Origin of the sequence: Chelatococcus albus (assembly GCF_030067675.1) — a bacterium.
Classification (GTDB): domain Bacteria; phylum Pseudomonadota; class Alphaproteobacteria; order Rhizobiales; family Beijerinckiaceae; genus Chelatococcus_A; species Chelatococcus_A albus.
In genome coordinates this window covers 54,451-109,978 of the sequence record NZ_JASJEV010000004.1, presented here as the reverse complement: position 1 = coordinate 109,978, position 55,528 = coordinate 54,451, and the positions used below count along the sequence as shown (strand labels likewise).

52 protein-coding genes and 1 pseudogene (2 of these 53 running past the window's edge) are annotated in these 55,528 nt (G+C 69.6%); 29 read left to right on the top strand and 24 right to left on the bottom strand.

Annotated features, from left to right (window positions below; all coding sequences use genetic code 11):
- The 3 genes in view from QNA08_RS08130 to QNA08_RS08120 are tightly spaced (at most 8 nt apart) and all read left to right on the top strand, a layout consistent with a single transcriptional unit that may run on beyond the window.
- Positions 1-728, top strand: partial view of an ABC transporter permease subunit gene (locus QNA08_RS08130; protein ID WP_283740200.1) — the 3' portion only. 103 nt of this gene lie to the left of the window's left edge; 728 of the gene's 831 nt are visible here — the last part of the coding sequence; its start codon lies off the left edge, out of view; the stop codon is at positions 726-728.
- Positions 728-1,282 (top strand): nitrous oxide reductase accessory protein NosL, encoded by a 555-nt coding sequence (locus QNA08_RS08125; protein ID WP_283740199.1) that lies wholly within the window; start codon positions 728-730, stop codon positions 1,280-1,282. Before QNA08_RS08130 ends, QNA08_RS08125 begins: the two co-directional genes overlap by 1 nt.
- Before the next feature lie 8 nt (positions 1,283-1,290).
- Positions 1,291-2,295 (top strand): FAD:protein FMN transferase, encoded by a 1,005-nt coding sequence (locus QNA08_RS08120; protein ID WP_283740198.1) that lies wholly within the window; start codon positions 1,291-1,293, stop codon positions 2,293-2,295.
- Between the two features lie 112 nt (positions 2,296-2,407).
- Here QNA08_RS08120 and QNA08_RS08115 read toward each other — a convergent pair whose 3' ends face one another.
- From QNA08_RS08115 to QNA08_RS08100, 4 genes are all read right to left on the bottom strand, one after another.
- Complete coding sequence (locus tag QNA08_RS08115; protein WP_283740197.1) at positions 2,408-2,896, bottom strand: hypothetical protein; 489 nt, start codon at positions 2,894-2,896, stop codon at positions 2,408-2,410.
- Between the two features lie 87 nt (positions 2,897-2,983).
- Positions 2,984-4,189 (bottom strand): gluzincin family metallopeptidase, encoded by a 1,206-nt coding sequence (locus QNA08_RS08110; protein ID WP_283740196.1) that lies wholly within the window; start codon positions 4,187-4,189, stop codon positions 2,984-2,986.
- 68 nt (positions 4,190-4,257) lie between these two features.
- Positions 4,258-5,076, bottom strand: coding sequence for a TfuA-like protein (locus QNA08_RS08105; RefSeq protein WP_283740195.1), 819 nt, complete (start codon positions 5,074-5,076; stop codon positions 4,258-4,260).
- Between the two features lies 1 nt (position 5,077).
- Complete coding sequence (locus QNA08_RS08100; RefSeq protein WP_283740194.1) at positions 5,078-6,175, bottom strand: YcaO-like family protein; 1,098 nt, start codon at positions 6,173-6,175, stop codon at positions 5,078-5,080.
- On the opposite strand from QNA08_RS08100, the gene QNA08_RS08095 reads away from it, so the two are divergent.
- Complete coding sequence (locus QNA08_RS08095) at positions 6,162-8,144, top strand: hypothetical protein (protein ID WP_283740193.1); 1,983 nt, start codon at positions 6,162-6,164, stop codon at positions 8,142-8,144. The genes QNA08_RS08100 and QNA08_RS08095 overlap by 14 nt on opposite strands.
- Before the next feature lie 36 nt (positions 8,145-8,180).
- On the opposite strand, the pseudogene QNA08_RS19040 reads toward QNA08_RS08095, so the two are convergent.
- The 3 genes and pseudogenes from QNA08_RS19040 to QNA08_RS08085 all read right to left on the bottom strand — a co-directional run.
- A pseudogene (locus QNA08_RS19040) lies at positions 8,181-9,350 on the bottom strand (adenylate/guanylate cyclase domain-containing protein); the annotation flags it as partial.
- Between the two features lie 207 nt (positions 9,351-9,557).
- Entirely contained in the window at positions 9,558-9,707 is a 150-nt protein-coding gene (locus tag QNA08_RS08090) for a hypothetical protein (protein ID WP_283740192.1), read from the bottom strand.
- 145 nt (positions 9,708-9,852) lie between these two features.
- Positions 9,853-10,098 carry a hypothetical protein gene (locus QNA08_RS08085; protein WP_283740191.1) on the bottom strand — a complete coding sequence of 82 codons (246 nt, stop codon included), beginning with the start codon at positions 10,096-10,098 and terminating at the stop codon, positions 9,853-9,855.
- A gap of 264 nt (positions 10,099-10,362) precedes the next feature.
- On the opposite strand from QNA08_RS08085, the gene QNA08_RS08080 reads away from it, so the two are divergent.
- A complete protein-coding gene (locus QNA08_RS08080; RefSeq protein ID WP_283740190.1) occupies positions 10,363-12,807 on the top strand; it encodes a penicillin acylase family protein in 2,445 nt (814 codons plus the stop codon).
- Here the strand turns inward: QNA08_RS08080 and QNA08_RS08075 are convergent.
- The 6 genes from QNA08_RS08075 to QNA08_RS08050 form a co-directional block, all read right to left on the bottom strand.
- On the bottom strand, positions 12,798-13,247 hold the full coding sequence (locus QNA08_RS08075) for an RrF2 family transcriptional regulator (RefSeq protein WP_283740189.1): 450 nt from the start codon (positions 13,245-13,247) through the stop codon (positions 12,798-12,800). The genes QNA08_RS08080 and QNA08_RS08075 overlap by 10 nt on opposite strands.
- A gap of 147 nt (positions 13,248-13,394) precedes the next feature.
- Entirely contained in the window at positions 13,395-14,018 is a 624-nt protein-coding gene (locus tag QNA08_RS08070; RefSeq protein ID WP_283740188.1) for an acetyltransferase, read from the bottom strand.
- Positions 14,015-14,614: a sugar transferase gene (locus QNA08_RS08065; RefSeq protein WP_283740187.1), complete on the bottom strand. Its 600-nt coding sequence runs from the start codon at positions 14,612-14,614 to the stop codon at positions 14,015-14,017. The genes QNA08_RS08070 and QNA08_RS08065 overlap by 4 nt, the downstream gene beginning before the upstream one ends.
- Positions 14,611-15,843 carry a glycosyltransferase family 4 protein gene (locus QNA08_RS08060; protein ID WP_283740186.1) on the bottom strand — a complete coding sequence of 411 codons (1,233 nt, stop codon included), beginning with the start codon at positions 15,841-15,843 and terminating at the stop codon, positions 14,611-14,613. Before QNA08_RS08060 ends, QNA08_RS08065 begins: the two co-directional genes overlap by 4 nt.
- Positions 15,844-15,862: 19 nt before the next feature.
- Entirely contained in the window at positions 15,863-17,077 is a 1,215-nt protein-coding gene (locus QNA08_RS08055) for an O-antigen ligase family protein (protein ID WP_283740185.1), read from the bottom strand.
- 47 nt (positions 17,078-17,124) lie between these two features.
- Positions 17,125-18,273 (bottom strand): aminotransferase class I/II-fold pyridoxal phosphate-dependent enzyme, encoded by a 1,149-nt coding sequence (locus QNA08_RS08050; protein WP_283740184.1) that lies wholly within the window; start codon positions 18,271-18,273, stop codon positions 17,125-17,127.
- Between the two features lie 376 nt (positions 18,274-18,649).
- Here QNA08_RS08050 and QNA08_RS08045 point away from each other — a divergent pair, with 376 nt between their 5' ends.
- The 7 genes from QNA08_RS08045 (at position 18,650) to QNA08_RS08015 (ending at position 26,668) form a co-directional block, all read left to right on the top strand.
- Positions 18,650-20,656, top strand: coding sequence for a methyl-accepting chemotaxis protein (locus QNA08_RS08045; RefSeq protein ID WP_283740183.1), 2,007 nt, complete (start codon positions 18,650-18,652; stop codon positions 20,654-20,656).
- A 634-nt stretch (positions 20,657-21,290) separates the two neighbouring features.
- The gene (locus QNA08_RS08040; protein ID WP_283740182.1) at positions 21,291-22,379 is read left to right on the top strand and encodes a Glu/Leu/Phe/Val family dehydrogenase; all 1,089 of its coding nucleotides are present in this window, start codon (positions 21,291-21,293) and stop codon (positions 22,377-22,379) included.
- A gap of 147 nt (positions 22,380-22,526) precedes the next feature.
- Positions 22,527-23,483: an ABC transporter substrate-binding protein gene (locus QNA08_RS08035; RefSeq protein ID WP_283740181.1), complete on the top strand. Its 957-nt coding sequence runs from the start codon at positions 22,527-22,529 to the stop codon at positions 23,481-23,483.
- 279 nt (positions 23,484-23,762) lie between these two features.
- Positions 23,763-24,641, top strand: a complete 879-nt coding sequence (locus tag QNA08_RS08030) for an ABC transporter permease (RefSeq protein WP_283740180.1) — start codon at positions 23,763-23,765, stop codon at positions 24,639-24,641.
- Positions 24,638-25,432, top strand: a complete 795-nt coding sequence (locus tag QNA08_RS08025; RefSeq protein WP_283740179.1) for an ABC transporter ATP-binding protein — start codon at positions 24,638-24,640, stop codon at positions 25,430-25,432. The genes QNA08_RS08030 and QNA08_RS08025 overlap by 4 nt, the downstream gene beginning before the upstream one ends.
- 120 nt (positions 25,433-25,552) lie before the next feature.
- Positions 25,553-25,984 (top strand): VOC family protein, encoded by a 432-nt coding sequence (locus QNA08_RS08020; RefSeq protein ID WP_283740178.1) that lies wholly within the window; start codon positions 25,553-25,555, stop codon positions 25,982-25,984.
- A gap of 198 nt (positions 25,985-26,182) precedes the next feature.
- Positions 26,183-26,668 carry a VOC family protein gene (locus QNA08_RS08015; RefSeq protein WP_283740177.1) on the top strand — a complete coding sequence of 162 codons (486 nt, stop codon included), beginning with the start codon at positions 26,183-26,185 and terminating at the stop codon, positions 26,666-26,668.
- Between the two features lie 76 nt (positions 26,669-26,744).
- Here QNA08_RS08015 and QNA08_RS08010 read toward each other — a convergent pair whose 3' ends face one another.
- The 5 genes from QNA08_RS08010 to QNA08_RS07990 form a co-directional block, all read right to left on the bottom strand.
- Positions 26,745-27,815: a Gfo/Idh/MocA family protein gene (locus tag QNA08_RS08010; protein WP_283740176.1), complete on the bottom strand. Its 1,071-nt coding sequence runs from the start codon at positions 27,813-27,815 to the stop codon at positions 26,745-26,747.
- 102 nt (positions 27,816-27,917) lie between these two features.
- On the bottom strand, positions 27,918-29,057 hold the full coding sequence (nagA, locus tag QNA08_RS08005) for an N-acetylglucosamine-6-phosphate deacetylase (RefSeq protein ID WP_283740175.1): 1,140 nt from the start codon (positions 29,055-29,057) through the stop codon (positions 27,918-27,920).
- Positions 29,057-30,100, bottom strand: coding sequence for an SIS domain-containing protein (locus tag QNA08_RS08000; protein ID WP_283740174.1), 1,044 nt, complete (start codon positions 30,098-30,100; stop codon positions 29,057-29,059). Before QNA08_RS08000 ends, nagA begins: the two co-directional genes overlap by 1 nt.
- A gap of 23 nt (positions 30,101-30,123) precedes the next feature.
- Entirely contained in the window at positions 30,124-30,891 is a 768-nt protein-coding gene (locus QNA08_RS07995) for a GntR family transcriptional regulator (RefSeq protein WP_283740173.1), read from the bottom strand.
- Complete coding sequence (locus QNA08_RS07990) at positions 30,891-31,790, bottom strand: glucosamine kinase nucleotide-binding domain-containing protein (RefSeq protein ID WP_283740172.1); 900 nt, start codon at positions 31,788-31,790, stop codon at positions 30,891-30,893. The genes QNA08_RS07995 and QNA08_RS07990 overlap by 1 nt, the downstream gene beginning before the upstream one ends.
- Before the next feature lie 382 nt (positions 31,791-32,172).
- Here QNA08_RS07990 and QNA08_RS07985 point away from each other — a divergent pair, with 382 nt between their 5' ends.
- The 5 genes from QNA08_RS07985 (at position 32,173) to QNA08_RS07965 (ending at position 37,416) form a co-directional block, all read left to right on the top strand.
- Complete coding sequence (locus QNA08_RS07985; protein ID WP_283740171.1) at positions 32,173-33,057, top strand: N-acetylmuramic acid 6-phosphate etherase; 885 nt, start codon at positions 32,173-32,175, stop codon at positions 33,055-33,057.
- A gap of 69 nt (positions 33,058-33,126) precedes the next feature.
- Positions 33,127-34,410: an ABC transporter substrate-binding protein gene (locus QNA08_RS07980; RefSeq protein ID WP_283740170.1), complete on the top strand. Its 1,284-nt coding sequence runs from the start codon at positions 33,127-33,129 to the stop codon at positions 34,408-34,410.
- 60 nt (positions 34,411-34,470) lie between these two features.
- Positions 34,471-35,430: a carbohydrate ABC transporter permease gene (locus tag QNA08_RS07975; RefSeq protein ID WP_283740169.1), complete on the top strand. Its 960-nt coding sequence runs from the start codon at positions 34,471-34,473 to the stop codon at positions 35,428-35,430.
- A gap of 13 nt (positions 35,431-35,443) precedes the next feature.
- The gene (locus QNA08_RS07970; protein ID WP_283740168.1) at positions 35,444-36,277 is read left to right on the top strand and encodes a carbohydrate ABC transporter permease; all 834 of its coding nucleotides are present in this window, start codon (positions 35,444-35,446) and stop codon (positions 36,275-36,277) included.
- Positions 36,278-36,297: 20 nt separating this feature from the next.
- On the top strand, positions 36,298-37,416 hold the full coding sequence (locus QNA08_RS07965; RefSeq protein ID WP_283740167.1) for an ABC transporter ATP-binding protein: 1,119 nt from the start codon (positions 36,298-36,300) through the stop codon (positions 37,414-37,416).
- Between the two features lie 15 nt (positions 37,417-37,431).
- On the opposite strand, the gene QNA08_RS07960 is transcribed toward QNA08_RS07965, so the two are convergent.
- A complete protein-coding gene (locus QNA08_RS07960) occupies positions 37,432-38,064 on the bottom strand; it encodes a TetR/AcrR family transcriptional regulator (RefSeq protein WP_283740166.1) in 633 nt (210 codons plus the stop codon).
- A gap of 43 nt (positions 38,065-38,107) precedes the next feature.
- Between QNA08_RS07960 and QNA08_RS07955 the strand changes: the two genes are divergently transcribed.
- The gene (locus QNA08_RS07955) at positions 38,108-39,280 is read left to right on the top strand and encodes an MFS transporter (protein WP_283740165.1); all 1,173 of its coding nucleotides are present in this window, start codon (positions 38,108-38,110) and stop codon (positions 39,278-39,280) included.
- A 6-nt stretch (positions 39,281-39,286) separates the two neighbouring features.
- Here QNA08_RS07955 and QNA08_RS07950 read toward each other — a convergent pair whose 3' ends face one another.
- The 5 genes from QNA08_RS07950 to QNA08_RS07930 form a co-directional block, all read right to left on the bottom strand.
- Complete coding sequence (locus QNA08_RS07950) at positions 39,287-40,993, bottom strand: adenylate/guanylate cyclase domain-containing protein (protein ID WP_283740164.1); 1,707 nt, start codon at positions 40,991-40,993, stop codon at positions 39,287-39,289.
- A gap of 189 nt (positions 40,994-41,182) precedes the next feature.
- Positions 41,183-41,971 (bottom strand): MetQ/NlpA family ABC transporter substrate-binding protein, encoded by a 789-nt coding sequence (locus tag QNA08_RS07945; RefSeq protein WP_283740163.1) that lies wholly within the window; start codon positions 41,969-41,971, stop codon positions 41,183-41,185.
- Between the two features lie 35 nt (positions 41,972-42,006).
- Entirely contained in the window at positions 42,007-42,672 is a 666-nt protein-coding gene (locus tag QNA08_RS07940) for a methionine ABC transporter permease (protein ID WP_283740162.1), read from the bottom strand.
- Positions 42,662-43,762, bottom strand: a complete 1,101-nt coding sequence (locus QNA08_RS07935) for a methionine ABC transporter ATP-binding protein (protein ID WP_283740161.1) — start codon at positions 43,760-43,762, stop codon at positions 42,662-42,664. Before QNA08_RS07935 ends, QNA08_RS07940 begins: the two co-directional genes overlap by 11 nt.
- Before the next feature lie 674 nt (positions 43,763-44,436).
- Positions 44,437-44,655: a hypothetical protein gene (locus tag QNA08_RS07930; protein ID WP_283740160.1), complete on the bottom strand. Its 219-nt coding sequence runs from the start codon at positions 44,653-44,655 to the stop codon at positions 44,437-44,439.
- Between the two features lie 600 nt (positions 44,656-45,255).
- Here QNA08_RS07930 and QNA08_RS07925 point away from each other — a divergent pair.
- The 11 genes from QNA08_RS07925 to cysN form a co-directional block, all read left to right on the top strand.
- Entirely contained in the window at positions 45,256-46,296 is a 1,041-nt protein-coding gene (locus tag QNA08_RS07925; protein ID WP_283740159.1) for a sulfate ABC transporter substrate-binding protein, read from the top strand.
- Positions 46,293-47,147: a sulfate ABC transporter permease subunit CysT gene (cysT, locus tag QNA08_RS07920; RefSeq protein WP_283740158.1), complete on the top strand. Its 855-nt coding sequence runs from the start codon at positions 46,293-46,295 to the stop codon at positions 47,145-47,147. The genes QNA08_RS07925 and cysT overlap by 4 nt, the downstream gene beginning before the upstream one ends.
- Positions 47,140-48,021, top strand: a complete 882-nt coding sequence (gene cysW / locus QNA08_RS07915) for a sulfate ABC transporter permease subunit CysW (RefSeq protein WP_283740157.1) — start codon at positions 47,140-47,142, stop codon at positions 48,019-48,021. Before cysT ends, cysW begins: the two co-directional genes overlap by 8 nt.
- 13 nt (positions 48,022-48,034) lie before the next feature.
- Entirely contained in the window at positions 48,035-49,072 is a 1,038-nt protein-coding gene (locus QNA08_RS07910; protein ID WP_283740156.1) for a sulfate/molybdate ABC transporter ATP-binding protein, read from the top strand.
- A gap of 161 nt (positions 49,073-49,233) precedes the next feature.
- On the top strand, positions 49,234-50,661 hold the full coding sequence (gene cysG / locus QNA08_RS07905) for a siroheme synthase CysG (RefSeq protein WP_283740155.1): 1,428 nt from the start codon (positions 49,234-49,236) through the stop codon (positions 50,659-50,661).
- An 11-nt stretch (positions 50,662-50,672) separates the two neighbouring features.
- The gene (locus tag QNA08_RS07900; protein ID WP_283740154.1) at positions 50,673-50,999 is read left to right on the top strand and encodes a DUF2849 domain-containing protein; all 327 of its coding nucleotides are present in this window, start codon (positions 50,673-50,675) and stop codon (positions 50,997-50,999) included.
- Between the two features lie 45 nt (positions 51,000-51,044).
- Positions 51,045-52,709, top strand: a complete 1,665-nt coding sequence (locus QNA08_RS07895; RefSeq protein ID WP_283740153.1) for a nitrite/sulfite reductase — start codon at positions 51,045-51,047, stop codon at positions 52,707-52,709.
- Positions 52,693-53,448: a phosphoadenylyl-sulfate reductase gene (locus QNA08_RS07890; RefSeq protein WP_283740152.1), complete on the top strand. Its 756-nt coding sequence runs from the start codon at positions 52,693-52,695 to the stop codon at positions 53,446-53,448. Before QNA08_RS07895 ends, QNA08_RS07890 begins: the two co-directional genes overlap by 17 nt.
- On the top strand, positions 53,448-53,969 hold the full coding sequence (locus QNA08_RS07885; protein ID WP_283740151.1) for a DUF934 domain-containing protein: 522 nt from the start codon (positions 53,448-53,450) through the stop codon (positions 53,967-53,969). Before QNA08_RS07890 ends, QNA08_RS07885 begins: the two co-directional genes overlap by 1 nt.
- Before the next feature lie 19 nt (positions 53,970-53,988).
- Positions 53,989-54,954, top strand: a complete 966-nt coding sequence (cysD, locus tag QNA08_RS07880) for a sulfate adenylyltransferase subunit CysD (RefSeq protein WP_283740150.1) — start codon at positions 53,989-53,991, stop codon at positions 54,952-54,954.
- Positions 54,954-55,528 carry the 5' portion of a sulfate adenylyltransferase subunit CysN gene (gene cysN / locus QNA08_RS07875; RefSeq protein WP_283740149.1) on the top strand. 1,348 nt of this gene lie beyond the right edge of the window, so only the first 575 of its 1,923 coding nucleotides appear in the window; the start codon lies at positions 54,954-54,956; its stop codon lies off the right edge, out of view. Before cysD ends, cysN begins: the two co-directional genes overlap by 1 nt.

The window sequence follows — 55,528 nt, the reverse complement described above, 5'->3', positions numbered from 1 at the left end:
TCACCTTCCTCGGCTCGGCGCCCACGGGCCAGGTGGGCGTGCGCGCCCTCGACGTCGTGGTCGTCAGCCTGTCGAGCCTGACGATCTTCCTCCTGCCGCTGATCGCCCTGCTCATCGCCCACGACGCCATCGTCGGCGACATGGAGCGCGGCACGATGCTGCTGTTGCTCAGCTATCCGGTCGGCCGCGGGGAGGTCGTGCTCGGCAAGTTCCTCGGCCAGGTCGCGGTGCTTGCCTTCGCCACGCTCGTCGGCTACGGCGCGGCGGCCGTGGCGCTCCTCGCCGGAGGGACGGCGATCGACGGCGAGAGCCTAGCCGCCTTCGCGGCGATGATGGGCTCTTCCGTTCTGCTCGGGGCGGCCTTCGTCGCACTTGGCCATCTCGTCAGCGCCCGCGCGCGCGATCGCGGCACGGCGGCGGGGGTTGCCGTCGGGATCTGGCTGTTCTTCGTCCTCCTCTACGACATGGGGCTCCTCGGCCTCCTCGTCGCCGACCGGGGGCGCCTCGTCTCGGCGCGCATGCTCGACGTGCTCCTCCTCCTCAATCCGGCCGATGCCTACCGCCTGTTCAATCTCGCGGGATCTGGCGGCGTCGGCCGCTTCTCCGGCATGGCGGGCCTCGCCGCCTCGGCGGGCATGGGGCCTTCGGTCCTCCTCGCCGCGCTCGCGCTATGGACGGCGGTGCCGCTCGGGCTCGCAGCCCTCTCCTTCTCGCGGAGGGAACTGTGATGCGCCTTCCCGGCCTCGCCCTTCTGTCAGCCCTTGTCCTCGCCGGCTGCGGACAGCAGGAGACGGCGGGCGCGCCGCCCCCGCCCCAGCCGCTCACCCGCGAGGCGCTCGGCGCCTATTGCGGCATGAACGTGCTGGAGCACCCCGGCCCCAAGGGGCAGATCATCCTGGCGAGCCGCCTCAGCCCGGTGTGGTTCTCCTCGGCGCGGGACGCGCTGGCCTTCACCATGCTGCCGGAAGAGCCGAAGGACATCGCGGCGATCTATGTCTCGGACATGGGCCGGGCGCCGAGCTGGGAGGAGCCGGGCGCCACCAACTGGATCGACGCGCGCAAGGCCCTCTTCGTCATCGAGAGCCGCCTGCGCGGCGGCATGGGTGCGGCGGAGGCGGTGCCCTTCGCCGAGCGCGCCGCGGCCGAGCGGTTCGTCACCGAGAACGGCGGGCGTATCGTCGCCTTCGACGACGTGCCGCAGAGCTACGTGCTCGCCGGGAACGAGGCCCCGCCGCCGGATGAAGCCGACCCGGCCACGGCCGCGGGCAGGGCGATGCATTGAGGGCGATCATGACGGAACAACTCACGCGCCGGCGTTTCATCGCCCTCAGCGCCGCCGCCGGCGGCCTCGCCCTCCTGCCGCCGGGCGCGGCGAGGGCGGCGGCTCGGCCCGAAGTCGTGACCTGGCGCGGCACCGTGCTCGGGGCCGTCGCCACCTTCCAGATCCACCACCATGACCGCGCCGCCGGCGAGCACCTCGTGGCGCGTGCGCTCGCCGAGGTGCGCCGGCTCGAAGGGCTCTTCAGCCTCTATCGCGCCGATTCGCTCCTCGTCGCGCTCAACCGGCAGGGCGCCCTGGCCGCGCCGCCCGCCGATTTCATGGCGCTGCTCGAGGACTGCCGCCGCTTTGCGGAGCTCACGGACGGCGCCTTCGACCCCACGGTGCAGCCGCTGTGGAGGCTCTACGCCGACCACTTCGCCCGCCCCGGCGCGGATCCGGCGGGACCGGGAGAGGAGGCCGTCTCCGCGGCCCTTGCCCGCGTCGGCCACGTCCATCTTCTTGTCGGGCGCGACCGTGTCGCCTTCGCCCGGCGCGGCATGGCGCTGACCCTCAACGGCATCGCGCAGGGCTTCGTTACCGACCATGTTGTCGACCTCCTGCGCGCGGAAGGCATCGCCCACAGCCTCGTCGACATGGGCGAGGTGCGCGCGCTTGGGCCCCGTCCCGACGGCCGCCCCTGGGCGGTCGGCATCGCCGATCCGTCCGCACCTGGGGCACTGGCCGCGACCCTTCCCCTCACCGACCGGGCGGTGGCGACCTCGGCGCCGTCCGGCTTCCGCTTCGACCCGGGGGGGGCCTTCCATCACCTCTTCGATCCGCGCACGGGCCGCTCGCCCGGGCGCTATGCGAGCGTGACGGTGGTCATGCCCACGGCGACCGAGGCGGACGCCCTGTCGACCGCCTTCAGCCTGATGGCGCCGGACGACATCCGCCGCGTCCTCGGCCGCATCGGTCACGGCACGGCGCGGCTCACCCTGGCAGAGGGCGGTGTCATGGAGGTGGCCGGCACCTGAGCCGGCCGTCGACCATGCGCACCGTCTCGCCCCGGGCTCATCCCGGCGATGGCAGGCGGAGCCGCCGGCTTCCCCGCGGGCTGACCCTGCGCTCCGGGCCGATATCGCTGCGCTACGTCGTCAGTCGCCCGCCCCGGTGGGCGACCTGCATGTTGGCCTCGTAGCTCGTCGGCGCGCGCTTGCCCGGCAGGTTCGCCTCGAGGGCGAGCTTTTCCAGCGTATCGAGGGCGATGTTGAGCTCCAGCACCTCGTCGAGGGAGCGCATGCGCCACATGGAATAGCCGAGCCCGTCGAAGCCGCAGCCCTTGGCTCCGGGAGGAGCTCCCGCGAGCGGGTAGGGGAACACGAAGAGCTTCGGCTTGTCGAAGCGGTAGCAGTGCCCTTCGTAGGCATAGCCGTAGGCCGCGATGACGGACACCTCGTCCTTGCCGCGCGGTTCCTTCGTCTTCTTGCCGCCTGCGGCGGCGACCTCCTGAAAGACGCTGAATCGCAGCTCGAAGCCTTCCTTCAGGGAGAGAGCCGCATATTCCTCGTTTATGCTCGGGCCGGCATTCGTGTTGAGTTGAATTCCATAGAGGAGGATTTCGTCGGGAACGAACATCTTTTCCTCGCCGGGGGCGGGAACATCGCAACATGATGTCATGTCATCCTCCGTCCATGGGGCAATGCATCAGCCGACAACCATTCTTTACAAGAAACCGCGCCAGGCGAGATTGTCCTCGAAGAGGTCGCGGTAGGGGGCAGCGCGGCTGTTGCCCGCCATCGCGACGATGGCCTCGGCAGCAGCGCCGAAGGTCAGCCGATCCGCGTTGAGGTAAGCCCAGGAGCCGGTCAGCACGAGGCCGATGAGGTCGCGCGCCTCGCTCAGCGCCGACTTCAGGGCGAAATGCTTGAGCTCGTAGTCCTGCCGCGGCACGTTGAGCAGACGCTCGATCTCCCGCGCGTCGAGCTCGCGGCGAATTTCGCCGTAGCGGCGCGGGTCGAGCGTCGACAGGCCGCGCTCTGTGGCGATGGCCTGGAAGATGTGCACGAGGGCATCGTAGAGCGCGCCCACGAAGGGCCGGGAACGGTCATGCACCTCGTCGCCCACGTCTGCGAGCTTCAGCGCATGGTTGGCGGTGCGGATCTGCCGTTCCTGGCTCAGCTCGGCGATCCGGTCGAGCTCGCTCGCGACGAGGAGACTGCCGCGCGTGCGCCTCAGGATCCGGTCGAGGGCGCTGTCGAAGGTGAGCAGCGACAGGAGCGAGACGAGATCTGCCACCGCCTCGTGGTAGGCGAGGTAGTCGCCCGAGCGGGCGAGGACGCGGGGTACGCCCAACCCCCCGAAGAGGACCGCATGCCCCGTCTCGTGGGCGATCACGTCGAAGTTCAAGGCGAAGGGAAAGGGCTCGTCGTTCGGCCCGTCCTCCTCGCCGAGTTCCAGGAAGCCGAAACCCGACTGGGCGTTGTCCCAGGGGAGATGCGGCACGATCTCCAGGCGCTCGTAGGTCGGCGTGAAGAACCACGGCAGCGTGCGGCCGAGGTAGCCCTCGCAGATGTCAAGGACGCGCCGCACGCAGGCGAAGGCGTGGGCGCTCAGGAATTCCCGCGTACCGACGGCAAGGTGATCGAAATGGCCGTCAGGGCCGGGCACCGCTGGCGGGTTGGCCGCCCCACCATAGGGCGGCAGGTAGGGAAAGTCGTACGGGGTCTTGGCCTGCACCGGATCGACCACGTAGACGCGGTCGTCGGCCGGGCCAGCGCGAATGCTGCCGGGCGGCGTCGAGATCCAGACGGTCTCGGGGCGCTCATAGCCGGGGACGAAGGGCGGCTGCGGATAGACGAGGAAGCGCGTGCCGAGGCGCGCCGCCTCGCCGGCCTCACGATCCGATAAGGAACCCGAGGGTTGCGCCATGCCGCGCCCGAAGTTGCGAGCAAGAGGCGGCGATGCTCTCACAAAGTCTTGCGACCGTCATGCGAAATCTATTCTGATGCGCCGGATGACGAATGCTCGCCTTCCGCGCGGCGCGCGACGATCTCCGCCACGTCGAAACCGGCATCGGTGAGATCATCGGCCCAGGCCGCCGTCATTGCGAAAGAGGGGCGTTTCGTCAGGCGCGCCGTGTCGCGTTCGATGCGTGCCGGATCGGCCGCGAGTGCGCGCAGAAGCGACAGGGTGTCGGCGCGCTTCTGGTCCACCGCATGGCCGGCGAGCCACGCCCCCAGGCGGTCGAGGTCCTCCGCCGCCTCGCCCGCCCCGGCACGCCGCGCGTCATCGACCAGCCGCTCGTAGGAGCGTTCGGCAAAGGGCGTGTCGGCCGCAAGGCCCGCGAGTCGTTGACGCGTCTGGCGCGCGATCACGCCCTGCCGCTCCGCCCGCCGCAGCGACAGGCGCATGTTGATGAGGGCCTCGCTGAGCGCCGGGGCGCCAAGGTCCGCGGGCCCCATGGTTACTGCGATCGCGTCGTCGTCGGCGAAGGGTGTGGCGCGGTACCAGCGGTAGACGAGGCCGTGGCCCAGCATGCCGAAGCCTGCGAGTTCGGCGGCGCGCAGCGCCCCCATGCTCGCCGCGCCGTAGACGGGCACACCCGCGTCGAGTGCCCACAGGATCTCCTTGTGCCTGACGGCGGGCACGCGGCCGAAGGCACCGTCGATCAGCACGAGGGCGCGCGGCCGGTAGTAGCCGAGCACGGCGGGAATCGAGCCCTGCTCGGCGGGCGGCAGATAGACCGCGTCGAGAATGCAGGCTGCCTCCCGCCAGGGCAGGCTCGGCCCGAGGAAGACGGCGATGGGCCGCGCCACCTCAGCGCCCCTCCGCGCCGAGCGCGAGCGGCGGCGCGACGAGCCGCGCGACGAAGAGGCCGCCGACGGTGTCGACGAGAAGCGGAACGGCGATCGCTGCCGTCGCGCCGGCGGCGGCGAGGGTGGCGAGGACGCGGTCGAGGTCGCTGCCGCGCCGGCCTGGCGGCGTATCGGAATACGGCAGATGCCGCGCTCGCGGGGGCTCGGCGAGGCGACGGCGCCATTCGGCGAGGCGCGCCCGGTCGTAGCGGCCGGGATAGAAACGCCGCGTGATGTCCTCGCGCGCGCCGGAGATGGCCGACAGGCGCGCCTGGCAGGCTTCGAGCAGGGCCTTGGCGAGCGCCCCGTCGTGGCTCGCGTCGCAGCCGAAACCGTCGGCCGGCAGGGGCGCGGGGTCCATGTCGGTGTCTCCGCCCATCACCTGCGCCCAGTAGACGGGCAGGCCATCCTCGGTCGGCACCTGCCAGGCGCCGGCAGCGAGCCCGGCCGCCCGGATCCGCTGAAGGAGGGGGACGGCAAGCGGACCCATGGCGGAGCCGAGGTCGACCTGCCGGTCGTCGAAGAAGCCGGACAGGCGGCGGGCGCGGGCAACCGCGTGGCGCTCGACGACCTCGCGCCCTGCCTGCGCGAGCGCCTCCGCGAAGCTCGCGCCCGCGCCGAGGCCCGTCGTCGTACGCGGGAAGAGCGGTGGATGCGGCGCGGGCCGCGTGTAGATCGTGTCGATGAGCGCCGCCGGCACCGGCACCGTCCGGCCGGCGAAGAGGTCGAAACCCTCCGCCCAGGCAATCGGCACCGTGGTCCAGTCGGCCTTGCCACCGTCCGCCCAGGCCCCGTAGAGGGCGCAAGGCTCCGGTCCCACGGCCGCAGCGGGCGCGGTGAAGCGGGGCGCGACCTGCTCGCCCGCCCAGGTCTCCAGCGTCTCCATGAGAGCGGAAGCGGCGGCCGCGGCGAGCGTGGCGCCCTTGCCCTGCGCAACGCTGTTGGAGAGGGCGAGCGGCCGCACGACCTGCACGACCGGAATGCCGACGCGATCGAGCCTGGTGATGGCGCCGACGCGCGTGATGCCGAAGTCTCGACGGCGGCCGATGAGCCGGCGCACCAGCCCGGCCGTCCGTTCTTCCTCCGAGGCGGCGAAGGGAAGGGCCACCGACTGCCGCAGCAGAAGCGGGACGGCCGATGCCTCGGGGAGCCCGCGGCAGCCGGAGGGGAGGGCGCTCTCGTCCTGGTGCAAGCCTTACGCTCCAACGGACTGGCTGATCGGCCCGCCGCCCTGCAGGCGCGATCTCCCGGGTCGCCCGCGCGGCGAGGGCGACGGCACCCTGCTGTTCGGCCAAGGAGCGTGCCTCGTCGAGGTCGATGAGGCAGGCCTCACCATCGTCGCCGCGCTGTTCGCGCAGCAGGGCGCGCCGACGGAAGAGTTCCGGCAGCCAGAAGAGATGGCCCGAGTGCCGGGCGCGCGCGATCGTCTCGTTGACCACTTCGAGGCCCTCGTCCGGCCGGTCGGCCAGCCCGAGGAGCTCGGCCTGCATCTCGTGATAGACGGGAAAATCCTCTTCCGTGCCGGTTTCCCGCTGCAGGCCGATGCCCCCGTCGAGCTCCGCGAGGCCGTTCTCCAGTTCGCCCGAAAGAGCATGGGCCAAGCCGCCGAAAATCTTGCTCTTGGCGTCCATCGACGGCAGCGGATGGGCATCGGCGATGGCCCGCATGCGCCGCGTCAGGGACAGGACCTCCGCGAGGTCGCGCCGGTAGAACTGCAGCATGACAGCGATGTCGAGTGCATGGCAGAGGCTGCCCAGATGCTGGATTTCCTCGGCCCAGTCGAGCGCCTCGCGGAGGCTCAGGACGGCTTCCTCCTCCCGCGCCAGGAACCACTGCGACAGTCCCCGCTCGCCGAGGGCGCAGACCTTCGCGTCGTGGCCGCCGTAACGCGTGCGGCTCGTCACCGCGCGCGCCCGGTCGTAAAGGGCAAGCCCGTCCGCGATGTGATGCAGGCAGTCCTGGTGGCGCCCCGTGTTGAAATGCGTCGCCCAGGCGCAGTGGAACGCCTGCAGGCGTACCTCGGGATCGTTGGCGCTGCGCAGGTCACCGACGATGACGCGCGAGCGCTCCCGCTGCACCTCGAAATCCGGGGCGGTGAACCACCAGCCCCAGTAGAGGGGAAACCAGCTCTCGCGCTTGAACCGATCCTGTCCCTTGCAGGCCGCGACTCCCTCCTCGTAGATCGCCCGCGCCTGTACGGACCCCGCTCCGTAGAGCGCGGTGGCGACCGGCCCCCGGATGGCGAGAAGCCGCAAGGTGAGCTCCTGCTTCACCTCGGGCGGTGCCTCGGCCTCCCGCAGGAATGCCTCTGCGTCGGTCAGGAGGCGCTCGGCTTCGAGGGGGGCCGAGCGGATGGCACAGTCCTCGGCGGCGAGGATGGCGAAACGGGCGGCCTCGACCAGCAGCCCCGCCTGCTCGCAGTGCCAGGCCATGAGGTCGTGCGGAATGTCGCCTGTGAGGCCGGCGCCCAGCATGTCGACGATACGCCGGTGCATGAGCCGGCGCCGGCCCTTCAGCAGGCTGTCGTGGGCAGCCTCCTGGATCAGCACGTGGCGAAAGCGGAAGGTCATGCCGGCCGGCGTGTCGACGCGCTGGATGAGCTCGGCCCGCAGGAGCTTGGCGAGGCTCTCATTGAGGAGGGCGCGCGAGATCTCCTCGCCCGCCAGGCGCGTCAGCAGCTCGCAGGAGAATTCTCGGCCGATCACGCTGGCGATCTGGGCGATGCGCCGGGCCCGCCCGACGGCGGCGAGACGGGCGGTCAGCAGGTCCTGCAGGGTCGCCACGCCTCGCTGGCTGAGCAGGGCCTTCCAGTCATGCACATGCGTCTGCGCCGCGCCGAGATGCACCTTGAGGAGTTGCGCCAGTTCCTCGGCGAAGAGTGGCACGCCCTCGCTGCGTTCGTGGACGAACTGGCCGAGACCAAGCGGCGGCAGGCGCGGGGCCCAGGCGAGCTTGACCATCTCGCCAACCGCCTCGGCGTTGAGGCGCGACAGGTGCAGCGAATGGACCTGCACCGTGCCGGCCTCTAGCGGGGCCGCCTCGCGCGTGGTGAGGACGAGGAGGAGAGGCAGCGAGCCAACCTCGCGCAGGAGCTCCGCGACGAGGGCCCGGGTCAGCATGTCGGCCCAGTGCAGATCCTCCAGTACGAGCAGTTGCGGTCGCGCTGCTGCCCAGCCACGCACGACGTCGCAGGCGGCGCCGAGGACGCGGCGGCGGACCTCCACCGGCGGCAGATCGACTTGCGGCGGGCGCTGCCCGCCCTTCTGTCCGCTGCCCCGTCCCTCGAAGAGAAGCGTCAGGCCCTCGGCGGCGCTTCCGGGTGGAGCTGTCCGGTACTCGCCCTCGAGTGCATCGAGAATGGGATGCAGCGGCCGGGCATTGGCGCGGGGGTGGCAGTGGAAGACACGGGTCTCGCCATCGCCGCCGACGAGGCTCCGCAAGGCCGCCACCAGGCGCGACTTGCCGATTCCCGCCTCGCCCACCAACTGGACGACACGCCCGCTCCCTCGCCGGGCTTCCTCCCACAGGGTGCGGCAAAGCGCGAGCTCCTCGGCGCGCGAGACCAGAGGCGAGGAGGGCTGGTCGACGCAGGAGGGATGATCCGTCGATTTCAGCCATGTCTCGGCGCGCCACAGGGCCTGCGGCTCGGTGAAGCCCTTGAGGGTGCGCGCGCCGACCGGCTCGAAATGGAAGGCCCTGTGCGTCAGCTGGTAGGTGCTGTCGGCGACAAGCACCGTGTTCGGCAGGGCTTCCGCCTCGACGCGCGCGGCGAGGGTCGGCGCGAAGCCGACGATGTCGCTGACAGTGGCCGGGCTCGCGTCCTCGTTGATGTTGAGGACGACGAGGCCGGTGGCGATGCCGACGCGGATCCGCACGGGTGTGTCGCGCATCGGGGCCTCGCTCGTCGGTCGAAGCCGGTCGACAAGCTCGAGCCCGGCCGCCACCGCGCTTTCCGCGGCATCCTCGGCCGCGAGCGGGATGCCGAAATAGGCGCAGCCGCCGTCGCCTCGGACGAGGTCGACATAACCGCCGAATTTCCGCACCACGGTCGCCGCCGTTTCGTGCACGCGCTTCTGCACGGGGCCCATATCCTCTGGCCCCAGACGATTGAGGAGGCTCGTGGATTCCACGATGTCGTAGAAGAGGGCCGTCACCTGACGGCGTTCGCCCTCAGCATCCGCAGTCCTCCCGACCCGCGCGACGGGGCCGTGCGTCTCGTTTCGAGAACCCTGCATCGTCCTTGGCTCTGGGCGTCGGCCGGCCGCGAAATGTTATGCAGTTTCAAGGCGGGCAGCCAGCGTATCTTTGGGGCAAGCGGCCGCTTGAGCGTCGGCCGGCGGACGGACCGGCCGTGCGCTCCCTCCCGGCGCCGCCCGCGCGTCTCAATGCGGCGCAGGCGGCTTGCGGCGGATGGGGGCGAAGGTGGACGTTCCCGTGCTGCGTCAGCCGGAGGCGAGGAGGGTCAGCACGGCAGACGTGAGGCCGAGGAGGGCGAGGAGGCCGAGCGAGATCGGGACAAAGGGCCGCGCGTGCCGGACGCGGTCGGTCTCCGGGGGTGGATGAGGGTGATGGTTCGAGGGGATCGGGAGCATGAGAAACCTCCTCACGCCAGACTCTCGGACTGGCGCGCCCCCTCCCCGGCGAACCGGCAACATGCCGCAGGGAAACGGGCCGCGCTGTGCGCCGGCGCACATCGGGGGGCGCCCCCCTGTTCCGCCAGGCGTCGCCCTCGGGGCGTCAGCCGGTGACGGCACGCGCCGGATCGTCCGGCACGTCGCCCTCCCGCGCGATGATCTCCGGGGCACCCCAGGACCCGAGCTGGGGATCGCCCGTGCGCGAGAAGGCGATGGCGCCACCGTGGGTGAGCGCGAGCTCGTGCGCATGGCGCTGCGCTTGCGCGGCGTCGCGCGCCTCCTGCGGCTCGCCGGGGACGAGATTGCCGCCCGCGTCCTTCGCGAACGGCAGCACTACGAAAAACGTCATCTGGGACATGCGCGCCTACCGCGGGATCGGCGCTCGCATATCCCCGTTCCCCATGCCCCGCGCCGGCCGGCGCGATGGCGCTGCGCCTTTCCCGTCCATGCCATTTCCGCGGCGACCACCATGCACGACCGGGCGCCAGCGGAAAAGGCGAGGAAGCGGGCAGCGTACCGGGCCCGGCGGGCATGCCGCGAAGGCATAGGGCGGCCGCGTCCTCCTGCGCTAAGCATGGGGGAGGGGAATGAACACGCCAGGGGAGGGCAGGCGATGCAGCGGCCGGGGACGCAAGCTGTGAGGGTGGAGGAGATTGCGGTGGAGGGGCTCGCCGCCGCGGCGGAGATCGTCGTCGACCGCTGGGGCATCCCGCATCTCAGGGCTGAAGGCCTCGACGACCTCTTCGTCGTGCAGGGCTTCAACGCCGCGCGCGACCGGCTGTGGCAGATCGACCTGTGGCGCAAGCGCGGCCTCGGTCTCCTCGCCGCCGACTTCGGCCCCGGCTATCTGGCGCAGGACCGGGCGGCGCGCCTCTTTCTCTACCGCGGCGACATGGCGGCCGAATGGGTGGCCTACGCTCCTGACGCCGAGGCGATCTGCACGGCTTTCGTCGCCGGCATCAACGCCTATGTGGCGCTTGCCGAGCGCGAGCCGGAACGCCTGCCCCCCGAGTTCCGCCGTTTCGGCACACGGCCGGCGCGCTGGGCGGCGGCCGACGTGGTGCGTATCCGCAGCCACGGCCTCACCCGCAATGCCCTGTCCGAGATCGTGCGAGCCAACGTGCTCTCCCGCGCCGACGCGGCGACGGACCGGCTGCGGAAGGTGCTGGAGCCCGCCGTTTCGCCTCGGATCGCCGAGGGGCTCGATCTCGCCGCCATCCCGCTCGAGGCGGCAGATGTGTTCAAGCTTGCGACGGCGCCGGTCACCTTCGACCGGGCCCGCCTCGCCGCCTCCCTCGCCGAGGCGTGGGAGTGGACGAAGGTGAACGACCTCGGCGAGGTCGTGCACCGCAGCGCGCCCGCCGCACCACCCGCCGGCACGGAGGAGCTGCAGGGGTCGAACAACTGGGTCGTGCACGGCAGCCGCACGGCCAGCGGCCGGCCGATCCTCGCCGGCGACCCGCACCGCACCCACGCAGTGCCCTCCCTGCGCTATCTCGTGCATCTCACCGCGCCGGGCTTCGACGCCATCGGCGCCGGCGAACCGGCCGTGCCCGGCATCTCCATGGGCCACAACGGCGAGATCGCCTTCGGCCTGACGATCTTCGGCGCCGACCAGGAGGATGTCTACGTTTACGAGACGAAGGAGGACGACGCGCTCGCCTATCGCTATCGCGGCGGCTTCGAGGCGATGACCGTGGTCAAGGAGCGCTTCGCGGTGAAGGGCGCGCCGGACCAGGTGCTCGCTCTCAAGTTCACACGCCACGGCCCTGTGATCCACGAGGACCCGGCCAGCGGCCAGGCGATCGCCGTGCGCTCGGTGTGGTTCGAGCCCGGCGCGGCCGCCTATCTCACAAGCATCAGTGCCATGCGCGCCCGCAACCTCGGCGAGTTTCGCGCCGCCATGCGGCGCTGGGGCGCCCCCTCGGTCAACCAGATCTATGCCGATGTGCGGGGCACCATCGCCTGGATGCCTGCGGGCTACACGCCCGTGCGCCCCAACTGGGACGGCCTGACGCCGGTACCGGGCGACGGGCGCTACGAATGGGCGGGGATGCTCGATCCCGATCTCCTGCCCATGGTGGTCGACCCGCCTGAGGGGTTCCTCGCCACCGCCAATGAGATGAACCTCGGGGCCGACTGGCCGCACGCCGAGCGTCGGGTGGGCTATGAGTGGCTGGAGAACAGCCGTGCGACGCGCATTCGCGCCGTGCTCGGCGCCGATGCCGCCCACACCGTCGCTGCCTCCTGCGCCCTGCAGACGGACACGCTGTCCATGCCCGCCGCGCGGCTCAAGCACATCCTTGCCGGGCTCGGGACGCAGAATGCGGATGCCGCGCGCGGCCTCGCGCTCCTCGCGGCATGGGACGGGTCCGTCGAGGCGGGCTCGGCAGCCGCCGCCCTCTTCGAGCTGTGGTGGACGAAGCATCTCGTGCCCGCACTCCTCGTCCGCGTCGTGGCGGACCCCGCCGTGCGCGCCCTCATCGCACCCGTCGATCCGGCCGGTGTCCTCGAGGCGCTGGAGCAACCGGACGGGCGCTTTGGCGCTCACCCGCAGGAGGCGCGCGATGCCCTGCTCCTCGAGACGCTCGCCGCCGCGGTGCGCGACGCGGCCGCCCACCTGGGCGGAGAGGCCCAATGGGCCTGGGGCGCGCTGCACCACGGCTATTTCGAGCATGCGATGAGCGCGGTCGCCGAGCCTGCGGCTGGCCCCGTGCTCGACGTCGGCCCTCTGCCCAAGGGCGGCGACGGCTCGACCGTGATGCTCGCCGCCTATCGTCCTTCGGACTTCCGCATCGTCACCGGCGCCTCCGTCCGCTTCGTCGTCGACGTGGGTGACTGGGACAGGAGCCTGTGCATCAACACGCCCGGCCAGTCCGGCGACCCGCGCTCACCGCATTACCGCGATCTCGCACTGCTCTGGGCGCGCGGGGACTATGTGCCGCTGCTCTACAGCCGCGAGGCCGTGGAGAGGGCGGCCGAGCTGCGCCTTCTGCTCTCGCCGGCACGGAGCGGCGAGGCCGCATCGGATGCCCCGCGGGCGACCGCTCAGATGTGATAGACGAGAGCGCACTCGTCGAGCTCGGCGAGCGCGCGCATCTCGGCGAGGCTGCGCTTGTCCAGAATCTCGGCCATGGCGTTGCGCACCTCCAGCATCATGAGGCGCACGCCGCAGTGCCGCTCGTCGGCGCAGTCGTCACAGCGGCGGTAGGCCGTGCGGCTGGCGCAGGGGATGGGGGCGAGCGGCCCGTCGAGCACGCGGACGACATGGCCGACGCGGATCTCGTGCGCCGGCCGGGCGAGGGTGTAGCCGCCACCCTTGCCCTTCTTGCTGTGCACGAAGCCGGCGTTGCGCAACTCGCCGAGGATGGCGTCGAGGAACTTCTTCGGGATGTTGTTGGCCTCCGCGATATCGGAGACGAGGGACAACTCGCCGGGGGGCGTGCCCGCGAGGTGGACGAGGGCCTTGAGGCCGTATTTTCCCTTGTTCGTCAGCATCGTCCGCCGTCTTTCCAGCCGCCGCCGACCAGCGGATGCCCTCCGCCGGGCGGCGGCATGCCGGCCGTTGCGACAGCGAATTCTGTCTTAGTAGACAGACATTGTCGAGTATGGACACCGGGCAGAACGACGCCCGCCGACGGGGGGTCAACGGGGCGCGCGCGCCGGCACGCCGACGACGATCCCGGCGCTCGAAACGTCGGCGGTGAGCACCGCACCGGCGCCGCAGACGGTGTCGTCGGCCACCGAGACGCCCGGGATCGCCACGGCGCCGGCGCCGAAGAGGACGCGCCGGCCGAGCGTCACGTTGCCGGTGAGCACCGAGCCCGGCGCCACGTGAGTGAAATCGCCGATGCGGCAGTCGTGCTCGACGATGGCGCCGGTATTGAGGATGACGTGCGCGCCGATCACCGCGCCGGGATTGATGACGACGCGCGGCGCGACGAAGACACCGGGCCCGAGCACCACGTCCGGCGCGACGACGGCGCTCGGATGCACGACGGTCGCCCAGTCAACGCCGGCGAGCCGGGTTGCGAGCGCCTCGCGAGCCCGGTTGGATCCAACGGCGAGGATGCCGCGCTTCCTCTCTGCTCGCCATCGCACCGGCGGCGGCACGGCTCCCGCAACGCTGAAACCGAGGAGGTCGCGCCCTGCGGCGGCCGGATCGTCGTCGAATACCCCCGCGACAGGAAGCGCCGCGGCGCGGCATGCCTCCAGCACCACCTTGGCGTGGCCGCCCGCGCCGATCACCCACAGCCCCACGGTGCTCACCGGCCGCTCCGCTCGTTGTCGAGACGCTGCATCGTCGCTTCTCCCGGTGCGGAAATGCCATCGCGGCGCAGAATGGCGGCCACCGTCCAGATCATGATCCTGAGGTCGAAGGCAACGCTCGCATGGTCGACATAGAAGACGTCGTAGCGGAACTTGTGGCGCCAGGACAGGGCGTTGCGCCCGCGCACCTGCGCGAGGCCCGTGAGGCCTGGGCGGACGGCGTGTCGGCGGCGCTCCTGCGGCGTGTAGTGGGGCAGGTATTCGACGAGCAGCGGCCGCGGGCCGACAAGGCTCATGTCCCCCTTCAGGATGTTCCACAGCTCCGGCAGCTCGTCGAGGCTGGTCGCCCGCAGCAGGCGCCCGAAGCGCGTCAGCCGCTCGGCATCGGGCAGGGGGCGGCCGGCGGCATCCGTCGCCTCCCGCATGGTGCGGAACTTGATCAGGTTGAAGATCTTCTCGTCGCGGCCGACGCGCGGCTGGCGGAAGAGCACCGGGCGACCGAGCTTGAGGCGCACGCACAGCGCCACGACGACGAGGACCGGCGCAAGTAGCACGAGCCCCAGTCCGGCGCCGAGAATGTCGATGAGCCTCTTCACCGCGCCGCCGCTCCCGCCATCGCGTCCCGGAGCACGCCGATGAGCCGATCGGCCATGGCCCTGGGCCCGTGATGCGCGATCACATGGGCGCGGGCACGAGCGCCCATGGCCTGCCGCTCGGTCGCCGGCAACGCCACGAGCCTTCGGATCGCCTGGACCAGCGCCTGCGGATCCTCGGGCGGGATGGTGATGCCGGCCTCGCAGGCGGCGATCGGGTTCGTCGGCATGTCGGCGGCGAACAGCACCGGTCGCGCGGCGGCCATGTAGTCGAACAGCTTGTTGAGGCTCGTGCCGTGTCTGTAGAGCGCGATGGGCTTCAACTGGAGATAGAAGGCGTCCGCTTCCGCGAGCACGCGCCCGATCTCCTGCTTCGGCACCGGATCATCGAAGCTGACATTGTCGAGGCCGGCGGCGCGGGCTCGCTCCCTCAGGCGCTCCTTCTCGCGTCCGGCCCCGACGAGGCGGAAGCGCACATGCGAAAGACCCTCGTCCGCGCGTGCCAGGGCCGCCGCATCGATCAGCGTGTCGAGGGCGTTGGCGAGGCCGTGCGTACCGGCATAGGTGATGGTGAAGGTCTCGCGCGCTGCCGGCGGGGCGGTGCCTTCGTGCAGGTCGATATCCACGAAATTCGGGATGGTGGTTGCGCCGGCGCGCCGGCCGCCCATCCGCAGGATATGAGCCTCGGAGCCGGGCAGGAGCGTTACGATCCGGTCCGAGCGCCGGTACAGATACCTGGCGATCGCCCCCATGATCAGGACGATGGGATGGCGCTCCGAGACATTGCCGAGGGCGACGATCGACTCGGGCCACAGATCGCGGACCTCAAGCACGAAGGGCGTCCCGTTGCGCCGCGACAGGCGATAGGCCGCGAGCGCGGCAAAGAGATGCGGGCTCGAGCCGTAGACGATATCGACCGTTCCGATCCGCGCACGGACCAATGGCGCCGAGAGACGGCGGGCGAAATCGAGCATGGCGAGGAAGCGAGCGCCGGTCCGCTCCTGGTTGCCGCCTGTCTTCAGCCGCAGGAAGCGCACACCCTCGACGACCTCCTCGCGCATCGTTTCACCGGCCGCGAAGACAGTGCCGCCCGATCCCTGGTAGTGCGCTCCGGAGGCGACGATCGTCACGGAATGCCCCTGCCGCACCAGCTCGCGCGCCAGCGTAAAATGGCGCGTCCCGCCGCTCTGGTCGGGCGTGATGGCGTAGTGATTGACCATCAGTATGCGCATGACGCCTCACCCGGCACCGTCACGCCGCCGCCCGCGGACCTTCGCCCTGCCGCCGCGCGGCGACACAGGCGAGGAGCGCCGGCACTGCGGCAGCGGCGCCGAGCCACCAGGCCTGCCACATGCCGTGCGATACAGCGCCGATGGTGACGAGCACGGCGATGGTGGCACCGCCCGCCGCCCGCACGTCCGGATGGGCGGCACGCCCGAGCCGCCGGAAGGCGTCAACGACGCACAGGACGAACAACACGACGCCTGCCGCGCCGAGGTCCACCCACATCTGGATCATCATGGAATGGGGGTGAATGTCGTTGCGCGTCGGCATGTAGCGCATCTCGATGGGCATCGTCATGGAGCGGATCGCCTCCGGCCCGTAGCCGAAGATCGGGCTTGCATCGATCAGCCGGGTGACGCCCGCCCACATTTCGAGGCGGGCGGCGATGGTGCCGGCACGGAATTCCAGCGCTCCCGTCCCGTTGAGCGTTGCGAAGGCCCATTCCGATACCCAGGGCCAGACCGCGATCGCGAGTGCGATGGAGATGCAGGCGAGGCCAGCGAAAGGTCGGTAGGCCAGCCGGAAGGCGAGATAGGCCGCCACGGCGACGAGGCCCGCGAGCTGGGCCGTCTCGCTCTCGGATCGCCATGCCACGAGCGTCGGAACGAGGATGCAGGCCCCGGCGAGCGCGAGGCGCAGCCGGGGTGGCAGGGTGTCGCGCGTCAGGCCAAGCGCTGTTGCGGCGGGCATGAGGATGATCAGCACGACGCTCGGGCGGTTGTAGACGCTCAGCCACTCGTCCTTGATGCCGTGCAGGAAGCCGAGCGTGACGAAACGCTCGAGCACGACGAGGAGAAGTGCCCCGCTCAGCAGGAACGCGCCGAGGAAGACGCGCACGGTCCTGTCGCGCTCGCGTGCGGCGAAGGCGCAGACCAGATCCCGCGCGCCGGCGGCCGCCAGCGCAAGGATCGCGATCGCTGCGACGCGCGCAAGGGCGAAGCCCACCTTCCAGGCGAAAAAGCTCGACACGAAGGCATAGGCGAAGAAGAGGCCGGGCGCGGCGAGCGCCGGCGCGGCCCTTATGGCGAACCGCTGCGGTTCGCGCATGTAGAGGGCGGCGGCAAAGGGCAGCGTCAGGCCGATGATCCACGCAGGGGCCTGCGGGGCGACGATGCCGATGAGCGGGATGGCCGCGACAACGGCGGCGACAACGAGTGGCGCGGCCCGGTCGATGGCGGCCATGAGCCCTCGCCGGGCTGCCGGCGAGGTGGAAAGCGGGGAGGGAAAGCTCACGGCGAGACCGCCTCCGGGGCCTCGACCAGACGATCAACGATGGCGCAGATCCTGTCCAGGACGTCGTCGTCGACCTGGGCGCCGGAAGGCAGGCACAGCCCGCGGGCGAAGAGGTCCTCCGCGACACGTCCGCCCACCATCTCGGCATCGCGGAAGAGGGGCTGCATGTGCATGGGCTTCCAGACTGCCCGCGCCTCGATATTGACGGCCTCGAGCGCCAGGCGGACCTCCTCCGGACCGGCCTGCACGTTCTTGTCGAAGAGGGCGACGCTCAGCCAGCGATTGCAGCGCGCCTCGGGGATATCCGGGATGAAGGACAGGCCGGGAAGCCCCCCGAGCCGATCCCGATACGCGTCGAACAGGGCGCGGCGCCGTGCCACGCGATCCTCGATGGTCTCGAGCTGGGCGAGGCCGATCGCCCCCAGGATGTTGCTGAGGCGGTAGTTGTAGCCGAACTCGACATGTTCGTAGTGCGCCACCGGCACGCGCGCCTGTTGGGAGAGGTTGCGCGCGCGGCGCACCAGCGCCTCGTCGTCGGACAGGAGCGCGCCGCCGCCCGAGGTGGTGATGATCTTGTTGCCGTTGAAGGACAGGCACGTGATCTGCGCCCCGTGGCCGGCATGGCGCCCGCGCAGCGTGGACCCGAGAGATTCCGCCGCGTCGACGACGAGCGCCGCGCCATGGCGATCGCAGATCGCCGCATAGAGCGCGCCGTCGCATGGCTGCCCATAGAGGTCCACCACGATGACGGCCTTGGCCGGCCGCCCCTCGCGGGCGAGGCGCGCGAGGGTCGCATCGAGCATGTCGGCGTCGATCAGCCAGTCCTTCGCCGAGGAGTCGACGAAGATCGGCTCCGCTCCCTGATAGAGGACGGGTACCACCGAGCCGATGAAGGTCAGGCTCGGCACCACCACGCGGTCGCCCGCCTCGACGCCGAGCACGCGCAGGGCGAGATGCAGTGCCGCCGTCCCGCTGGACAGGGCGAGGGCATGGGGAAACCCGGTGTAGCGCGCGAGCGCTGCCTCGAAGCGATCGACCATGGGCCCGAGCGGCGCGACGTAGTTGCTGTCCAGGGCCTCACGCACGAGGTCATATTCGCGCTCGCTGATCTGCGGCGGGGATAGAAAGATGCGTGGGTTGGCCATCTACGTCTCCAGGGCCCGGCGAGGCCGCGACAACCTTCAGAGGGCGAGGGGGTTTGTCAACCGGCGCCGAACTGCGCCCCTGTCGATATGGTTGGCACGCGTGCCACGCAGACTTCGCCGTGGCGAAGGGCCGGGTCGGGTATCAGCCCTGCGCCGGGAGCGTGGCGCAGGACAATCCGACTGCTATTGGGCAAGAATTATTCTCTGCACGCATGTATATCACGTATAGATGGCCCGTTTCCGGCCGTCGTCGATGCGATACGTCGGCTGTATGGGTGTTCATCCAAATTTTACACATTCGAAATCTAGTGATCCTCCCGACAGTCGCCTCGCGGCGACGTCTTCCTGCAACCACCCGTCCCGAGTGACCTCTGCGATGGCTGTCCAGAAGAGCCCTGCCGGCCTCATGTTCCGGTTGTTTCCACGTCGCGTCGCACCGCGGACGAGCCTGATCGTCGCGGTCCTGCTGGCGATCAACACGGCGCTGCTCACCGTGAGCGCGACATGGATGATCGGGGCACGCATGCGCGAGGACGTCATCGCGCGCCAGTCGGCCTCCATGCGTACGGCCGCCGCCATCCTGAAGGAGCGCTTTCCCGACGCCGGGATCGTAGCCTCGGGCGGGAAGGTCGCGCGCATCGTCATGCCGGCGATCCCGGAGTTCAAGGATCACGCCATCGTTGATCAGGTGAGTTTCGCCACCGAGGACACCGCCACGGTGTTCGAGTGGGATGCGGCGACGGGCGAGTTCGTGCGCCGCACGACGAGTGTCAAGAAGCCGGACGGTTCGCGCGCTGTCGGTACGGTGCTCGGCAAGGCAGGTGCCGTGCATCCGGTCGTGGCAGCGGGCAACGTCTATACCGGCGAGGCCGACATCCTCGGCACGCCGTACTATACGCAGTACGTTCCCATCGCCACCAAGGACGGCAAGATCATCGGCGTGCTCTACGTGGGCACCAAGAAGGCGATCTTCGAGGCTGCACGCGGGGCCGTTGTCATGCCCCTTCTTGCGGTCTGTGTCGCGGCCGGCGTCGTCGTTCTCCTCGTTGCACTCGTCCTCATCCGCCGCGCGCTGAAGCCGCTCGGCGCGCTCGCTGCGGCCACGACCGCCGTAGCGACGGGCGACGGCGTCGTCGCCATCCCGTGCGGCGAGCGCGCGGACGAGTACGGCGACATGGCCCGTGCCCTTGCCGTCTTCCAGGGCCACACGGAAAGGCTCGCCCTCGCCGACCGCGACAAGCTGGAGCAGGAAGCGCGGGCGCGGCGCGAACGCTCGCAGATGATGACGCTGCTCGCCGACGAGATCGGCACCGTCGTCGATGCCGCGGCGCAGGGCGACTTCTCACGGCGTGTCTCGGCCTCCTTCGCCGATGTGGAACTGCAGCACCTGGCGGATGGCCTCAACCACCTCGTGTCCACCGTCGCGACCGGCCTCGACGAGACGGCCTCCGTCCTGCAGACCCTGACGCGGGGTGACCTCTCGGCACGTGTCACTGGTGACTTCCGGGGCTCCTTCGCCATCCTCAAGCATGGCACCAACACCATGGCCGACCGCCTGACGGTGGCCCTTCGCGAACTGTCGGAAGCTGCCTCCGGCGTGCGCACGGCGACCCGCGAGATCGCGGCGGGCGTCAACGATCTCGCCGAGCGCACGGCGGATCAGGCGAGCACGGCCAACGAAACCTGCAGTGCTCTCTCCACCTTCGCGGCCACCGTGCAGCGCAACGCCGCCCAGGCGAGCGAGGCGCATGCGGTGGCGGGCGTCGCGGAGCAGCGGGCGCGCGAGGGCCGAGACGTGCTGCAGTCGGCACGCGACGCGATGACCCGGATCCACGCCTCCTCCAGCAGGATCTCCGACATCATCGACATCATCGACGGCATTGCCTTCCAGACGAACCTGCTCGCGTTGAACGCGGCGGTGGAGGCGGCGCGCGCCGGCGAGGTTGGCAAGGGCTTCGCCGTCGTGGCGGCCGAGGTCCGCACGCTGGCGCAGGGCGCATCCGAGGCCTCGAACGAGATCAAGGCCCTCGTCACTCAGGCGCAGAACGAGGTGTCGTCCGGCGTGTCGCTGGTCGAGGCCACCGCCGAGAAGCTGGGCGGCATCTTCCAGGCTATATCGGATGTGACCGCGCTGATGAGCGGCATCACCCGGTCTTCCGGCGAGCAGGCCGCCAAGGTCGCCGACCTGAGTCGCGCCGTCGACCGCATGGGCGACATGGCCCAGCAGAACGCCGCGCTGGTGGAGGAGACCCACGCCGCCATCACGGTCACCGAGCAGCAGACGCAGCGCCTGGAAGAGCTCGCGTCGCAGTTCGATACGCGTTTGCACGGCACGGAACGCAAGGGGCAGGCGTCCGGCGCACGCCAGGGCCTCGCCGCCTGAGGCGGAGGCGGCCGGCGCGCCCGCCCCCCGGCTTCGTCGAGAGGGGCGCAGTCGCGGAGGAGGGGCGCGAAGCAGTGAGGCGAAGCGCCTTCATCGGCCGGACCGTCGACCTTCGGCTCCGCGGCGGATCGGCGCCAGAGAGGGCTGCGTCATCCGCACGCTGCCTTGGCGGCCTGCCGTGCCGCCCTGCGACTTGGGCGGTACGACAGAGCCAAGTCATACGAAACTAGTTCCTTGCCGGTGCCGCGGCATGCAGCGCATCACGGGCATGCGGCGGCCGTCGCGGCTCATCGGCGGCGCGCCAGGCAGCGGTCCATGGTCTTTGCGTGTCAAATCGACCCCGGTCACGCGTGCCGCCAATTATCTGCGCCCTGGAACATCTTCGTTGCGATGAGGAACTTAACGAAAAATCATCATTGTCATCGATTCTTGTGAAGTGGGTATCTCCGTAAGCGCGGCGATCAGGAAATTTCGTTCCGGCTCCTGACGTCGTCAGAAAGTGATCGCCGTCAAGTCTTCGCGATCAGAACTTTTCGATAGGTCAACATCGCCGCCATATCTATGGCAGTTCCCGGCCTTGGCCGGCCGTATTCCGTCCGACGACTGTCGGCGCTAGCGTCCTCGCCAACTAATCATGGAGGAACGTCCGGTGCTGTTCTCGTCCCAAGCCTTCCGCGATCACGAGGAAGTCGTCTTTTTCCGTGAGCCTGCCAGCGGCCTGAAGGCCATCGTCGCCGTTCATTCCACAGCGGCCGGCCCCGCGTGCGGCGGGACGCGCTTCCACGCCTATGCCAGCGAGCAGGAAGCGATCGACGACGTCCTGCGCCTGAGCGCCGCCATGAGCCTGAAGAGTGCGCTGGCCGGCCTGCCGCTGGGCGGCGGCAAGTCCGTCATCATCGGTGATCCCGAGCGCGACAAGACGCCCGCTCTCCTGGAGGCTTTCGGCCGTGCCCTGGACCGGCTCGGCGGCCGCTATGTCGCGGCCGAGGACGTCGGCATGTCCCCGCAGGACCTGCAGATCGTCGCCCGCGCCACGCGCCACGTCGCCGGCCTGCCGGCGGGTCCGGCCGCGAGCGGCGATCCATCGCCCCTCACGGCCCGCGGCGTGCTGCGCGGCATTGAGGCGGCGGCGCGCTTCAAGCTCGGCCGCGAGACGCTGCGAGGCGTCAGGGTAGGTATCCTCGGCCTCGGCCATGTCGGCTCGGCCCTCGCGCGGCTGCTGCACCAGGCCGGAGCCGAGCTCGTCGTGGCCGACATCATGCCGGCGCCCTGCGAGGAGTTTGCCCGTCTCGGCGCCCGCGTCGTCGAGGTCGAGGCGATCGTCGCCGAACCGCTCGATGTCTTCGCCCCCTGTGCACTCGGCGGCATTCTGAACGAGGTGACGGTCGAGCGCCTGCAGGCACCGATCGTCGCCGGTGCGGCCAACAACCAACTCGCATCCGATGCACAGGCTGTCCGCCTGTTCGAGCGCGGCGTTCTCTATGCGCCCGATTTCGCGATCAACGCCGGCGGCATCATCAACGTGGCGGGCGAGATCGCCGGCAGCTACCACCGGGACGAGGTGCTCACGCGCGTCGATGCGATCGGCGAGACCCTGCGCGCCATCTTCATGCGCGCCGAACGCGAGCGGCGCTCGCCGCATTTCGTCGCCCTCGCGATGGCGGAGGAGCGGCTCGACGCCGCGCGGAAGCTCCGTGTCGAGAGCGGTGCCCGCGCAGCGTGAGGTGCCGTGCCCTTGTGGACCATTCCCGGCGGATGCTACCCATCCGCCGGATGGGGCGCGCGGACTGTGGCCCAGGCGTCGGGTCCGCGGGCCGGGCGGGGTTCGGCCGTCGGGGCGCGCCACACACGAAACGATTGGGAGGACTGAATGTTGCGCTCGTCAGCCGGCGCCGTTGTGGCGCTCGTTCTGGGTCTCGCGGCGGCTCGGGCCGAACCGCTGACGGTGGCGGTGACCTCCATCGTCGACCATCCGGCCCTGAACGCCGTGCGCGACGGGGTCAAGGACGGCCTCGCCAGGAGCGGCTTCAGCGAGCCCGACAAGGTCAGGATCGTCTTCGAGAGCGCCCAGGGGCAGCCCGCGACCGCGGTGCAGATCGCGCGCCAGTTCGTCGGCCAGAAGCCGGCGGCCATCGTTGCCATCTCGACGCCGTCGGCGCAAGCCGCGGTGGCGGCGACCAAGGACATTCCCGTGGTTTTCAGCGCCGTGACCGATCCCGTCGGCGCGCAGCTCGTGCGCTCCCTCGACAAGCCGGGCGCCAACGTCACCGGCGTCTCGGACATGTCGCCGGTCGCCGATCAGGTGGCGCTCGTCAAGGAGATGACGCCGAACGTCAAGCGCCTCGGTGTGCTCTATAACCCGGGCGAGCCCAATTCGGTGACGTCGGTGAAGATGCTGAAGGAGGCCGCGGCCAAGCATGGCATGAGCGTGGTCGAGGGGCCGGCCAACAAGTCGGCCGACGTGCAAGCCGCCGCCCGCGCCCTTGTCGGCAAGGTCGATGCTGTCTACGTGCCGACGGACAACACGATCGTCTCCGCCTTCGAATCCGCTGTCGGCGTGCTGCAGGCGGCGAAGCTTCCGCTCTATGCCGGCGACACGGACAGCGTGCCGCGCGGCGCCGTGGCGGCGCTCGGCTTCAACTACCGCCAGGTCGGTGTGCAGACCGGCGAGGTCGTGGCCCGCATCCTGAAGGGCGAGAAGGCGGGCGAGGTCCCGGTGGTCTTCGCCGCGGGCACCGACCTCTATCTCAACAAGAAGGCCGCGGCGGCCATCGGCCTCGCCTTGTCCGACGCGCTCGTGAAGCGCGCCACCAAGATCGTCGAATGAGCGACCGTCCCCAGGGAGCGGAACGCAGCGGGAGGTCACGGGCGGGCTCGGGCCTCGCGGCCGCCCGGGCGCAGCGGTCCTCGATGTCGGGCTCCTCGCTGCGCCCGGCCGGGGACGATGGGGACGGCGAAGCCCATCATGCCACCACCGCGCGGGCGCCTGTCCCGTGCTATTGAGTGCGCCGCCGGGCTTGAGGGCGCGCAGGGCCCTCGCTGCTCCGGTGCGAAGGGGATCGCGGATGCGCGGGCGTCCGGCGGTCCGGTATGAGAGGACCCCCGCATGAGCCTCGTTGCCTTCCTGGGCGCCGTCGAGCTCGGGCTCGTCTATGCCCTCGTTGCGCTCGGCGTGTTCCTGTCCTTCCGCGTGCTTGACTTCCCCGATCTCACCGTGGACGGCTCCTTCCCGCTGGGGGCAGCAGTCGCGGCCACCATGATCGTCGGCGGTTCCGACCCCTGGACAGCTACCCTCGTCGCGGTCTTCGCCGGCGCGCTCGCTGGCCTCGTCACGGCCTATGTGAGTGTGCGCTGGGGCGTGCTGCATCTGCTCGCCTCCATTCTCACCATGATTGCGCTGTTCTCGGTCAACCTGCGCATCATGGGCCGGCCGAACGTGGCGCTGCTCACGCAGGACACGGTGCTCACGCCCTTCTACGGCAACGGGCTCGCCGAGCATGTGGTGCGGCCGCTCTTTCTCGGCCTCGTCGTCTGCGCCGCGGCGGCGGGGCTCGCCTGGTTCCTGCGCAGCGAGCTCGGCCTTGCCATGCGCGCCACGGGCGCGAACCCGCGCATGGCACGCGCCCAGGGCATTCGCACGGGGGGGCAGGTCATGGCGGGCGTCATGCTGTCGAACGCCCTCGTCGGCCTGTCGGGGGCGCTCTTCGCCCAGACGAACGGCTTCGCCGACGTGACGTCGGGCGTCGGCACCATCGTCGTCGGCCTCGCCGCCGTCATCGTCGGCGAGACGCTCCTGCCGACGCGGCGCATCGGGCTCGCGCTCGCGGCCTGTGTGCTCGGCTCCGTCCTCTACCGGCTCGCCGTGCAGCTCGCGCTGTCGGCTGACATTCCCGGCCTGCAGGCATCCGACCTCAACCTCGCGACCGCCGTGCTCGTCCTCGTCGCGCTCGTCCTGCCGCGGCTCAAGCGGAGGGTTTTCGCATGATCGAGGTCGCCGATCTCGCCGTCACGTTCAACGCCGGCACACCGCTCGAGCGCCAGGCCCTGCGCGGTGTCTCGCTCCGGCTCGAGAACGCCGAGTTCGTCTGCGTCATCGGCTCGAACGGCGCCGGCAAGTCCACGTTGCTCGGCGCCATCGCCGGCGACGTGGCCGCGACTTCCGGCCGCGTGGTGCTCTCCGGCCAGGACGTGACGCGCCTGCCGGCGGAAGAACGCTCGCCCCATGTGGCGCGCGTCTTCCAGGATCCGCTTGCGGGGAGCTGCGGCAATCTGAGCATCGCCGAGAATCTCGCGCTCGCGCTCGCGCGCGGCCGCCGCCGCGGGCTGAGGGCAGCGCTCGGCCGTGTGAGCCTCGCCACGGTCCGCGAGCGCAGCGCCGAGCTCGGCCTGGGGCTCGAGGACAGGCTCGACCAGCCCATGGGCTCGCTCTCGGGCGGCCAGCGTCAGGCACTCGCCCTCGTCATGGCGACACTGGCGCCGTCGAGTGTCCTGCTCCTCGATGAACACACGGCGGCGCTCGACCCGCGCAATGCCGAATTCGTGCTGGACCTTACGCGCCGCCTCGCCGAGCGCTTCAAGCTCACCGTACTCATGGTGACGCATTCCATGCGCCAGGCGCTCGACTATGGCTCGCGCACCATCATGCTGCACGAGGGCCGTATCGTCCTGGATGTGACGGGGCCGGAGCGCCACGACCTGACCATCGAGGATCTGCTCGCGGAGTTCCGCAAGGCGCGCGGCGGGGAGATCAGCGAGGACCGGCTGCTCGTGGGCTGAACGAGGAGCCCATGCGCCCGCGCTCGATATCGCTCCTCTCGTCAGGAATTTTCTCGGGCGGCTGTCGGCTCCTCGCCTCCCCGAACGTCCTCCGGACGATCGGATCAAGAGGAGCCCCTGATGGCCAAGCTGATTTTCGTGAACCTGCCCGTCAGCGATCTCGAACATGCGACCGCCTTCTACGAGGCCGTCGGCGCGCAGAGGAACCCGCAATTCTGCGACGGAACGGCGTCCTGCATGGTCTTTTCCGAGACCATCCACGCCATGTTGCTGACGCATGACAGGTTCCGCGCGTTCTCGCCGAAGAAGATCGCGGACGCGAGGACGACCAGCGAGGTGCTCATCTGCATCTCCGCCGACAGCCGGGAGGGCGTGGACGACATGGTGGCGAAGGCGGAAGCTGCGGGAGGCATCGTCGATCCATCCCCGGTGGAGGACTACGGCTTCATGTACGGCCGCAGCTTCGAGGATCCCGACGGCCATATCTGGGGGGTGATGTGGATGGACGTCGAGGCGGCGATGGCCGCGCGGGGCGAGCCTGCCGGGGCCTGATCGCCGCGCCTGGAGCAGGGTACCGAACGGTACGAAGGGATTTCGCCGTGGCATGCCTTCGGCCGGTTGGGGTCCGCTCGAAGGCGCTGGCATCGACCACGGCAGCCCCGGCATCGGCCCGACCCCGGTGCAGGTTGTGGGCGCGCCAGGCCGGGCAACCGGACCCTGACCTCGTACCTCCATCGACAGGACGCACCCATGTCCAAGATCTCTCCTTGCCTGTGGTTCGACGGCGAAGCCGAAGAGGCTGCGAACTTCTATGTCTCCCTGCTTCCGGATTCGCGCATCGACCGCGTCCAGAAGAACGTCACCGACAGTCCCGCTGGCAAGGTGGGCACGGTGCTGGTCGTCGACTTCACGCTCGCCGGCCAGCGTTTCATGGCGCTCAACGGCGGCACGCGATTCGACTACACTCACGCGATCTCCTTCCACGTCGACTGCGCCGATCAGGCGGAGGTCGACCGGCTGTGGGACGCGCTGTCCGACGGCGGTGTCGCGGAGCGATGCGGCTGGCTCAGGGATCGCTACGGTGTTTCGTGGCAGATCGTCCCGAAGGTCCTCGGCGAAATGCTCGGCGATCGCGATGCGGCCAGGGCGCAGCGGGTCATGCAGGCGATGCTGCAGATGGTCAAGCTCGACATCGCCGGCCTCAAGGCGGCCTATGACGGCCGACCGGCCGCCTGATGCCGGGCCGGCGCCTGCCGCGGAGCGACGACGGGGCGAGGCCGGGCCGGACCGGCGGTCGACGTGACCCGACCTCCTACAGCAGGACGACCTCGCCTGTCCGCACGGAACGGTCCGCCGCGAGCACGATGCGCAGGCTTGTGACAGCGGCCTCCATATGCTCCGTCAGGTCGAGATCCTCGTCGATCGCCTTCAAGAGATAGCGCTGCTCGCGTTCGCACAGCCCATCGTGGTTGGGTTCGTCGATGGTGTTGATGCGCTCGTCCGCCTTGGCCCAGCTGCCATCCGCCTGCAGGGCCGCATGGTGCAGGAGGATCTGGTTGGTCCGGGTATGGGCGTCGACGTCGTCCGAGCGCAGGTTCCTGTCCGCTGTCTCGGCCATGACGATGCTGACCGAGCCCTTGGGGCCGATGACGTCCTTCACGAAATAGGAGGTCTGACTCATCATCGGACCCCAGCCGGACTCGTACCAGCCGACGGAGCCGTCCTCGAACGCGACCTGCAGGTGGCCGTAGTTGTACATCCCCGGTGGCATGTCGTCGGTGAGCCGCGCCCCGAGCGCATGCACGCGTACCGGCTTCGCCCGCGTGATCTGGCACCACACGTCGACATAGTGCACGCCGCAGTCGACGATGGGCGGGAGCGAATCGAGGAGGCGCTTGTGGGCTGCCCAGGCGCTGCCGCTCGATTGCTGGTTGAGGTTCATCCGGAACACGTAGGGTGAGCCGAGCGTGCGGGCGATCTCGATGAACTTCGTCCACGAGGGATGGTGGCGCAGGATGTAGCCGACGACGAGCTTGCGCCCGGTGCGCCGGGCCGTGGCGACCACCCTCTCGGCCGCCTCCACGGTCTCGGCGAGCGGCTTCTCGACGAAGACGTGAGCGCCGGCCTCCATGGCCTTGATGGCATAGTTGGCGTGCGTATCGGCAAAGGTGTTGATCGAGACCACATCGGGCTTCGTCGCCGCGAGCGCCTCCTCGTAAGCCGTGAAGCGCGCGGCGCCGGCGAGGGCAGGCGGCAGCGTGTGGGTCATGATGTGTCGCTCGCAGACGGCGACCACGTCGTAACCGTCGATTCGCGTATAGGCGCGGGCGTGGGACATGCCCATCTTGCCGAGGCCCACCACAAGGACACGCTTTGCGCTCATCGGTGCCATTCCCCCCAGGCCATTGTCCTGGCCGCCTCAAGCGTCGCGGTCGGACGGCCATCATCATCGGGCCGGACCTTGCCCGATCATGACGGGCGGGCGTCAACCGTGCGCGTCCTGCCCGTCGATCAAGGTGGCCTGAACCTGCAGGTCATCGTCAAGCAGCACGAGATTCGCGCGATAACCCGCCGCCACGCGGCCGAGTTCGTGATCGAGGCGCAGGTAGGTTGCCGGTGCGAGGGAGGCCATGCGCAGGGCATCTTCGAGGCTGATGCCAAGCTCGGCGATCGTGTTGCGTACCGCCGACGCCATGTCCAGATCCGACCCGGCCAAGGTCCCGTCCGCCGTCGTCAGTCGCCCCTCGGCGCGATAGACGGTCTTGCCGAGGAGCTCGAAGGTGGCGAGGTCGGAGCCGACGGAGGGCATGGCATCGGTCACGAGCATCATGCGCTCCGGCCCCCGCGCCTTGAGGGCGACGCGCAGCACCGGTGCGGCCACGTGGTGAAAATCGACGATGAGGCCGCACCAGCTCTCGCGTTCGTCGAGGGCGGCCCCTACGGGACCGGGATCGCGATTGGCGAGCGGCGGCATGGCGTTGAAGAGATGGGTGTAGCCGCTGAGCCCTTGCGCGCGCGCCTCGGCGAGCGTCTCGTAGGACGCCCGTGTGTGGCCGGCCGAGACGAGCACGCCCGCCTGCGCGAGCCGGGCAATGGCGGCCGGGGGCACCATCTCGGGCGCGAGTGTCACCAGGGTGCGGCCTTGTTCAAGCGAGGACATGAGGATGAGATCCTCTTCCTCGACCGGGCGCATGAACGCGGGGTCGTGCACCCCCTTGCGCTCGGGATTGAGGAAGGGCCCCTCGAGGTGGATGCCGAGCGCGCCCGGCACCCCTTGCGCCAAGGCCTCGCGGGCGGCGGCAACCGCCTCGGCCATGCGCTCGCGCCTGTCGGTGATGAAGGTCGGCAGGAAGCCCGTGGTACCGTAGCGGCGGTGGGCCTCGCCGATGGCGCGGATGCCGTCCGCCGTGCGCGTGTCGTTGAAGAGCACGCCGCCACCGCCGTTGACCTGCACGTCGATGAAGCCCGGCGCGATAATCCCCTCGACCTCGCGGCGCTCGATGCCGGGTCCGAGATCGGCGGCCGGCGGCACGGCGAGGATGCGTTCGCCCTCGATGACGACGGCGCGGCCTTCCGTCATGCGCGTGCCGTCGAAGACGCGGGCGCCCGTGAGTGCGAAGGGCATCAGACCGTCTCCGTCACTTTTCTCAGATGCGGCGGGTTGTCGGGATCGCGCCCGCGCGCCCGGGCGACGGCGTCGACGAGAGGATAGAAGCTCTGGATGAGGGCGATGGGCGCGGCGACCGGATCGGCCGCCGCGACGGCGTCGAGCGCGATGACGCCGCGGCCGGCGGCGGGACCGGCAACGATCACCGGCACCCCGCGGTCGACGAGGCGCGCCGTCAAGGCAGCGAGGCCTTCGCGCGAGGGGTCGTCCTGGCTCAGCACGAGAACCGGGAAGTCGGGCCCGGCGAGGGTCATCGGCCCGTGCAACAGCTCCGCCGCGCTCAGGGCTTCCGCATGCAGGCCGCAGGTCTCCTTGAGCTTCAGCGCCGCCTCCTGCGCCGCGGCGAAGCCGACGCCGCGGCCGACCACGAAGAGGTTCTTCGCCTGGGCGAGTACGGGAAGCGCCGCGCTCCAGTCCCTTGCGAGTGCCGTCTCGAGGTCCTCGGGCAGCCGCTCGACGGTACGAAGGAGGTCCGCGTCGCCCTGCCAGTGGGCATAGAGCTGCAGCTCGGCGGCGAGCGCCGCGATGAAGGACTTGGTCGCGGCGACGCTGCGCTCGGGACCGGCGCGCAGAGGCATCACCGTTTCGCAGATGTCCGCGAGCGGCGAGGCGGCGTCGTTGACCAGCGCCACGGTCACCGCACCCTCGGCGCGCGCGGCTTCGGACAGATGCAGGATGTCGGGACTGCGGCCCGATTGCGACACGGCGAGGAAGAGGGCGCCGTGCACCCTCGGGCGGCCGGCATAGACGGAGCTCACTGACGGACCGACGGAAGCCGTGACGAGACCGAGGCGCGTCTCGAGGAGATACTTGACGTATGTCGCGGCATTGTCGGAGCTGCCGCGGGCACAGGTGACCGCGAAGGGCGGCGGCGCGGCGCGAAGGCGGGCGCCGAGCTCGCGGCACAGCGCGGTGTTGTCGTCGATGAGGCGCGCGACGACCACCGGCGCCTCGCGCGCTTCGCGCAGCATCAGGGTCTCGCCGGCAGGGGCATGCGTCATCAGGGGCCTCGCGGGGGCAACGGTCATCGGCTGGCGCCGATGGTCAGTTCGGCGACGAAGTCGTAGGCATCGCCGCGGTAATAGGAGGAGGTGAACTCCACCGCCTCGCCGCTGTCGAGGAATGAGCGGCGCTCGATATAGAGGGCGGCGCTGCGCACCGGCACCTGCAGCAGGCGCGCCTGCTCGGCGTCGAGGAGGGTCGCGTGCAGACGCTGCAGGGCGCGCCGTGGCTGGTGGCCACGCTCGTTCAGCGCGGCGTAGAGCGAACGGCCGACCGCCTTGGGGTCGGGCAGGAAGCGCGCCGGCACGACAGCGTACTCGATCGCCATCGGTACGCCGTCGGCCATGCGCAGGCGGTCGATGCGCGTCACGAGATCGCCGGGGGACAGGCCGAGCGCCATCAGCTCCTTGGGCGAGGCCGGGCCGACGGCGCGGGAGAGGTCGACGGCCGAGGGCTGCATGCCGCGGGCCAGCATGTCGTCCGTGAAGCTCGACAGGCGGGACAGGGGCTGCTCGACGCGAACGCCCGGCGCGATGAAGGTGCCCGATCCCCAGCGCTGCACCAGGATGCCCCGGTCGACGAGGCCGGCGAGCGCCTTGCGGACGGTGACGCGCGAGATGCCGAGCTGCTTGGCGAGGTCACGCTCGCTGGGCAGGGCCTCATCCGGCTTCAGCGCGCCGGACCGTACGGCCTCCTGGATGAAATGCTGCAGCTGCACATAGAGCGGCGTGGGGCTCGCTTCGTCGAGTCCGCCAGCGTTCCGCAGGTCGGCGAGGGCGGCATGGCTCATCAGGCTCGCTCCTTCACGACAGGGGCTGGGGTGCCGCAGGCGCGCCGCGCCAAGAGGATGGCGCCGTCCATGGCGTCGGAGGCCGCGGCCACGAGTTTCGCTTGCAGAGGCGGCGGCAGCCAGGGGCGCAATGGTTCGGCAAGGCCGCCGATGAGGCAGATGCCCGGCGCGCCGGCGTCGAGCAGGCGCTCGCCGATGCGCGCGACATCGGACGCGGCCTGCCCGATCAACGCCAAGCCCAGGGGATCGCGCATCTCGGCATAGGCGAACACCTGAGGCACGAAGCGGGCGAAATCCGCAGGGCGGGCCTCCTTGGCCCAGTCGATGATGGTTTCCGGATCGTTGTCGAAGGCCCTGAGCAAGACATCCGCCAGCGGCGTGCGTGGCGCACGGCCGTCGTAGGCCCAGAGTGCGCGGCGGATGGCCTCGCGCCCGATGGCGAGGCCGCTGCCCTCGTCCGAGATTTCCGCGCCCCAGCCGCTGACATAGGTCTGCACGCCGCCGACGACGGCGAGGCCGCAAGAGCCCGTGCCAACGATGAGGATGGCGCCGTCCTCGCCTCGGAAGGCGCCGAGCCACGTGGCATAGGCGTCCGTTTCCACTGCCACCGAGGCGAAGGGGTGCGGCTCGGCGAGCAGACGGGCCACCGCCTTGCGCTGCCCGCCCCCCGCGAGCCCGAGGCCTGCGTGGGCCCGCCGCAGCCCCTCCTCGCCGAGGCCGGCTGCTGCCGCGGCGGCGCGGCAGGCCGTGAGGATCGACTTCATGACCAGCGTCGGGTCGAGGCGCGCGTTGGCTGGCCCGCCGAGTCCCTCGCCGAGGGCACGCCCCTGCGCATCCCGCAGTCGCGCCCGGCATTGGGTGCCGCCCCCGTCCACACCGATGAACAATGCTTCGCTCATGCCTGCCGAGGCTCGATCTTCGACCGCCGCGCGGCGCACTCGGGCGCTGACGGACCACTGACGCGACCGGATAATGCCACTGTGAGCCGGATTGGAAAAGCGCCTCGCCGCAGATTTTTGCGATCGTCGATCGTCCGCCTTTGGTCGGATCTCGCCGAGCGCTTGTGGCAAGATTTCGTTATCCATATAACATATTGATAAATAATGATTTCCATGTTTATATCCTGTGCCGCGAACCTTGGCCGGCGACGATGCGCGGGTCGAAGGGGCGCTGCATCGTTCGTCGGCGGCACGAACATAAGGCTTGCCGAGCCGGCGTCACATAAGATACCAATGTAATATCAGTTGGGGAACGACGGCCAAAGGGCCGCGGATGCCGCGCATGGGTCAGACGGAGAGCATCTGCTCGCGCTATCGCGGGTTGGATACCTGGAGCGACGAGGACATCCTCGATGCGTTCTGGGAGGGTCAGCTGCGCGCCGTGGCCGCCGTTCGCGAGGCGCGCGCGGCTCTCGCCGAAGCTGCCCGCGCCATGGCCGGGCGGCTGGGCGAGGACGGCCGCATCATCTATGTCGGGGCAGGGTCCTCCGGCCGCCTCGGGGCGCTCGATGCGGTCGAGCTCGGCCCCACCTTCGGCTGGCCGGACGAGCGCATCGTGCTGCTGCTCGCGGAGGGCGCCAGGCTGGAGCCCGGCCTCAGCGGTTCATTCGAGGACGATGCCGAGCGCGGCGGCGCTGCCATGCGCGCGCTCGTGCCGGGAGCGAGCGATGTCGTGATCGCGCTGGCGGCGAGCGGACGCACACCCTTCACCTGCGCGGCGGCGGAAGCTGCTGCCGAGGCGGGGGCCCTCGTGATCGCCTTCGCCAACAACGCCGACGCGCCGCTGTTCAGGTCCGCCGGCGTGGCCGTGCTTCTCGACACCGGGCCCGAGATCATCAGCGGCTCCACGCGCATGGGGGCCGGGACCGCACAGAAGGCCGCGCTCGGGCTCCTCTCGAGCCTCGCCATGATCCGCCTCGGCCATGTCTACGACGGGCTGATGGTCAACCTGCGCGTGGAGAATGCCAAGCTGCGCGAGCGCGCGCTCGGCATTCTCACCGACATCACCGGGTGCCCGCAGGACGCTGCGGCGCGTGCCCTCGACGCCTGCGGCGGCCGCATCAAGCCCGCGGTCCTCGTGGCGAAGGGCGCGGCGCCGTCGCAGGCCGACCGGCTGCTGAGGCAGGCGGGCGGCAATCTGCGCAAGGCGCTCGGTCAACTCACCTGAACAAGCGTGAGGTGCGACGCCGGCGAACCGGCGCGTGTGACGAACGAGAGCACAACCAGGGAGCAGGTCATGTCTTTCAGGCTACAATCGACCGGGCGTCACGCGAAGTGGCTCTTCGGTGCCGCCACCGCGCTGGTGCTCGCGGTCTCGAGCGCCGCTTCGGCGCAGACGCTGACCATCGACTCGTGGCGCAACGACGACGCCGACGTGTGGAACAAGACGATCATTCCGGCCTTCAACAAGAAGTACCCGGATATCAAGGTGCAGTTCCGTGCCGACCCGCCGACGGAGTACAACGCGGCCCTCGGCGCGCGGCTCGCCGGCGGCACGGCCGGCGACCTCATCACGTGCCGGCCCTTCGACGCTTCCCTCGACCTCTTCAAGAAAGGCCATCTCGTCGCCGTCGACGATATCAAGGGCATCGAGAACTTCTCGCCCGTCGCCAAGAGCGCCTGGCAGACGGACGACGGCAAGCAGACCTTCTGCATGCCCATGGCCTCGGTCATCCATGGCTTCATCTACAACACGGAGATCTTCGACGAGCTGAAGCTGACGCCACCGAAGACCATGGCCGAGTTCAAGGCCGTTCTGGAGAAGATCAAGGCGCACGGCAAATACACCCCGCTCGCCCTCGGCACCGCCGACCAGTGGGAAGCCGCAACCATGGGCTTCCAGAACATCGGCCCGAACTACTGGAAGGGCGAGGAGGGCCGTCAGGCGCTGATCGCTGGCAAGGAAAAGCTGACCGACGCGCCCTACGTGAAGACCTTCACTGAGATCGCGAGCTGGGCTCCCTACATGGGCAAGGGCTTCTCCGCCCAGAAATATCCCGATACCCAGAACCTGTTCTCGCTCGGCCGCGCGGCGATCTATCCGGCGGGCTCGTGGGACATCCCGATCTTCCGCAAGCAGGCCGACGTCAAGTTCGACGCCTTCCCGCCGCCCGTGCCTGCTGCCGGAGACAAGTGCTACATCAGCGACCACACCGACATCGCCATCGGCATCAACGCCAAGTCGAAGAATGTCGAGGCGGCCAAGAAGTTCCTGGAATGGGTGGCCTCCCCGGACTTCGCCGCGATCTACGCCAATGCGCTGCCGGGCTTCTTCCCGCTCTCGAACGCCCAGATCGAGGTCAAGGATCCCGTGGCGGCCAAGTTCGTCGGCTGGCGCAAGGACTGCGCGAGCACGATCCGCAACTCCTACCAGATCCTGTCGCGCGGCACGCCCAACCTCGAGAACGAGCTCTGGAACGTCAGCGCCCAGGTCATCAACGGCACGCTCAAGCCCGAGGACGCAGCCAGGAAGGTCGAGGACGGCCTCGCCGCCTGGTACGAGCCGCACAAGAAGAAGTAGGGCAGGATGCCACCGGGGGCGCGCCGGTCGCGCCCTCGGGGCCGGCAGGGAGAACGGCGCATGTCGACCATAGCCGCGACCGAAGAGATGGCAGAAGACCTCGCCGGGCGGCGGGGCTGGCCGCTGCACATCGTCGTCTTTCTGGCGCCGGCGGTGCTCGTCTACTCGCTGTTCTCGATCTATCCGCTGATCGACACCATCCGGTTGAGCCTCTTCACCACCGACGAGGCCGGCCTCTATCACTTTGTCGGGCTCGACAATTTCGGGCGGCTCATCGGCGACCCGACCTGGTCGGGCCCGTTCTGGAATGCCTTCCGGAACAACCTCGTCTTCTTTGCCATCCACATGGTTGTACAGAACGGCATCGGCCTTGGGCTCGCCATGCTGCTCAGCCTGCCCGACCTCGCCGGGCGCAACCTCTACCGCACGCTCATCTTCCTGCCGACGATGCTGTCGGTCGTCATCATCGGCTTCATCTGGCAGCTGATGCTGAGCCCCCTATGGGGCGTGGCGGAGACCTTCCTCGGCTTCTTCGGTCTCGGCGGCTATTTCGGCCCCTGGCTCGGCCAGGAGACGACGGCGCTCGCCACCATCTCGCTCATTTCCGTATGGCAGTTCATCGGCATTCCGATGATGCTGATCTATGCCGCCCTCCTGAACATCCCGGACGATCTCGTCGATGCCGCGACCGTCGACGGGGCAGGGCCGTTCCACGTCTTCTGGCAGGTGAAGCTGCCGCTCATCGTGCCGACGCTCGGGATCGTGTCGATCCTGACCTTCGTTGCCAATTTCAACGCCTTCGACCTGATCTATGCGGTCAAGGGGGCGCTCGCCGGGCCGAACTTCTCGACGGACATCCTCGGCACGTTCTTCTACCGCACCTTCTTTGGCTACCAGTTGCAGGTGGGCAACCCGACGATGGGGGCGACCGTCGCCACGATGATGCTGATGATCATCCTCGTCGGCGTGCTCATCTATCTCTTCGGCGTGCAGCGACGGCTGCAGCGGCACACGTTCTGACGGGGCGCATGCGATGAGCCTCCCGCTTCGCCCCCGCCGCATGGCCGTGCACGGTGCGCTCCTGCTCTACACGCTGATCGCCATCGGTCCGATCCTGCTCATCCTCCTCAACGCCTTCAAGACGCGGCGGGCAATCTTCTCCGACCCGCTCGGCTTTCCGGACGGGCGCAGCTTCACCCTCATCGGGTTCGACAGCGTGCTGGAGAAATCCGAGTTCGGGCTCTATTTCCTCAACAGCCTGACGGTCACGGTCGGGTCGCTCGCGCTCGTCGTCGTCTTCGGCGCCATGGCCGCGTGGGCGCTCACGGAATACAGGTTCCGGGGCAATACCCTGCTCGCGCTCTACCTCGCCATCGGCATCATGGTGCCCATCCGGCTCGGCAGCGTCTCCATCCTGCGCATGATGGTGGAGTTCGACCTCGTCAATACGCTGACCGCGCTCGTCCTCGTCTACGTGGCGCAGGGTCTGCCGCTCGCCATCCTCATCCTCGGCGAGTTCATGCAGCAGATCCCCCGCGACCTGCGCGATGCCGCGCGCTGCGACGGGGTGAGCGAGTACCGCATCTTCTTCTCGATCATCCTGCCGCTCGTCCGTCAGGCGATCGCCACGGTCGCCGTCTTCACCATGGTGCCGATCTGGAACGACCTGTGGTTCCCGCTGATCCTGGCGCCCGGCGACGGCAAGCAGACGGTGACGCTCGGCGTCCAGCAGTTCATCGGGCAATATGTCACCGACTGGAACGCCGTGCTCGCCTCGCTGACGCTGGCGATCGCCCCGATCCTCGTCCTCTATGTCCTGTTCTCGCGCCATCTCGTCCGCGGCCTCACCGCGGGCGCGGTGAAGTGAGGCACGAACGGAGCCGTCCCATGGCCGACGTGAGCCTCAAGAGCATCCGCAAGTCCTATGGCGCCACCGAGATCCTGCACGGCATCGACCTGGAGGTGAAGGACGGCGAGTTCGTCGTCTTCGTCGGCCCGTCCGGCTGCGGCAAGTCGACCCTCCTGCGCATCATCGCGGGGCTCGAGAGCATCACCGCCGGTGATCTCTTCATCGCCGGGCGGCGCGTCAACGACGTGCCTCCGGCGGCGCGCAAGATCGCCATGGTCTTCCAGTCCTATGCGCTCTATCCGCATATGACCGTCTACAAGAACATGGCCTTCGGCCTGAAGTTCGCCCGCACGGACAGGGCCGAGGCGGACCGGCGCGTCCGTCGCGCCGCCGAGATCCTCAAGCTCACGCCCTATCTCGACCGCAAGCCGCGGGATCTGTCCGGCGGCCAGCGCCAGCGCGTCGCCATCGGGCGGGCGATCGTGCGCAATCCGAGCGTCTTCCTGTTTGACGAGCCGCTGTCGAATCTCGATGCGGCGCTCCGGGTCAACACGCGGGTCGAGATCGCCAAGCTCCACCGCGAGCTCAACGCCACGACGATCTACGTCACGCATGATCAGGTCGAGGCCATGACGCTCGCCACGAAGATCGTGGTGATGAACCAGGGGCGCATCGAGCAGGTGGGGTCTCCCCTCGAGCTCTACCACGCCCCCCGCAACCTCTTCGTCGCCGGCTTCATCGGCTCGCCGCGCATGAACTTCGTCAAGGGGCGCGTCACCGCCGTCACGCCGGAGGGTGTGCGCGTCGCCCATGCCTGCGGCGAGACGCTGGTAGCGGCCGACGCCGGGCACGCCGGCGTCGGCGACACGGTGACGCTCGGCATCCGCCCTGAGCACATGAGCGAGGGAGAGGCGGAGGGCCTGCGGCTGAAGGGGCAGGTCGAGGCCGTCGAACATCTCGGCGAGGCGACCTACCTCTACATGAAGCTCACCGACGGCACGGATGTCGTCGTCAGGGCTCCGGGCGACACGGCCGCCGTGGCTGGCGCGAGCCTCACCATCGGCGCCTCCGAGCGTTCCGTGCATCTCTTCGATGCCGAGGGGCTGGCTCTGCCGAGGCGCGGCGAGGCGCATCCCCCTCGAGCAGCCGTCGCCTGAGCGCCCATCCGCTCATCAGCCGGGTGCGTAGGCACGCAGGAAGACGTCGGCGGCACGTTCGGCCGCCTGCAGCATGGCGGCCTCGCCCGGCGGTTCGCCGTAGCCGAAGAGGAGCTTGAGGCGACGCTGTCCCTGCAGCAGCCCGAGGAAGTCCTCGGCGGCGAGCGTCGCGTCGGCCCGCATGAGGAGGCCGTCGTCCATCGCCTTCGAGAGGAGGTCGGCGAGCCGCGCCGCCGAGCGTGCCGGGCCGACCTCCGCGAAGATGCGGGCGATGTCCGGAAACGTGGCGGCTTGGGCGATCAGCAGCCGCTGCATGCCGAGCGTGTCGGGATCGAGGACGCGCTTCAGGACCGCCGTGCCGAAGGCGACAAGAGCGGTGCGCAGGTCGCTCCCGTTCTGCAGGCCGGTCGCGAAGTCGCGCTTGCTGTGCTCGGCCATGGCGCGAAACAGCCCCTCCTTCGACCCGAAGTGGCTGTAGACGGTCTGCTTGGCGACCCCGGCCGCGGCGGCGATGCGGTCGATGCTCGCCGCATAACCTTCGGCCACGAAGACCTTCTCGGCTGCATCCAGAATGGCTTCGCGCTTGGCGCGCGTGCGCGGCGACAGGTCGGTGCCCGACGGTTCGGCTTGCTCGCTGGGATGAATCATACTAGACAGTCTAGTCTATTTCCATTTCATCAGAGGCTCGACTATGCCGTCCGACGCTCCTTCGTTCAAAGATTTCCTTCCAATCTCCATCGCCGTATTCGTCGCCATGCTGGGGCTCGGGATGCTGGTGCCCGTATTGCCGGCACTGGCGGCCCGATCGTCGTCGAGCGCCCTCGCCGCGGGGGCTCTCCTTTCCGGCTTCGGCGTCGCCCGCCTCATCAGCAATGTGCCGGCCGGCCTGCTTGCGGACAGTGCCGGCATCCGCGCCACCATGGGTGTCGGCCTCGTGCTCATCGCCTTCGGCGCCTTCCTCGGCGCGCGGGAGGCGGGCTACGCACCGCTCGTCGCGTCCATCCTGCTGCAGGGGGCGGGCGGCGCCGTCTTCGTCACGGCGGCGCTGACGGCGTTCGTCGACCGGGCCGGCCCCGCCCGCCGGGGCACGGCGATGGCCTGGTACCAGGGCGCTCTGCTCCTCGCCATTTCCATCGGTCCCTGCTTCGGCGGGCTTCTGGCCGAGCGCTATGACGCACGCGCGCCTTTCGTCTGCCAAGGCGTGCTCGCATTGCTGACGCTCGGCATCGTGCTCCGCGTGAGGGGGGAGGGCACGGCGCCCAAGCGGCAGAACGGGCCGTCGCTGGGGCTCCTCGGGCGGCCGGCGCTCTTCGCGGCCTGTTTCATGGGGCTCGCCGGCTTCTTCGCCCGCACCGCGGCGGCGTGGGGGCTCGTGCCTGTCGTCGCCCCCACCCTCCACGGAATGACACCGAGCGACGTGGGCCTCCTCATCGGCGTCGGCACCGCCGCCAATTTCATCGCACTGCCCTTGGTCGGGCGGGCCACGGACCGTTGGGGCGCTCGGCCGACGCTGCTCGTGACGGCTGCGCTCACGGTCGCAGCCCTGGTTCTGCTCGCAGCCGTGCCACAGGCATGGGCGCTGTGGCTGGGGACCGCACTCGTCATGGTCGGCACCGGCGCCATGCTGCCGGCCGCAGGCTCGCTGGCACTTGCCGCCGGCGCCGATGCGGGCACCGGCGCCGTCACCGGCCTCGTCCGTGCCACAGGCGATCTCGGGATGGCGCTCGGGCCGATCGCGGCCACGGGTCTCGCTGCTGCTGCGGGCTTGCCGGCTGTCGACGGCTTCTGGATCACCGCGGCGCTCGTCGCGGGCGCGAGCGGCCTGTTCCTCGCCGCCGGCGGCGCGCGCCGCGCGGCGGCCTGAGGTTCGTCAGCCGCTCGCATCCCCCGATGCAGCGGCGGGCGGCGCCGAGGCTGCGGGCCGCATCAGCGCCCAGGTATCGGTTTCCTGCCGGCGCCCCCGCAAATGCACGTGCCCGACATGGGCGAGATGCCCGACGAGGGCGAGCTCCCGCGCCGCCGGCAGGGCCTTGGCGGCGCCGAGCGTCTCGTTGCTCATGACGATGGCGGCGCCGATCTCGCGCGACAGGGCCTGCAGCCGGCTCGCGGCATTCACCGTGTCGCCGACCACCGTCACCGACAGGGTGCTCTCCGAGCCGATCTCTCCGAGCACGACCTCGCCGGTATGCAGGCCTATGCCCATGTCGAGCGGCGGCAGGTCACGCGACCGGCGCCTGTCGTTCAGGGCTGCGAGGGCCGCCGTCATGTCCTCCGCGCAGCGCAGCGCGCGCAGGGCATCGTCAGGCGCCGGCTCGGGCACACCGAAAACCGCCATCAGGCCGTCGCCGATGTAGCGGTCGAGCGTGCCGCCATGCGCGAAGACGATGTCCGACATCGTGCGGTGGAAGGCGCGCAGCAGTTCCATCGTTGCCTCCGGGCCGGCACGTTCCGACAGGCTCGTGAAATTGCGCAGATCGCAGAACAGCACCGTCGCCACCTGCCGGCGCGGTTTCTCGAAGGGCCGCCCGAGCTTGGCGATGAGCTCCACCATGTTCGGCGAGAAATGCTTGGCGAGGTTCACCCGCTCGGCGATCGAGCGCCGGTTCTCGGCAATGGCGGCGTAGAGGATGAGATGGGTGAAGGAGATGGACACGATATAGAGCTGGACGAGGAGGAGGGTCACGACCTCCGCCTCGGTCGGCTTGTCAGGATCGTGCGAGAGCACCACGGCGAGCGCCATCGTCGCGCCCGTGAGGAGGATGGTGGTGAAGGCGCGTGCGCTCGTCGTGAAGGCCGCCGCTGCCAGCGCCGGCCCGAGCAGCAGCAGCACGGTTGCATTCTCGAGGTTGGGCGGCAGCTCGGTGGCGAGCGCGCCGAGAGAGACAGCGATCAGCCCGGCCCACAGCGCGGCGACGGCCGCGGGAACGCGCCCCCACGGCCCGCTCTCGCTCCAGGCGATGAGAAAGGGCGCGACGAGCACCGCACCCGCGAGGTCGGCGATGAACCAGGGCGTGAACCGGCCGGGCAGGTCCGCAAGCCGCTCGCTGCCGGGAAAGGCGTTCGAGAGATGCAGGACGAGCGTTCCCACCGCGGCGCCGACGAGGGAGAAGCCGAGGCCGCCGCCGACGAGAAGCGCGATCATGCGCATCGGTTCAGCGAAGACGCTGCCGCCGAGCATCAACGATCCGGCCCCGGCGGGCGCCCGCGTCGCGCCGGGAGCGGCGGGATGGCCCCGGAATGGGTGGCCCGGTCGCAGCCGGCCGATCGTCTGCATCGTCCGATGGTGATCGGCGAGAGCGTCGTAAGCACCCGCGCCCGCCACGGCGCCGGCGAGGCTCGCCGCGCCCAGGAGGATCTGGACCAGCATCATGCCGGGGCTCGCCCAGGCGGGGGCCGCACTGAGGAAGGCTCCGATGGCGATCGGCAGAAGCCCCCGCCGGCCGTAGCTCAAGGTGAGGAAGAGCGCGAGGCCGGCCGCCGGCCAGACCGCGACCACGCCGTCCGGCCCGCCCGCCAGCCTGTCGGCAGCGAGGGAAAGCGCGAAGTAAAGTGCCGCCCAGCCGGCGAGGCTTATCACAATCTTACCCTGCTCCCTTGCCCTGCCTCAGTGAAGACGGCCCCGCTGTCCGATCGACGCGGACGGCCCATGCCATCCGCTTCGGTGACGCAAGAGGCGATCCATTGATACGCCGCGCGGGTGGAAAGGAAAGAGCCCCGGACGGGGGCGTCCGGGGCTCGCCTCGCAGGGACGGGCGCTCGTCGCGGCTCACCAGCTTGACAGCACCGACCCCTTCCATTTCTCCGCGACGAAGGCCTTCACCTCAGGCGTGTGGTAGGCTTCGACGAGCGTCTTCACCCACGGCTTGTCCTTGTCGACCGAGCGCACGGCGATGACATTGACGTAGGGCCCCTTCGGATCCTCGCGCAGGATCGCATCCTTCGGGTCGAGGCCCGCAGGCGTGGCGTAGTTCGTATTCACCGCTGCCGCGTCCACGTCTTCGAGCGAGCGCGGCGTCTGCGCGGCGTCGACCTCGAGGAACCTGAGCTTCTTCGGATTGTCGACGATGTCGATCGGGCTGGGCTTGAAGCCGACGCCCTCCTTCAGCTTGATGATGCCACGGTCCTGCAGGAGGAGCAGGGCCCGCCCGCCGTTGGTCGGGTCGTTGGGGATCGAGATCGTGGCGCCGTTCGGCACCGTCTCCCACGACTTGTGCTTCTTCGAATAGATACCCATCGGGAAGTTCACTGTCGTGGCGACGCTCTCGATCCTGAAGCCCCGATCGGCCTTCTGGTTGTCGAGATAGGGCTGGTGCTGGAAGGAGTTGGCGTTGAGTTCGCCGGCGTCGAGGGCCGTATTCGGCACGACGTAATCGGAGAACTCGACGATGACGATGTCGAGCCCCTTCTTGGCGGCAATGGGTTTCACCTTCTCCAGGATCTCGGCGTGGTGGCCGGCGGTGGCGCCGATCTTGATGGTCTCGGCCAGCGCCTTGCCGGCAAGGCCGATAGTGATGAGGAGGGCGGCGACCCCCGCCGCGACGATACGGGTCTTCATGAGGCTCTCCGTGGGAGTTGCATTGGGAAGGGGAATCAGGCGCGGCGCAGGCGCTTGTTGACGCGGCGCGCCAGCCGGTCGCCGAGGCTCTGGACGCCCTGCACGAGGACGATGAGCACGACGACGACGGTCGCCATCACATCGGGCATGAAGCGCTGGTAGCCGTAGCGGATGCCGAGGTCGCCGAGGCCACCGCCGCCCACGACGCCGACGATGGCCGAGAAGCCGATGAGGCTGACGACGGCGAGCGTGAGGCCGAGCACGATGCCGGGCAGCGCCTCCGGGATCAGCACCTTGGCGACGATCTGGATCGGGGTGGCGCCCATGGCGCGGGCGGCCTCGACGAGGCCCTGGTCGACCTCGCGCACCGCGGCCTCGACGAGGCGGGCGATGAAGGGGGTCGCCGCCACCGTGAGCGGCACGATGGCTGCCGTCGTGCCGATCGACGTGCCGGCGACGAGACGGGTGAAGGGAATGATGGCGACGACGAGGATGATGAAGGGCGTCGAGCGCGTGGCATTGACGAGAAGGCCGAGGGCGGCGTTCGCCCACGCTGCCGCAAGGAGCTCGCCCTTGCGGCTCGTCGCCAGGAAGACGCCGAGGGGCAGGCCGACGAGCGTACCGAGCAGGGTGGCGACCGCCACCATGTAGAGCGTGTCGGCCGTGGACTGGGCAATGAGGCGAAGGATGTCAGGCGACATGGCCGATGACCTCCCTGTCGAGCCCCCGCTCCGCGAGGAAGCTCAGTGTTCTGGCGAGCACCGCGGCCTCGCTCGGAATGCCGACGACGAGGGCGCCGAAAGGCCGTCCGGCGATGGCATCCACGGCGCCGCCGAGGATGTTCACGTCGATGCCGAGGGCGCGGGAGAGTTGCGAGAGCACAGGGTGGGTGGCGAAGGGGCCGCGGAAGACGATGCGCAGCACGGTCTGGCCGCCGGCGACCGGCTCGGGCCTCAGCCTGCCGGCGACGAAGGCCGGCAGGTTGCGGCCGGTCTCGTCGGCGAGGAAGGAGCGGGTGGTCGCATTCTGCGGCCGCGTGAAGATGTCGAAGACGTCGCCCTCCTCGACGATGCGGCCGCCGTCGATGACGGCGACGCGATGGGCGATGCCGCGGATCACGACCATCTCGTGCGTGATGAGCAGGATGGTAAGCCCGAGCTCGCGGTTGATGGTGCCGAGGAGGTCGAGGATCGAGCGCGTCGTCTCCGGATCGAGGGCCGACGTCGCCTCGTCCGACAGCAGCACCTTGGGTTTGGTCGCGAGGGCGCGGGCGATGCCGACGCGCTGCTTCTGTCCGCCGGACAGTTCCGCCGGATAGCGGTCGCGCTTGTCGGCAAGGCCGACGAGGTCGAGCAGCGGCTCGACGCGCGCCCTGATCTCGGCCGGGCGCAGGCCCGCGATCTCGAGCGGCAGTGCGGCGTTGCCATAGACCGTGCGCGAGGACAGGAGGTTGAAATGCTGGAAGATCATGCCGATCGACCGGCGCACTTCGCGCAGCTCCGCCTCGGCAAGGGCGGCGACGTCGACGCCATCGACGAAGACCGAGCCGTGCGTCGGCCTCTCCAGCCCGTTGACGAGGCGGATGAGGGTCGATTTGCCGGCTCCCGAACGACCGATGACGCCGAGGATCGAGCCGCGCGGCACGGCGAGATCGATGCCCGCGAGAGCTTCGACCGCGGCCGAGCCCCTCCGGGCGGGGTAGGTCTTGGTGACCCCTTGGAAGCGGACGAGGGCATCGACCGGGGTGGTTCCGCTCGGCCCGGCTCCTGCATTGATGACCGGCGCGTTCATTGTCTTGCTCGTCCCCCGGATAGCGGACGGACGGCGAGCGCCGGCATCGATCGGCGCGTCGGGCTCTCGAACATGATCGAAACTCGATGGAAAGTCGGGGCTTTGTCATCGCCTCGCCGCCGGTCATTGCCGGGCGAAGACCGATGACTGCGGGGCTCTGCCGTCAGCGACACCGCATTGAGCGCATCATGGGTTCGTTCCCTATCGTTCAGGAGGCCCACGAATTCGCTTCGTGGCGCTTTAGCGCTTGGTGTCGCGGCGCAAGCTGCTCCGTCAAATTCCCGCGGCTGGACAACGAATTACCGTGGTGCAGCATGGCTAAATGGCCTGATCCGTCCTTCTCTGTCAACAGCAAATGATCGCCAAACTGGACTTTCGTTCGGTTTGCCGAACGAGTGTGAGCGGCGACAAGGGCAAAGGCCGGGGCGCCGGCCGAGCCGGCGCCCCGGAAGGAAGGCGACCGAGAGGAAGGAGAAGTGTCGCCTGAACCGCGCGAGCCGGGGAAACCCTGCCGCCCGTCACCGGCCGTGCAGCCGTGCGTCCCAAAAGCGGCAGTGCATGGGATGGAGTTCGAAGGAACAGAACGCGTCGAGGAAACGGGTGATCTGAAGCGGCGTCGCCCGGGGGATGCGTGTGACGTGCATGAGGGATGCGGTGAGCACGGTCGGTCTCCTTCAGGCATGAACGGCCGCTTGATGCACCTTCCGCCCTGCAAGGTGGCGCGCCACGGCGCGCTCTGCATCGTTGGGCCTCCTGAAGACGCGGCCGTCGAGCGCATCGAAGGTGCGGCTCGCCGCGAAGAAGTGGAATCCCCGCTCGCCGCGGGCCACGATGCCGGCGGTGCGGCCGGCGACTTCGATGACATAGGCGTCGGAGGAATAGCTGGTGGTCATGGCACTTCCCTTTGCCGGCTTCAGACCGGCGCGCTCGAACCATCGTCACGTGAGTGCGGAGTTGCTGTCGCTCGTCAGGCGCAGATGACGCGACAGGCACCCTTGGCCGCTGAACGGCAGCATCCGAGGCACGAGCGCCGGCTTGTGGCAGGGAGGGAAGAGCGAGAGGCCATGGCATCCTCCAGGGTTTCGGAGCCACGAAGTCCCTTCGTGGCGCTTTAGCGTTTGATCACGCGGCGCAAGCTGCTTCCGTCAAATCACCGCGGTTCGCGACGGCTGTCCGCCCCGAACAAGGGCTGTCTCGCATGGCCGGCGAGTCGAGTCAAGGTAAATTCTATAAAAAATCTAGAATTTATGTTATTCGAATTTGCAGCATGCCCGATGCTGCCAGCGGGTGTCGTTCTGGCGTCGGGAAGCGCGGGTGAGGACAGGGAGGACGGCACGGGCCGCGATGAGCGACGGGCGGCGGACAAAGCGTAAATACAAATTACTGCCGTAAAATATACAAATCTACAAACGCTATGTTGCAAATGTCATCGGCGTCGCTGATGATATGTGGAATGCCCCGCGTGGGGTGCTTTCCAGCCGAAAGGGAGGCCCATGCTGACGTCTCATCAGGTTGCTCTGGTGCGCCACGGCCTCATTCTCCTGGCCACGATCGTGCTCTTCGCGGCTTTTGCGAGCTTCGCGCGAGCCGAGACGGTGCTGCTGAACGTGTCGTATGATCCGACGCGGGAGCTCTACCGCGACCTCAATGCCGCCTTCGCGGCGGACTGGAAGGCGAGGACGGGCGAGACCGTGACCATCCGCACATCGCACGGCGGCTCAGGCAAGCAGGCCCGCTCGGTCATCGACGGGCTCGACGCGGCCGTCGTCACCCTGGCGCTCGCGGCGGACATCGACGCCATCGCCGCAGTCACCGGCAAGATCCCGGCGAACTGGCAGAGCCGCCTGCCGCACAATTCCGCCCCCTACACCTCGACCATCGTCTTCGTCGTGCGCAAGGGCAATCCCAAGGGGATCCGCGACTGGGACGACCTCGCCAGGCCCGGCCTCCAGGTCGTCACGCCCAACCCCAGGACCTCGGGCGGGGCGCGCTGGAACTACCTCGCCGCCTGGGGTTACGCCCTGACGAAGAGCGGCGGTGACGAAGCCGAGGCGCGGACCTTCCTCACCGCGCTCTTCCGCAATGTGCCGGTGCTCGACACCGGCGCGCGCGGCGCCACCGTCACCTTCTCCCAGCGCGGCATCGGCGACGTGCTCGTCGCCTGGGAGAACGAGGCCTTCCTCACACTCAAGGAATTCGGCGAGGACAAGTTCGAGATCGTCGTGCCCTCGCTCTCGATCCTGGCCGAACCGCCGGTGGCTCTCGTCGACGGCAATGTCGACGCCAGGGGCACGCGTCAGGTGGCGCAGGCCTATCTCGCCTTCCTCTACACGCCGGCGGCGCAGGCGATCATCGCCAGGCACTTCTACCGGCCGGTGAAGCCGGAGGCCGCCGCTCCGGCCGATCTCGCCCGCCTGCCCAAGCTCGAGCTCTTCACCATCGACGGGCTGTTCGGCGGCTGGGCCAAGGCCCAGAAGGAGCATTTCGACGACGGCGGCGTCTTCGACCAGATCATGAAGGCGGCGCGCCCATGACGGCAGCAGCGCCTCCTCTGCGTCGATTGCGACGGCCGAGCGCGATCCCGGGCTTCGGCATCGCCTTCGGCTACACCCTGGCCTATCTCGGGCTCATCGTCCTCCTGCCGCTGGCGGCGCTCGTGCTCAAGGCGTCGAGCATCGGCCTCTCGGGTCTGTGGGCGGCGGCGATGGAGCCGCGCGTGCTGGCGGCGCTGCGCACGAGCTTCGGCCTTTCGCTTGCGGCCGGGATCGTGGATGCGGTCTTCGGGTTGATCGTCGCCTGGGTCCTCGTGCGCTACCGCTTTCCCGGCCGCAAGCTCATCGATGCCGCGGTCGACCTGCCCTTCGCCCTGCCCACCGCGGTTGCGGGCATCGCGCTCGCGGCCCTCTACGCGCCGAACGGCTGGATCGGCCGGCTCGTCGAGCCGCTCGGCCTCAGGATCGCCTTCACCCCGCTCGGCATCTTCATCGCCCTCGTCTTCGTCGGTCTGCCCTTCGCCGTGCGCACGGTCGAACCGCTGATCGCGGAGATCGACCGCGAGCTCGAGGAGGCCTCCGCCACGCTGGGGGCGACGCGCGGGCAGACGCTCCGGCGGGTGCTCCTGCCGCCGCTCCTGCCGGCGGTCCTGACGGGCTTCGCCCTCGCCTTCGCGCGAGCGGTCGGCGAATACGGCTCGGTCATCTTCGTCGCCGGCAACATGCCCTACGTTTCGGAGATCGCGCCGCTTCTCATCGTCATCAAGCTCGAGGAGTTCAACTACGCCGGCGCGACCGCAATCGCGACGATCATGCTCGGCATGTCCTTCGCGGCGCTGCTCGCCATCAACCTCATCCAGGCCTGGAGCCGCAGGAGGTTCGGTCATGTCTGACACCGTCCTGCCGGCGCCGGCGCGCGAGGGGAGGGGGCGCCGCGTCACGACCGAGGGGGCGGGCGCGCGCCTTGCGCTTGCGCTCGCCGCGCTTTCCTTCCTGGCACTGTTCCTGGTGCTCCCGCTCGTCGTTGTCTTCGTCGAGGCCTTCAAGGGCGGTATCGGAACCTATCTCTCGGCCTTCGACGATCCCGATGCCCAGGCCGCCATCCGCCTCACCCTGACGGTCGCGGCCATCGCGGTGCCGCTCAATCTCGTCTTCGGCGTGGCGGCCGCCTGGGCGATTGCGAAATTCGCTTTCGCGGGCAAGAGCCTGCTCGTCACGCTCATCGACCTGCCGTTCTCCGTGTCGCCGGTCGTGTCGGGCCTCGTCTACGTTCTTCTCTTCGGGGCACAGGGCCTGTTCGGGCCGTTCCTCAAGGCGCACGGTATCGAGGTCATCTTTGCCCTGCCGGGCATCGTGCTCGCGACGGTCTTCGTCACCTTTCCCTTCGTGGCCCGGGAACTCATTCCGCTCATGCAGGAGCAGGGAACGGCGGACGAAGAGGCGGCACTCAGCCTCGGAGCCTCGGGCCTGCGCACCTTCCTCACGGTGACGCTGCCCAACATCCGCTGGGGCCTGTTCTACGGCGTCCTTCTCTGCAACGCCCGCGCCATGGGCGAATTCGGCGCGGTGTCGGTCGTCTCCGGCCATATTCGCGGACTGACGAATACGATGCCGCTGCACGTGGAGATCCTCTACAATGAGTACAACTTCATCGCTGCCTTTGCCGTCGCCTCGCTCCTTGCTCTCCTCGCCCTCGTCACCTTGGCGGCGAAATCCGTGCTCGAGTGGCGATACGGAGACGCTCTCTCGGGTCGGGGTGCCCACTGAGCGGAGCGGGACCGTGGACATCCGCGTGGCGGGAATCGTCAAGGATTACGACGGGACGGCCGCGCTCAGGGGCGTAAGCCTCGACATCCGGACGGGCGAACTCGTTGCCCTGCTCGGCCCCTCGGGCTCCGGCAAGACGACGCTGCTGCGCGTCATCGCCGGCCTCGAGATTCCGAGCGAGGGGCATGTCCTCTTCGGCGGCGAGGACGCGACCGGTCTGTCGGTGCAGCAGCGGCGCGTCGGCTTCGTTTTCCAGCACTATGCGCTGTTCAGGCACATGAGCGTGTTCGACAACGTGGCCTACGGCCTGAACGTTCGCCGTCGGGCGGAGCGCCCGGCGCGCGACGCCATCCGCCGTCGCGTGCTCGACCTCCTCGACCTCGTCCAGCTCTCGGGGTTGGAGAACCGCTATCCCGCCCAGCTCTCCGGCGGCCAGCGCCAGCGCGTCGCGCTGGCGCGGGCGCTCGCGGTCGAGCCGCGGGTGCTGTTGCTCGACGAGCCCTTTGGCGCACTCGACGCGAAGGTGCGTCGGGAGTTGCGCCGCTGGCTGCGCGACATCCATGACCGCACCGGCCACACCACCGTCTTCGTCACCCACGACCAGGACGAGGCGCTGGAACTCGCCGATCGCGTCGCCATCCTGAACGACGGACGTCTGGAGCAGATCGGCACTGCCGACGAGGTCTACGATCATCCGGCCTCCCCCTTCGTCATGTCTTTCGTCGGGGATACGGCGCGCCTGCCGGTCGAGGTGCGGGAGGGGCGCGTGCTGCTCGGCGGCACGGCGCTCGACATCGAGGTGGCGGCAGCGGATGCGGGCGGCGGCGCGCTCTATCTTCGACCGACCGACGTGGTGCTGACGAACGGCGATTGCTCGGGACTTGCCGGACGGGTGACGAGCCTGCGCCGCACGGCGAACGGCCGCCGGGCGGAGGTGCGGCTCGATGCCGGAGGCAATGTCCTCGAGGTGGAGGTCCCGACTCAGAGGCCCCTGCAGGTGGGCGACCGCATCGGTCTGCACATCCTCAAGGCGCGGCTCTTTCCGGCCTGATCGCGATCCGACCGGGGTGCGCCCTCCGGCGAGGGCGCGGCGGAACAGCCGGCTGGTCCGGGAAGGGGCGAAAAATATACTTAGTAAATTTGTATTTTCAGATATAAACTCACGTGCTATCGTGTTTTATGATAAAAAACACGACGTGAGGCGTTATTTACGTGCCGAGGCTCCGCTTCTTCCCCATCTCCTTCGACGTGGCCGGCAAGGCCGTGGTGGTGGCCGGCGGCACGGGTGCGGCGCTTGCCAAGCTGCGCCTCCTCGCCAAATCGCAGGCGCATCTGCGCTTGGTCACGGCTGAAGCAGAACCGGCGCTCACGGCCTTCGCGGCGGAACACGGCATCGAGCATCGCACCTCGGAGCTGACGCTCGCGGATCTCGCGGATGCCGCCCTTCTCTTCGTCGCCACAGGCGACAAGGACCGCGATGCGATTTTCGCCGGGCTTGGGCGCGCGGCGGGCATCCCGGTCAATGTGGTCGACCGGCCGCATCTGTCCGACTTCGCCGTGCCGGCCATCGTCGATCGGGCGCCGGTTGCGGTCGCCATTTCCACCGATGGCCTTGCTCCGGTGCTCGCACAGCGCCTGCGGGCCGCGATCGAGGCCCTGCTGCCGCCGGAATTCGGCCGCCTCGGCGAGCTCGCCCGGTCGCTGCGCTCGGCCATCCTCTCGGCGCTGCCGACGAATGCACAGCGGCTGCGGTTCTGGAACCGCCTGATCGACGGCCGCGCCGCCGATCTCGCGCTCGCGGGGAACCTCGCCGCCGCGCGCCGCGCGGCGCTCTCAGCCCTCGCCGGGTCGACAGGGGAGGAGGCCGGCATCGTCTGGCTCATTGGCGCAGGCCCGGGCGCGGCCGATCTGCTCACGCTGCGAGCCCAACGGCTGCTGCTCGAAGCCGACGTCATCGTGCATGACCGCCTTGTGCCCGACGCGGTCATCGAGATGGGGCGGCGCGACGCCGAGCGCATCGGCGTCGGCAAGGCCAAGGGCCGCCATTCGGTGACGCAAGGGGAGATCGACGCCCTGCTCGTGCGTCTCGCCCGCGAAGGCAAGCGCGTGGCACGCCTCAAGGCGGGCGACCCGCTGGTCTTCGGCCGCGCGGGGGAGGAGCTCGCCGCCCTCCGCGCCGCGGGCATCCGCGTCGAGGTCGTGCCCGGTGTCACCGCCGCCCTCGCCGCCGCGGCGGATGCCGGGGTGCCGCTGACGCTGCGCGGCGTTGCCGCCTCCCTCACCTTCGCCACCGGCCATGGCGCAGAAGGGAGCGAGCCGGCCGGCTGGCCCGCTATCGCGGCCGCCGGCGGCACGGTCGCCGTCTACATGGGCCGCACTGCTGCGGCCGAGACGCGCGAGCGCTTCCTCGCCGGGGGCGTCGCCCTGGAAACGCCGGTGCTCGCCGTCGAGAACGCCGGCCGTGCCGAGGCGCGCCTCTTCGCCGGAACGCTTGCCGACCTGCCGGCCCTCGCCGCTCGCGCGGATGTCGACGGGCCCGTGCTCATCCTCGTCGGCCCGGCCGTGGCGCACGGCGCTCTCGCCGATGCCGAGCCCATCGTTCCCGCTGCCGCTGCGCCGGTTCTCGCCGCGGTGGCCTGAAGGAGAAGACCATGAAGAAGGACGCCAAGGGCGCAGGCCCCCAGGTGGTGACGGCGAACGCCCTCGAGAGCGGGCTCGTCGTCTTTCGCGCGCCCGACGGACGCTGGGTGAGGGCGATCGACGAGGCCCAGCTCGTGCGGGGCAGGGAGGAGGCGGCGGTGCTGCTCGATGCCGCGACCGCGGACGCGGCCCGCAACATCGTCGTCGAGCCCTATCTCGTCGACGTGCGCGAGGAGGATGGTCGCATCATGCCGGTGCTCCTGCGCGAGGCGATCCGCGCCGCAGGCGGGCCGACCATCGTCGAGGTGAGCGCCTATCTGCACGCCGCGGCCATCTGAGGCGCCGGGCGGCCGACACGGACGAAAGAGGGAAGCGAGGCAGGCATGTATCGTTACGACGAGTTCGACCGGCGGTTCGTGGCCGAGCGCGTCGCGGAGTTTCGCGACCAGGTGGCCCGCCGGCTCTCGGGCGAACTGACGGAGGACGAGTTCAGGCCGCTCAGGCTCATGAACGGCGTCTACCTGCAGCTGCATGCCTACATGCTGCGCATCGCCATTCCCTACGGCTCGCTGAACGCGACGAAGCTGCGCCGGCTCGCGCGCATCGCGCGGACCTATGACCGCGGCTTCGGCCATTTCACCACGCGTCAGAACCTGCAGTTCAACTGGATCAGGCTCGAGGACGTGCCGGCGATCCTCGGCGAGCTCGCCGAGGTGGAGATGCACGCCATCCAGACCTCCGGCAACTGCATCCGCAACGTTTCGGCCGACCATTTCTCCGGCGCCGCCGCCGACGAGGTGGCGGACCCGCGCGTCTATGCCGAGATCCTGCGCCAGTGGTCGTCGCTCCACCCGGAATTCTCGTTCCTGCCGCGCAAGTTCAAGATCGCCGTCACCGCGGCCGAGCACGACCGGGCGGCCATCCAGGTGCACGACATCGGCCTGCACGTGAAGAGGGGCGAGGCCGGCGAGATCGGCTTTTCCGTCTATGTCGGCGGCGGCCTCGGGCGCACGCCGATGGTCGCGAAGAAGGTGCGCGACTTCCTGCCGGAAGCGGAGCTCCTCAGCTACTGCGAGGCGATCCTGCGCGTCTACAACCTCTACGGCCGCCGGGACAACAAGTACAAGGCGCGCATCAAGATCCTCCTGCATGAGGCCGGCGTCGACGAGATCGCCCGCCAGATCGAGGAGGAGTACGAGCAGGTCCGTCGGCGTGGTGTGCTCCTGCTGCCGCGCGAGGAGATCGACCGCATCGCGGCCTATTTCGCGCCGCCGGCCTTCGAGGAGCTGCCGGCGCGCTCTGTGACCCTGGAGCGGGCGAAAGCCCTCGACGCCGGCCTTGCGGAATTCGTGGCGCGCAACGTCACCACCCACAAGGTGCCAGGCTATGCGAGCGTGACCATCTCGCTCAAGGCGATCGGCGCGCCCCCCGGTGACGCCAGCGCCGAGCAGATGGAGGCCGTGGCCGCCATCGCCGAGGCCTATGCCCACGACGAGGTGCGCGTCAGCCACGAGCAGAACCTTGTGCTGCCGCACGTCAGGCTCGACGACCTGCCGGTCGTCTACGCTGCGCTTCAGAAGGCGGACCTCGCGACGCCCAATGCGGGCTACATCACCGATATCATCGCCTGCCCGGGCCTCGACTACTGCTCGCTCGCCAATGCGCGTTCAATCCCCGTGGCGCAGCGCATCGCCGAGCGCTTCGGCGATCCGGCGCGCCAGCGCGAGATCGGCGACCTGAAGATCAAGATCTCGGGCTGCATCAACGCCTGCGGCCACCACCACGTCGGCCACATCGGCATCCTCGGTGTCGACCGCAAGGGCGAGGAGTTCTACCAGATCACGCTCGGCGGCTCGGGCGACGAGATGTGCTCGATCGGTGAGATCGTCGGCAAGGGCTTCTCGTCGGAGGAGGTGGTCGACGCCGTCGAGACCATCGTCGACACCTATCTCAAGCTGCGCCAGGGGCCCGGCGAGACATTCCTCGCCGCCTTCCGCCGGCTGGGCGAGGCTCCGTTCCGGGAGGCGCTCTATGCCGACGCTGGATGAGTTGACGGCGGGGGCCCGGGCGGGCTCGCCGCTTGCCCGCCGCGCCGCCGAACTCGAGGCCGCGCACGGTACCCTGCCGGCGGCGGACGTGCTGCGCCTCGCGATCCGCGAGTTTTTCCCGGGCGAGATCGCGCTCGTGTCGAGCTTCGGTGCCGAGTCGGCGGTCCTCCTGCATCTCGCGGCGGAGGTCGATCGCGCCCTGCCGGTCGTTTTCGTCGACACGGGGCGCCTCTTTCCCGAGACGCTTGCCTATCGCGATGCGCTCGTCGCGCGCCTCGGGCTCACCGGCGTGCGCACCGTCGGCCCCGATCCGGACGCCATGGCGGCGGCCGATCCCTATGGCGCGCTCTTCTCGATCGACGCCGACCGCTGCTGCGCCCTGCGCAAGGTGCAGCCGCTCGCCGGGGCCCTGAAGCCCTTCACCGCCTGGATCACCGGGCGCAAGCGCTTCCAGGCGGCGACGCGGGCGACCGTGCCGGTCTTCGAGGCGGATGCGACGCATATCAAGGTGACGCCGCTCGCCGCCTGGGGCCCGGGCGAGATCGCGGCCCACATGCGCGAGCACGGGCTGCCGGCGCACCCGCTCGTCGCCAAGGGCTTCCTCTCCATCGGCTGCGCCCCGTGCACGACGCCGGTGGAGCCCGGCGAGGACCCGCGCGCCGGCCGCTGGCGCGGCTCGTCGAAGACCGAATGCGGCATTCACATCGCCCCCACCGGTGTCACGCGGAGAAGTGCCTGATGGCCCTCTACAAGAACGGTTCCTTCGTCGAGGACACATGGCGCTTCCTCGCCGCCGAGGACGACGTGCCGTCCGACGGCGCCATCGTGCTTGGCAAGGCGCGCTTCCTCGCCGAGCGTGAGGCTCTCGCCGGCCGCAATGCGCCGCTCGGGATCATTATCGAGCCGGGCGAGGGCCTCGCCGGCATCGAGGCCGACATCCACCGTTTCGCGCTCGTTGTGCTTCCATTCCCGAAGTATACCGACGGCCGCGCCTATTCGCTGGCACGCATGCTGCGCGAGGAGCACGGCTACCGGGGCGAGCTGCGTGCGAGCGGCAATGTGCTGCGCGACCAGGTGCGCTTCATGTGGCGCTGCGGCATCGACGCGCTCGAAGTGACGCACGCGGGCACGATCGCCGCCTTGCAGGCCGGCGCCGTCTCTCCCGTCACGCATCACTACCAGCCAGCCGGGCTCGAGGCGGTGGAACACCGCCTCGCCGGCGCCCGTCCGTGGCTGCGCCGTGCCGCCGCCCATCCGTGAGTTCGAGGATCGTCCGCCGATGTATCTCTCCGAAGCTGCGACGCTCGCGCCCCTCGACGCTCCGTCCGCCGCCGCACCGCGCCCGGCGCTCTCGCCGCATCTTCGGCGGCTCGAGGCGGAGGCGATCCACATCATGCGCGAGGTGGCGGCGGAGTTCCGCCATCCGGTGATGCTCTATTCCATCGGCAAGGACTCCTCCGTGATGCTGCACGTCGCGCGCAAGGCGTTCTGGCCCGGCAAGCCGCCGTTCCCGCTGCTGCATGTCGACACGACGTGGAAGTTCCGGGAGATGATCGCCTTCCGCGACGCGACGGCGAAGGCGCTCGACTGGGAGCTTCTCGTCCACGTCAATCCGGAGGGCGCCTCCCGCGGCATCGATCCGTTCCGCTCCGGCTCGTCGCTGCACACGCAGGTGATGAAGACGGAAGCGCTGAAGCAGGCACTGGACAAGTGGGGGTTCGACGCGGCCTTCGGCGGTGCGCGGCGCGACGAAGAGAAGAGCCGCGCCAAGGAGCGCGTGTTCTCCCACCGCACGGCGGCCCATGCCTGGGACCCGCGCAACCAGCGGCCGGAACTCTGGCGCCTCTACAACACGCGCATCGCCAGGGGCGAGTCCATGCGCGTCTTCCCCCTGTCGAACTGGACCGAGCTCGACGTCTGGCAATACATCCTGGCCGAGAATATCCCCGTCGTGCCGCTCTATTTCGCTGCCGAGCGGCCGATCGTCGAGCGTGACGGGGCGCTCATCATGGTCGACGACGCGCGCATGCCGCTCGAGCCGGGCGAGCGGCCCGAGCCACGTCGCGTCCGCTTCCGCACGCTCGGCTGCTATCCGCTCACCGGCGCCGTCGAGTCCGACGCACGGACGGTCGAGGAGATCGTGCACGAGCTCGTGACCTCACGTGCCTCTGAACGCCAGGGTCGAGTCATCGACCACGACGACAAGGCGTCCATGGAACGCAAGAAGCGCGAGGGCTATTTCTGATGTCGGCCGCCGTCGCAACACTCGCCCGTCCCGTTGCCGCGCCCGTGCCCGCCGGGCGCGGCCTCCTGCGCTTCCTCACCTGCGGCTCGGTGGACGACGGCAAGTCGACCCTCATCGGGCGGCTGCTCTACGAGACCAAGGCGATCTTCGAGGACCAGTTCGCCTCGCTCGAAAACGACTCGCGCCGCCATGGCACGACGGGCGGCGACATCGACTTCGCCCTGCTCGTGGACGGGCTCGAGGCCGAGCGCGAGCAGGGCATCACCATCGACGTCGCCTACCGCTACTTCTCGACGCCGCGCCGGTCCTTCATCGTCGCCGATACCCCTGGCCACGAGCAGTACACGCGCAACATGGCGACCGGCGCCTCGAATGCCGATCTCGCCATCCTGCTCGTCGACGCGCGCAAGGGCGTGCTGACGCAGACGAAGCGCCACAGCGTCATCGCCGCACTCCTCGGCATCCGGCACGTCGTGCTGGCCGTGAACAAGATCGACCTCGTCGGCTACGACCGGGCGGTGTTCGAGCGCATCGTCGCCGATTTCCACGCCTTCGCCGACGAGCTCGGCTTCCG

What these genes read in the sequence shown, in the direction of transcription:
- QNA08_RS07995 (WP_283740173.1), bottom strand. Translation starts at nt 30,891, where the DNA reads ATGAGCCATGCCGCCCTCGCCGACCTGCGGAACGCTGGCGGACTCGAC.
- QNA08_RS08010 (WP_283740176.1), bottom strand. Translation starts at nt 27,815, where the DNA reads ATGAGCGCAAAGCGTGTCCTTGTGGTGGGCCTCGGCAAGATGGGCATG.
- QNA08_RS08035 (WP_283740181.1), top strand. Translation starts at nt 22,527, where the DNA reads ATGTTGCGCTCGTCAGCCGGCGCCGTTGTGGCGCTCGTTCTGGGTCTC.
- QNA08_RS08080 (WP_283740190.1), top strand. Translation starts at nt 10,363, where the DNA reads ATGCAGCGGCCGGGGACGCAAGCTGTGAGGGTGGAGGAGATTGCGGTG.
- cysD (WP_283740150.1), top strand. Translation starts at nt 53,989, where the DNA reads ATGTATCTCTCCGAAGCTGCGACGCTCGCGCCCCTCGACGCTCCGTCC.
- QNA08_RS08085 (WP_283740191.1), bottom strand. Translation starts at nt 10,098, where the DNA reads ATGACGTTTTTCGTAGTGCTGCCGTTCGCGAAGGACGCGGGCGGCAAT.
- QNA08_RS07900 (WP_283740154.1), top strand. Translation starts at nt 50,673, where the DNA reads ATGAAGAAGGACGCCAAGGGCGCAGGCCCCCAGGTGGTGACGGCGAAC.
- QNA08_RS08060 (WP_283740186.1), bottom strand. Translation starts at nt 15,843, where the DNA reads ATGCGCATACTGATGGTCAATCACTACGCCATCACGCCCGACCAGAGC.
- QNA08_RS07930 (WP_283740160.1), bottom strand. Translation starts at nt 44,655, where the DNA reads ATGACCACCAGCTATTCCTCCGACGCCTATGTCATCGAAGTCGCCGGC.
- QNA08_RS08115 (WP_283740197.1), bottom strand. Translation starts at nt 2,896, where the DNA reads ATGTTCGTTCCCGACGAAATCCTCCTCTATGGAATTCAACTCAACACG.
- QNA08_RS08050 (WP_283740184.1), bottom strand. Translation starts at nt 18,273, where the DNA reads ATGGCCAACCCACGCATCTTTCTATCCCCGCCGCAGATCAGCGAGCGC.
- QNA08_RS07985 (WP_283740171.1), top strand. Translation starts at nt 32,173, where the DNA reads ATGGGTCAGACGGAGAGCATCTGCTCGCGCTATCGCGGGTTGGATACC.
- QNA08_RS08125 (WP_283740199.1), top strand. Translation starts at nt 728, where the DNA reads ATGCGCCTTCCCGGCCTCGCCCTTCTGTCAGCCCTTGTCCTCGCCGGC.
- nagA (WP_283740175.1), bottom strand. Translation starts at nt 29,057, where the DNA reads ATGCCCTTCGCACTCACGGGCGCCCGCGTCTTCGACGGCACGCGCATG.
- QNA08_RS08095 (WP_283740193.1), top strand. Translation starts at nt 6,162, where the DNA reads ATGAGCCGGCGCACCAGCCCGGCCGTCCGTTCTTCCTCCGAGGCGGCG.
- QNA08_RS08000 (WP_283740174.1), bottom strand. Translation starts at nt 30,100, where the DNA reads ATGACGCATGCCCCTGCCGGCGAGACCCTGATGCTGCGCGAAGCGCGC.
- cysT (WP_283740158.1), top strand. Translation starts at nt 46,293, where the DNA reads ATGACGGCAGCAGCGCCTCCTCTGCGTCGATTGCGACGGCCGAGCGCG.
- QNA08_RS07990 (WP_283740172.1), bottom strand. Translation starts at nt 31,790, where the DNA reads ATGAGCGAAGCATTGTTCATCGGTGTGGACGGGGGCGGCACCCAATGC.
- QNA08_RS08045 (WP_283740183.1), top strand. Translation starts at nt 18,650, where the DNA reads ATGGCTGTCCAGAAGAGCCCTGCCGGCCTCATGTTCCGGTTGTTTCCA.
- QNA08_RS08040 (WP_283740182.1), top strand. Translation starts at nt 21,291, where the DNA reads ATGGAGGAACGTCCGGTGCTGTTCTCGTCCCAAGCCTTCCGCGATCAC.
- cysW (WP_283740157.1), top strand. Translation starts at nt 47,140, where the DNA reads ATGTCTGACACCGTCCTGCCGGCGCCGGCGCGCGAGGGGAGGGGGCGC.
- QNA08_RS07975 (WP_283740169.1), top strand. Translation starts at nt 34,471, where the DNA reads ATGTCGACCATAGCCGCGACCGAAGAGATGGCAGAAGACCTCGCCGGG.
- QNA08_RS07895 (WP_283740153.1), top strand. Translation starts at nt 51,045, where the DNA reads ATGTATCGTTACGACGAGTTCGACCGGCGGTTCGTGGCCGAGCGCGTC.
- QNA08_RS07965 (WP_283740167.1), top strand. Translation starts at nt 36,298, where the DNA reads ATGGCCGACGTGAGCCTCAAGAGCATCCGCAAGTCCTATGGCGCCACC.
- QNA08_RS08120 (WP_283740198.1), top strand. Translation starts at nt 1,291, where the DNA reads ATGACGGAACAACTCACGCGCCGGCGTTTCATCGCCCTCAGCGCCGCC.
- QNA08_RS08075 (WP_283740189.1), bottom strand. Translation starts at nt 13,247, where the DNA reads ATGCTGACGAACAAGGGAAAATACGGCCTCAAGGCCCTCGTCCACCTC.
- QNA08_RS07960 (WP_283740166.1), bottom strand. Translation starts at nt 38,064, where the DNA reads ATGATTCATCCCAGCGAGCAAGCCGAACCGTCGGGCACCGACCTGTCG.
- QNA08_RS08015 (WP_283740177.1), top strand. Translation starts at nt 26,183, where the DNA reads ATGTCCAAGATCTCTCCTTGCCTGTGGTTCGACGGCGAAGCCGAAGAG.
- QNA08_RS08055 (WP_283740185.1), bottom strand. Translation starts at nt 17,077, where the DNA reads ATGGCCGCCATCGACCGGGCCGCGCCACTCGTTGTCGCCGCCGTTGTC.
- QNA08_RS07980 (WP_283740170.1), top strand. Translation starts at nt 33,127, where the DNA reads ATGTCTTTCAGGCTACAATCGACCGGGCGTCACGCGAAGTGGCTCTTC.
- QNA08_RS08025 (WP_283740179.1), top strand. Translation starts at nt 24,638, where the DNA reads ATGATCGAGGTCGCCGATCTCGCCGTCACGTTCAACGCCGGCACACCG.
- QNA08_RS07885 (WP_283740151.1), top strand. Translation starts at nt 53,448, where the DNA reads ATGGCCCTCTACAAGAACGGTTCCTTCGTCGAGGACACATGGCGCTTC.
- QNA08_RS08020 (WP_283740178.1), top strand. Translation starts at nt 25,553, where the DNA reads ATGGCCAAGCTGATTTTCGTGAACCTGCCCGTCAGCGATCTCGAACAT.
- QNA08_RS07955 (WP_283740165.1), top strand. Translation starts at nt 38,108, where the DNA reads ATGCCGTCCGACGCTCCTTCGTTCAAAGATTTCCTTCCAATCTCCATC.
- QNA08_RS08110 (WP_283740196.1), bottom strand. Translation starts at nt 4,189, where the DNA reads ATGGCGCAACCCTCGGGTTCCTTATCGGATCGTGAGGCCGGCGAGGCG.
- QNA08_RS07890 (WP_283740152.1), top strand. Translation starts at nt 52,693, where the DNA reads ATGCCGACGCTGGATGAGTTGACGGCGGGGGCCCGGGCGGGCTCGCCG.
- QNA08_RS07925 (WP_283740159.1), top strand. Translation starts at nt 45,256, where the DNA reads ATGCTGACGTCTCATCAGGTTGCTCTGGTGCGCCACGGCCTCATTCTC.
- QNA08_RS07940 (WP_283740162.1), bottom strand. Translation starts at nt 42,672, where the DNA reads ATGTCGCCTGACATCCTTCGCCTCATTGCCCAGTCCACGGCCGACACG.
- QNA08_RS08030 (WP_283740180.1), top strand. Translation starts at nt 23,763, where the DNA reads ATGAGCCTCGTTGCCTTCCTGGGCGCCGTCGAGCTCGGGCTCGTCTAT.
- QNA08_RS08090 (WP_283740192.1), bottom strand. Translation starts at nt 9,707, where the DNA reads ATGCTCCCGATCCCCTCGAACCATCACCCTCATCCACCCCCGGAGACC.
- QNA08_RS07970 (WP_283740168.1), top strand. Translation starts at nt 35,444, where the DNA reads ATGAGCCTCCCGCTTCGCCCCCGCCGCATGGCCGTGCACGGTGCGCTC.
- QNA08_RS07945 (WP_283740163.1), bottom strand. Translation starts at nt 41,971, where the DNA reads ATGAAGACCCGTATCGTCGCGGCGGGGGTCGCCGCCCTCCTCATCACT.
- QNA08_RS07935 (WP_283740161.1), bottom strand. Translation starts at nt 43,762, where the DNA reads ATGAACGCGCCGGTCATCAATGCAGGAGCCGGGCCGAGCGGAACCACC.